Raw genomic sequence first — 57671 nt, 5'->3', positions numbered from 1 at the left:
TCTCAATTTATTTGCTTACAAAAAGTACTAATAAAATGTAATACACCTCCAAAGCCTGCTATAACAGGTTTTGGGGGTGTACTTGTTTTTTCATTTAGCTAGCTAAATAGCTTGAAAAAGCGGTCGCTCCGCCAATAACATTTACTACCTTGTAGCCTTTTTCCCGTAAATACTGAGCCATTGTTTCAGAATAATCACCGAACTGACTAAACAGATAATAGGTTTTGTTTTTATCCAATTGGTCAAATTGGTTCGCTAGTTGAGTTAGCGGTATTTGTATAACATCGGTAAAACCTTTCAATTCAGTTGTATCAAAAAAATCGGGATCTCTGAGATCAATCACATTTAGTGTTTGGGAAGCTGCAAGGGATAAAAATTCTAGAGTAGTTACAGAAAGATTCATGATTTTATCCACCTCGTTTTCTTTAATCTGAGTCCCGATAATAATATAGAACGTTTGTGAAGGCAAGTACTATGCAATACTTATTTAAAGAGAATAAGTATCTTTAATGAAAGATTCACAATTTAGACAAATTAAGCCGAAAAGACTGCACAAAAAAGAACCAGAAACGTTTTCCTGGTTCAAGTAGACAGCTGTCATTAATAAAGTTCCGATTGATTATGGGTCCAGCGAGAAAATGCCGAGCTTGGCAGAATCAGCAATACAAACATGATAATTGGCCCTATGATCGGGATGATATATAATAGTATCCACCAGTTGCTTTTATTTGTATCGTGCAATCTTCTGGCACGTACAGTAAAGTTTGCTAGCCAAATTAGAAACGATAGAACTAAAAAGACGATGACTCGAATATTCATCTCTTTGATCGATTCAGTTGCAAAATCGTAGTATCTTGGCAGATTGGTTAACCAGCTGTACAAAAACAGCACAAAGTAGTTAACGACCTGCGGCCACCAGTATTGTCCCCGTTTTGCCCGTGCGTCCATCACAGTGATATTTTTCCAGTATTCCTTATAAGCTTGAATCATAGCGATCACTCCTTATTCTTGCTAGTAGTTTCTCGTTAAAATAAAATTTAGTCAAATAATCCGCTTTTTTATCTGCTGGCTGATGAGAAGTAATTACTCCGCATAATGATTGAAACCTGTGAGACGTTGAATCGTTTTTCTTGCATCTTTTTCACAGGATGATATAATGACACTGTGTCATATGACAGAGTGTCATTTCGATTTAGTGAGGAGGACAAATGATGCCTACAGATACTTTTTTCCGATTACCGGCTGAAAAACAGCAGCGTTTAATGAAGGCGGCGAAGATTGAATTTTCCCGTCATTCCCTGCAGGAGGCTTCGATTGCCGACATTGTGAAGTTGGCGGATATTCCTAGAGGGAGCTTTTATCAATATTTTGCGGATAAAGAAGATCTTTATTTCCATTATTATGAAACCCTGCGGAAGGATCGTACGAATGAATTAATTGAAGCAATTGATGCAGCAGAGGGCGATATTTTTGAAGGCTTTGATCAGTATTTTACTTTTTTGCTGCGGGACATTTTTACCGGAGAGGATGCTGATTTCTATCGCAATCTTTTCTTGAATATGGATTATCGGGCTGGTCGTAAAGTAACAGATGGGCCAGCGCATGTGAATCACGCTAAGCATCCAAGGCAGGGCTTCATAGGGGAGCTGGCAGAACACATTAATCGGACGCATTTGACGATTCAATCTGAGGCAGAATTACACATGTTTCTCCATTTAATTATGACAACGGTTTTTTCTTCCATCGGCAAGGGATATCATGAACGATCTCGTGATCCAGACTATCCGATTGAGAAGATTGTGGAGGACTTTAAGACAGCGTTAGGCTGGCTGAAAAATGGAACTTATAAGAAGGAAGGGAACTAAATGCTTAAACTACTAAAACGAATACCGCTTTGGGCAGGTTTTCTGGCGATCCTATTTATGTTTTTCCAAGTTATCGCCGATTTGTATCTGCCAACCTTAACCTCGAATATTATTGATAACGGGGTAGCGAAGGGGGATATTGACTACATTTGGCGAACGGGATTCGTCATGATTGGGATTTCAGTTTTGAGTATTATCGCAGCGGTGGGGAACACTTACTTTGCTACGAGAGAATCACAACGCTTAGGGCGAAGCCTGCGGAGTGATGTTTACAAAAAAGTTGGAAGCTTTTCAAATCATGAGTTTGATAAATTCGGGACAGCGTCACTAATCACTCGGACAACCAATGACGTAACTCAAGTTCAATTGGTTACGCAGATGTTTTTCCGTTTGATGATCAATGCACCGATTATGTTAGTTGGTGCCAGTATTTTGGCTTATCAAAAGGACGCGGAGCTAACTAAAATATTCTTTGTGGTTATTCCGATTATGCTGGTTGTTGTTGGCGGTATTATGATGTTCGCCGTACCATTGTTTAAAAGCATGCAAAAGAAAACCGACCGTTTGAACTTGGTTTTCCGTGAAGGATTAACCGGGGTTCGGGTCATTCGGGCCTTTGATAAAACGAAATACGAAGAAAATCGCTTTAATGATGCCAACAAGGATTATACCAACACAGCCATCAAGGTAAATACGATTGTCGCTTTAATGATGCCGCTGATGACGTTGATTATGAGTGGTACCAATATTGCCATTACTTGGTTCGGGGGTCACTATATTGCCGATATGAGTTTGGAAGTTGGGAATTTGATTGCCTTTATGACTTATGCGATGCAAATTCTGATGAGCTTCATGATGCTGTCGATGATCTTTATTACGGTTCCGCGAGCTCAAGCATCAGCTGACCGGATCAATGAAGTCTTGGAAACAGAGCATACCATCTTAGATCCAGCTGAACCTAAAAAAATCGAAGTCAATGGGCATAATGCTTCGTTAACCTTCGACCATGTAAACTTCCGTTACGAAGATGCTGAACATCTGGCCTTAGAGGATATTGATTTTTCGGCAACTGCTGGACAAACCGTAGCGATTATTGGTGGAACGGGTTCTGGTAAAACGACCTTGATCAATCTGATTCCCCGTCTGCTGGATATTGAATCAGGCGAGATTCGCATCAACGGTGTATCGACTCGTGAGATCAATCAAGTTGATTTGCGGGAAATGATCGGCTTTGTTCCCCAAAAAGCAGTTCTGTTTTCTGGAACGATTCGTGAAAATATGCAGTACGGTTCGCCGGATGCCAGTGATGAAACCATTTGGAAAGCGTTGGAAATTGCGCAAGCCAAAGATTTCGTCAGTGAAATGGAAAAAGGCTTGGATAGTCGCGTTGAACAAGGCGGCGGCAACTTCTCAGGTGGACAGCGTCAGCGTTTAGCGATTGCTCGGGCTTTAGTGAAAGTCGCAGATATTTATGTGTTTGATGATTCTTTCTCAGCTTTGGATTTCAAAACAGACGCTAAATTGCGAGCAGCTTTGCTGAAGGAAATCACCGAAAGTGTCGTTGTCATCGTGGCTCAACGAGTAAGTACTGTTATGGATGCCGATATTATTCTAGTCATCGACGAAGGAAAACTTGTGGGTAAAGGAACCCATGATGAATTAATGAAATCTAACGAAACTTATAAAGAGATTGTTCAATCACAATTGCGAGAGGAGGACATGTAATGGCACAAGGACCAAGAATGGGCGGCGGATCCAGCCGTAATATGGGCGCTAAGGGACCGAAACCTAAAAACTTTTGGAAAACCATTAAACGGTTGTTTTCCTACATGTCTAAAAGAATGGTAGCGATCATTGCGGTATTTGTCTTAGCAATCACTTCGGTTATCTTTCAAATTCAAACCCCTAAGATTTTAGGGGAAGCAACAACTGAAATATTTAAAGGGGTAACTGAGGGCTATCAGCAAATGCAGATGGGCCAGCAAATTACCAGCTTCCCGATTAATTTTGAGCGAATTGGCGAGATTATTTTAGTTGTTATCGGGTTGTACTTGGCTTCGGCTTTGTTCAGTTTCTTCCAACAGTTTATTATGACCCGGGTTTCACAACGGACTGTTTTTGAACTGCGGAGAGATCTAGAAGAAAAAATGAACCGAGTGCCAATTTCTTATTATGATACTCACAGCAATGGTGATATTATGTCGCGGGCAATTAACGACATGGACAACATCGCCAGTACGCTGCAGCAAAACTTGACGCAGCTGATTACTAGTACCGTGACCTTTGTCGGAGTACTGGTTATGATGCTGACCATCAGCTGGCAGCTAACGTTAATAGCATTAGCCACTGTGCCATTAAGTTTGATTGTAGTAATGATCGTTGCACCTAAATCCCAACGCTTCTTTGCCAGCCAACAAAAGAGCTTAGGCTTGTTGAATAATCAGGTGGAAGAAACGTATGCTGGACATACGGTGGTCAAAACCTTCAATCATGAGAAAGCCGATCAAGTGAATTTTGAAAAAGAAAATGAAGTTTTATACAAAGCCGGCTGGCAAGCACAATTTATTTCAGCGATTATTATGCCTTTGATGAATTTCATTAAGAACTTAGGCTATGTCTTTGTGGCGGTTCTAGGCGGGATCAAAGTGGCCAATGGGACGATGACTTTGGGGAATGTGCAAGCCTTCTTGCAATATACCAATCAGTTTTCACAACCAATCACGCAAATTGCTAACTTGATGAACACCATTCAATCAACGGTTGCTTCAGCTGAACGGGTTTTTGAAGTGTTGGACGAAGCGGAAATGGACAACGAACCTTCTGGTATTCCTGTAGAAGAAAACAGTCCCTACAAAGTCGAATTCGAACACGTTCAATTTGGTTACGGCGAAGACAGCTTATTGATGAAGGATTTCAATTTGAAAGTGAATCCGGGTGAAATGGTGGCCATCGTCGGTCCGACTGGGGCTGGTAAAACGACGATGATCAATTTACTAGAACGTTTCTATGATGTTAGTGGCGGCTCCATCAAGTACGAAGGTGCTGACACTCGAGATATTAGTCGAGATGAATTGCGGTCTCACTTCTCGATGGTGTTGCAGGATACTTGGCTGTTTACCGGAAGTATTTATGACAATATTAAGTACGGTAATGATGATGCCACTGAAGAGCAAATTATGCGAGCAGCGAAAGCCGCCCACGTGGATGATTTTGTTCGTAAGCTGCCTAATGGTTATGATACGGTATTGAATGAAGATGCCAGCAACATTTCCCAAGGACAACGTCAATTGATTACGATCGCGCGGGCCTTTCTAGCCAATCCGGATGTTTTGATTCTCGATGAGGCGACCTCCAGTGTCGATACACGGACTGAAGTGCTGATTCAACAAGCGATGAATCGACTGTTGGAAAACCGTACCAGCTTCGTGGTAGCACACCGTTTATCTACCATTCGTGACGCTGACAATATCATTGTAATGAACCACGGAGACATTGTGGAAACCGGCAATCACGATGAATTAATGGCGAAAAACGGCTTCTATGCTGATCTTTATAATAGTCAATTTTCAGAAAATGCAGCATAAGATGCTGAAAAGGGTGATTACTTTGCGGTAATCCCCTTTTTTTAGTGGCTTTCGCTTGCGGTATTTCCTTGCTATAGGTAGAATTAATATGATATGGAGGGATTAGATAAAATGGGGAAATTCAATTTGGGTGATCTAGCACTTAAAACTATCGCGGTTCGAGTGAAAGATCGTGATTTGATGATTCATTTTTACCGGGATATCATCGGTTTTCATTTATTGCGGGAAGAAAATGAATTAGCAATCTTAGGCTACAAAGAACCAATGACCGAATTACTTTGGTTAGAAGAAAGTCCCAGAGCGATAGATCATCAAGGCGAAATTAAAAAAATGCAACGATTCTCTTTGGCGGTGCCAAATGAGGAAGAGTTGGCTAACGTGGCGTTTCGGGCACAGGAGAATGAATATCCGGTAGAAGATGCGTTAAAGACCGACAAAGAAAAAGGGCTTTTATTAGTCGATCCTGAAGGCAACGAAATTGAAGTCTTTTATGCACCAGATGAAAAAAGTTCAACCAAAGAAGCAAACAGTATGGATGTGGATGCCTTAGCTGCTGAAGCAACAGAAAAGAAAAAAATTCACCAATCTTATTTTGGCCGCGTTCACTTGAACGTTAACGATGTTGAAAAACAAGAAGCTTTTTTGTCTGATATCTTAGGCTTAAAGGTCCAAGAAGAAAACGGGAAACTGCGCATCTTAAATCGTGGCGACTTCCATGTTGGCTTGACGCAAGCAAGCGGTGGAACCATTGATAAACCAACAGATGAAGTCTTAGGTTTGGATTTCTTGCAATTTATTGTCAGCAAGGATGATTTACTGGCATTGATTGATCATTTAAATGAAAATGGCAAAGACTTCTTTGTTGATAAGAAACAATCTTTAATCACTATCTACGATTCAGTAGGCATCGAATGGTGGTTCGTTTTAAAATAGTAGACTGCCGCGTGAAAACGCGGTTTTTTTGACGGGAGAAGATGCATGTACCCAAAGACAACAAAAATAATTGAAGAAAAACTTCAGCAGGGTGTGTTTCCTGGCGTTGTGTATTCCTTTATTGAAGGAGATCAGCAGCAAACTACCACTTTAGGTTTGGCACAGGTGGAACCGGTGATTCGTCCGATGGAGGAGAATGCGTTGTTTGATGTTGCTTCCTTAACGAAGGTGATCTGCACAACAACAATGCTGCTGAAGCTGTGGGAAGAAAAGAAGATTGAGTGGGATCAGCCTTTGCAGGAGCTGCTGCCGGACTTTCAAGATGAGCGCATTACGTTACGCCATTTGCTGACTCATACTTCGGACATTCAAACCTATATTCCTCAGCGGGATCAGTTGAATGCCCAAGAGCTGCGGGCAGCCTATCTCACCTTGCAGTCGGGAGAAAATTTAGGCAAGCAAGTAAAGTATACTGATGCGGGTACGATCCTGCTAGGTTTTATGCTGGAGGAATTGTATCAAGAAGATGTTGTCACTATCTTCCGCCAGCATATTCTTGAACCGTTAGAAATGAGCGACAGCTGTTTTTTGCCAGAGGTAATTGATGAACGGTTTGTACCGACTGAAAAAATGTCTAACGGGGAAGTGCTGCGAGGAATTACTCACGACCCGAAAGCTAGGGTGCTGGCGGAACATGCCGGGAACGCCGGCTTATTCACCAACATGAAAGATTTGAAGAAATTTACCGAAATGTATTTGAATTTTGGCAGCGTTAACGGTAAGATTTACTTGCAGGAAAGCACCATTGCTTTTTTACTGTCTGATCAGACACCGACAGGCAATGGCGGACGCAGTCTTGGCTGGGATTTGAGGTATGAGGTCCAACAGCAGCCGTTACTTTTTCATACAGGTTACACTGGCGCATTTATGCTGCTGGATCCCGTGAAGCACTCGGCTTTTCTCTTTTTGTCGAATCGGGTGCACCCGCAGGATCACCGCGCAGAATACGTGCGTCAGCGGGATGAAATTTTAGCCGCCTATCTGTCTGAACATGCAGTACTATATCAAAAATAGAGGAGTAATAGACGTGGAACCATTATTTTTAAAACCAGTATTTCAAGAAAAGATTTGGGGCGGCAATCAGCTTCACACCGTCTTTGGTTTTGATTTGCCTAACGACAGTATCGGAGAAGATTGGGCCATCAGCGGACACCCTCACGGCGTTAGCGTTGTTGAGAATGGACCTTATAAAGGTTGGCAGTTAGACAAGCTTTGGGCTGAGCACCGAGAACTATTCGGCAATGCCGAAGGGGACGTTTTCCCGTTGCTAACCAAAATTTTGGATGCGGAAGATGACCTGTCAGTACAGGTTCATCCCGATGATGCCTATGGCTTGAAGCACGAAGGTGAATTAGGCAAAACGGAATGCTGGTATATTATCGATGCCAAACCAGGTTCAGAAATTGTCTATGGCCACAATGCTCAAACACGGGAAGAGTTGGCTGAAATGATTGAAAACGGCCAATGGGAACGTTTGTTACGCCGCATTCCAGTTAAAAAAGGCGACTTTTTCTATGTGCCTAGTGGAACCATCCATGCGATTGGTCGTGGGATTTTGATTTTAGAAACTCAACAAAGCTCGGATACAACTTACCGTGTATACGACTATGACCGCAAAGACGAACAAGGAAACAAACGGGAATTACATGTTCAGCAATCCGTTGATGTTACGACTGTTCCAGCGATTAGTCCAGAATTAGAAGTACAAGAAACCAAACACGGCGAGTCTTCCATTATCAGCTATTTGAAAACCGACTTCTTCAACGTGTACGAATGGGAAGTAGCAGGTCGTCTTTCTCTAACTAAAGAAGGCGCGTATACTTTGATGACAGTTGTGGAAGGCTACGGCAACCTGATTGTTGACGGACAAACTTATGAAATGCAACCAGGCTCCAGCTGCATTTTACCTTCAGCTATTCAAACTTGGGCATTAGAAGGCGAAATGAAAATTATCGCTTCAACGCCAGGAAAATAAAAAAATGCTTGATTCTCAATTAAACGAGGATCAAGCATTTTTAATTTATTCAGCAGGTAATTCAGGAAGTACGATGTCTTCGCCATATTTATTCTTCAATGCCGTATGCAGCAGTCTAACGGCCAATGCTTTGTTGCGGGAAAGAATCGGTCCGTGGAAATAGGTGCCATAGACATTTTTATAAATGACCCCTTCACCTTCGTCTTCGCCATTGTTCCCTTTGCCTTGGACGACCTTGCCTAATGGTCGCTCATCTTTACCTAAGAAGGTACGGCCGTTGTGATTTTCAAAGCCGTAGTAGGTTTCGTTGAACTCTTCGTTATGGATGACAACGTCACCGATGAAACGGTTATTGTCTTGGCTTAAGGTGTAGTGATCCAACGCGCCAATGCCGTTGATCTTTTCACCATTTGCCCCGATATAATAGTGGCCCAACAATTGGTAACCACCGCAGACCGCTAAAATGACGCCATCGTTTTCGATATATTCAGTCAAGTCGGCTTTTTTGTCTTGGATATCTTTGGAGACAATCACTTGTTCATAATCCTGACCGCCGCCAATGAAGACTAAGTCGAATTTTTGCGAATCAAAGTCTTGGTGAATGCTGACGATTTCAGTCGTTAATTCAATACCCATTTGCTTAGCATAATATTGGAACATCAGCAAATTTCCATTGTCACCGTAAGTATTCAAAAGGTTTCCGTATAAGTGTGCCATTGTTAATTGATAATTAGCCACGATCCATTCCCCCATCAATGTAGCCTTTTTGCGCAAGTTCCTTACGCAGCTGTAAAACGGCCGTGTAAGTGGCCAGAATGTAAACATGTTCAGTTGGAACTGTCTTAATTGCGTCGATTACATCGGTTAAGTTTTCTTTTTCGGTCAAACGTTCCGCTGGAATGCCAGCAACCTTCAGACGTAAAGCCATATCCGTATGACGATCTCCGCCAGCGATTACGGCTGGGATATCCATCTCGGCGAAGGCTTCATGATTGCCGTCCCAAATCCAGCTGACATCAATACCGTCTGCATAATTCGCATTCAGTAAAGAGACCAATGAAAAAGGATAAGGCGCTAACCCGATCATGTCGATAACCTGATTTAGACCCACTGGATTTTTGACTAAAACTAAGGTACATTTTTTGTCACCAATTGAAAATTCTTCCTGACGGCCAAAGACTTTTTCATCGTAGCCTAAGCCTTGGCGAATTTTTTTCGGTGAAACATTAAAATGCTCAGCTACCGCAGTTGCGGACAAGGCGTTATAGACATTGTACATACCGCCAACTTCGATCTTGTATTCTTGATCGTCGATGACAAAGGCTGAAGACGTATTGTCCATGTCCAGCATTTTTGTTAGTTTGTAATCCAGCTCAGGGCGGTGGAAACCACAGTTGGGGCAAAAATACTTGCCAAGGTTGGCGTAAGTAATCATTTGATAACGCAAAATGTGCTGACATCTTGGGCATAATAAGCCGTCGGTGTTGTAATGAGCCTCTTGCTCTTGGTCCGGCAAGTGGTCAAAGCCGTAATATTTCCGCGGATTCACAGTATCCAAGGAATTGAAAATCGGTGAGTCGCCGTTACAAATGATTGGCGCATTCGGCGATTTCGCAGCACCTTCTACAATCATTTTGTAAGTCGTATAGATTTCACCGTAGCGATCCATTTGATCTCGGAAAATATTGGTGAACAAGAATAGCTCTGGTTTGATATATTCTGTTACCTTGCTTAAGCTGGCTTCATCAATTTCCAGTACCGCGAATTTCTTGACGCCTTTTTTACCTTTGGCCTGTAAAAAGGTGGAAACAATCCCTTGAGCCATGTTGGCACCGGTTGGATTGGTCAACACTTGATCAAATTCCTGCTTTAAAATATTAACCGTTAAAGCAGTAGTCAGGGTTTTACCGTTTGTTCCAGTGACTACAACTACACTGTAGTCTTTTGCCAACGTATCTAAAATATGCGGATCAAGCTTCAAGGCCAATTGCCCGGGATAGCTGGAACCACCTTTAAAAAATGTCTTTAATACCCATTGGGAGGTCTTGCCGGCAGCAATTGCCAGATGACTTCGTAACCCCATTGCACATCCTCCATGTCTGTAAACAAATTTAGTTTATCTTATCATACTTGAAAAAAAAGTTTAAACAGCTTTTCTTATTCTTAAGTATTCTACAAAAAAAGCAGGAGCTAGAAAGCTCCTACCCAATAATAATCTTTTCTTCAGGATATTCATACCCCAAGTCACGAGTTTCTTTCGGTACAAACAGCAGCAGCGTATACAGCATGCCGATTCGGCCGATAAACATCAAGATGGCAATCATGATTTTTCCGGTTGCGGACAGGTCATCAGTAATTCCTAAAGACAAACCGGTTGTCCCAAATGCGGAAGTCACTTCCACAATAATCGAAATCAGCGAATGATCCTCGGTGGCTGTTAAAAACAAAATACTGAAAAAGCACATCCCCATGGAAAGCATGAAGACCACCACCGATTTTCGTACATCATTTTGGGGAATCCGGCGATTAAAGATATTAATGTCTTCTTCATTTTTCAAGAAAGAGTACAAATACAAACCGATGATTGCAATGGTAGTGGTTCGAATCCCGCCACCAACCGAGCTTGGCGAACAACCGATAAACATCAGCATCGAGAAAATAATCAGTGTCGTGTTTTGGAATTGATTCAAATCATGAATTTGCAGACCGGCATTTCTAGTAGTCATGGAATAGAAGGCCGAATTGAGCCATTGATCCCAGGATGGTAAGTCACTAAAGCTGTGATTTTTTTCCAACAGCCAAATAATAATCGTTCCACCCACAAACAAAACCACAAAAGCCAACAAGGCAATTTTTGAAAACAAGCTGAAGCGAAAAGGAATCTTGGAGGCTGAACGGCGATGGGTTACCCAGCCGTGAAAATCCATCAACACCGGAAAACCGATCCCGCCAATAAAAATCAAAAACATAATGACAATCAAAAACAGATGATCATTGGCTAATGGAATAATCGACGTGCCAGTCACGTCAAAGCCTGAGTTGGTGACAGCTGAGATGGATTGATAAAAGCCGTAAAAAATCGCTTCGCCAACGGAAGCATAATACCCCATAAAATAAAAATAAATCGAAAACAACGTGCCAAAAATCAATTCAGTACACAAAAGCATCGTTAAGGTGATTTTGATTAATAAGACAACCCCGCTCAAGCGGGGCTGATTCATATCCGTCATGATCAGCTGACGCTGTTTCAGGGATATCCGGCGCTTGGAGACAATAAAAAAGAAGGTGCTGATCATCATAATTCCCAAGCCGCCAACATGGAACAGGATTTCTAACAACACGACCCCAGTTTCGTTAAACACCGAATTGATATCAAAGGTGGTTAATCCAGTCACTGAAACAGTGGAAATTGCCATAAAAACCATATCCAAAAAGGAAACATGGGAGTTCGGCTGACGAAAGACCGGTAAGTAAAAGAGCAATAAGGACAGCAGAGTCATAATAATATAGTAGAAAACGATAATTTGAATCGATGAAAATCGATTGTCTAGCCTGCGTAAGCTTCGTTTTAAGAAGTTCAGGCGACGTGATAAGTTCATTGGAATGACAGACTCCTTCTAGCAAATAATTATCACTAGTATATCACGCTTGGAAATAGAAGAAAGAGGAATTCTTTTGTTCTTGGTTTTAGGCTGAATTTCTTAAAAAATTGCCAAAATTCGCCAGAAAACTTTCGCCTTCTTTAGAGAATAAGGAGAGAATAGAAATTATGACTGTAAAAAATACCGCTTTTCGGCTATAATACGATAGGAATGAAGTGAAAGGTGACAAGAGATGGCACAGCTTTTTTTTAAATATGGCGCAATGAACAGTGGGAAGACGATTGAAATTCTAAAGGTCGCCCACAATTATGAAGAGCAAAATAAACCAGTGGTTTTAATGACCAGCGGTTTAGACACCCGGGACGGTGTAGGCATGATTGCCAGCCGAATCGGTTTAAAACGTCCGGCAACACCGATTTTTGCGGAGACGAATGTTTATGAATCGATCAAGGCGCTGGATTATAAGCCTTTTTGTATCTTAGTGGACGAATCACAATTTTTACTAAAGCATCATGTAATCGAGTTTGCTCGAGTGGTTGATGAACTGGGCATTCCAGTGATGGCTTTTGGTTTGAAAAATGATTTTCGTAATGAACTGTTTGAAGGTTCAAAGTATCTGTTGTTGTATGCAGATAAATTAGAAGAATTAAAAACGATTTGCTGGTTCTGCCACAAAAAAGCAACGATGAACTTGCATTTTATTGATGGCAAGCCTGTTTATGAAGGTGATCAGGTCCAAATTGGCGGAAATGAAGCCTATTACCCTGTTTGCCGCAAGCATTACCTGCACCCGGAAATTAAGGAGGATGAATAAATGTACGATCAGTTACAAAGCATGGAAGATCGTTATGAAGAGCTTGGGGAATTACTTAGTGATCCAGAGGTCGTTACCGACACTCAGCGGTTCATGAGACTTTCTAAAGAAGAAGCGAGTATTCGCGAAACGGTTGAAACTTATCGCCGCTATAAAGAAGTAGTGGAAGGTATCGCAGACACCGAGGAATTACTAGGTGAAAGCCTGGAAGCCGACATGGCTGAAATGGCTAAAGAAGAATTGTCTGACTTGAAAAAAGAAAAAGAAGTCTTAGAAGAAGAAATTAAAATTCTGCTATTGCCAAAAGATCCTAACGATGACAAAAACATCATTATGGAAATTCGCGGCGCGGCTGGCGGCGATGAAGCGGCTTTATTTGCCGGGGACTTGTTCAACATGTACCAACGTTATGCGGAAGCGCAAGGCTGGAAAACCGAAGTTATGGATGCCAACGTTACGGGAATTGGCGGCTATAAAGAAGTCATTATGATGATCAGCGGCGACAGTGTCTTTTCGAAATTGAAATACGAAAGCGGCGCACACCGAGTACAACGGGTGCCTTCCACTGAATCACAAGGTCGCATTCACACTTCTACTGCAACCGTCGTTATTATGCCGGAAGCTGAAGAAGTTGAAATTGATATTGCTGAAAAAGATATCCGTACCGATATTTACCACGCGTCAGGAGCTGGTGGACAGCACGTCAATAAGACGGCTTCTGCTGTACGTTTAACTCACATTCCAACCGGAGTCGTTGTAGCGATGCAGGATGAACGTTCACAGTTGAAGAACCGTGAAAAAGCGATGAAGGTCTTGCGTGCCCGCGTGTACGACAAGATTTCTCAAGAAGCCCAATCTGAATACGATGCAAGTCGGAAGTCAGCTGTTGGTACCGGAGACCGTTCTGAACGGATTCGTACCTATAACTTCCCGCAAAACCGGGTAACCGATCACCGCATTGGTTTAACCATCCAAAAATTGGATCAGATTTTAACTGGAAAATTAGATGAAATCATTGATGCCTTGATTCTATTTGATCAAACGAAGAAACTGGAAGAGCTGCAAAATGGCTAAAACCTACGTAGAAGTCCTTTCAAGGGCTTCTTCTTTTTTAGAGGAAGCTGGCTTAGAAGGCTATGGGATTGAGTACTTGTTTCTTGAACGCAAGGGCTGGGACAAAACTCAGTGGCTGCTGCACATGCGGGATGAAATATCACCAGCAGAGGAAGCCGTACTTCAAGGGGACATGGAACAGCTGTTGAACCATTTTCCCCCGCAATATATGTTAGGCTACAGCGACTTTTTAGGTCATCGCTTCAAGGTGACGAAAGACACCCTGATCCCGCGACCTGAGACGGAAGAGCTGGTTATGTTATGTTTGGAAAAGAATCCGGGAACTAAGCTTAAAGTAGTGGATATTGGCACAGGAACTGGAGCAATTGCTATTAGCTTAAAATTGGCTCGTCCAGACTGGCAAGTAACAGCAGTGGATATTTCGGCTGGAGCTTTGGCGGTTGCTGAAGAAAACGCCCGTGGAAATGGTGTAGAGATCGACTTCCGTTTAGGAGATACTTTATCATCGATTGATGAGCCGCAAGATATTATTATCAGCAACCCTCCCTATATCAGTCCAGCTGAATGGGCCTTAATGGATGAAAGTGTTCGGACCTTTGAACCAAAGCAAGCTTTGTTTGCTGAAAACGAAGGTTTGGCGATCTATCAAAAAATTGCCGAGGAAAGTCCGCAGCGATTGAAACCAGAAGGCATGCTGCTGTTGGAAATTGGTTTTCAGCAGGGGGAAGCGGTGCGTCAAATGATGCAGCAGGCTTTTCCTGATAAGCAAGTTGAGGTAAAAAAAGATTTATCTAAAAATGATCGAATGGTCATCGTATGTTGATTAATAAAAATTGGGGATAAAATATTTTTAAGCTATAGTTATGATAAAAAAACATTGATTTAACAGGCTGTAAAGCCGACGAAAAGTTATCAACAGGGTTATGCACACTTGACAAAATCATTATCCACAGCCCGTGGATATCTCTAGATAAGTAACTGATAGATTAGGAAATCGTAAAAAAGGAGCTGTGGAAAAGCTGTGGAAACAAAAATATTTCAAGCAGAAGAATTGGCCTATGCGGCGGAATTGCTGAAGCGCGGGGAATTAGTCGCCTTTCCCACCGAAACGGTCTACGGATTGGGCGCTGATGCGCTTTTGCCGGAGTCTGTCAAGCAGGTTTTTCAGGTCAAAGGACGTCCCAGCGATAACCCTCTAATTGTTCATGTGGCCGACTTCAAGATGACCGAACCCTTTGTGGACAAGTATCATCCCTTGACGGAAAAAATCGTTCAGCATTTTTGGCCGGGTCCCTTGACTTTAATTTTTCCAATTAAAAAAAACAGTCTGAGTGCCGTTGTAACCGGTGGCTTATCCACAGCTGCCTTTAGAATGCCAGACAATAAAATAACAATTGATTTGATAAAGAAAACTGAAGCGCCGCTGGTAGGACCTAGTGCAAATACTTCTGGCAAGCCAAGTCCCACCACAGCACAGCATGTTTTTCATGATTTAAAAGGAAAAATTGCTGGGATATTAGATGACGGTGCTACCCAAATTGGTGTGGAGTCAACAGTCCTGGATTTGAGTGGAGAAGTACCGGTCATTTTGCGGCCAGGGGCTATCACGAAGGAGCAGCTGGAGGCTGTTTTGCAAACGGAAGTGCTTTTGGACAAGCATTTGGTTAAAGAAAGCGAAACACCCAAAGCTCCAGGTATGAAATACAAGCACTACTCGCCAGACACACCCGTTGTAATGGTACGGGCAAATGATTGGGAGCAGGCGATCGCATGGGCTCAGCAGGAACAGCAACGAGTAGGAATGTTGGCCGGCCCAGCAGTTGGCGAGAAGTTTGCGACTGAAGATCGTTATATTTTTGAAGACGACACGGTGGAAGCTGCCACTCGCGGCTTGTACAGCGGCTTGCGAGCTTTGGATGAAGCTGGGCAAAGCGATGTCATTTTAACCCAGGTTTTTGAGGAGAGTGAATTAGGCGCTGCCTACATGAATCGCTTAAAAAAAGCCGCTGGTCAAAAATATTTTGAAAAAAATTAGCCAAAACATTCGATTATGGAGCAATCTTTGCGTATACTAGAAACAACAATCATGAAAGGTGAGGATGGATTTGAATTATCAAGCACTAGATCCCGATTTATGGGAAGCCATAGCAAAAGAAGAGCAGCGACAACAAAACAATGTGGAGCTGATTGCTTCTGAAAATATCGTCTCGAAGGCTGTTCAAGCAGCACAAGGCAGCATTTTGACGAATAAGTACGCAGAAGGTTACCCTGGACGTCGTTATTATGGAGGCTGTGAATTCGTCGATATCGTCGAAAATCTAGCCATTGATCGTGCCAAAGAATTATTTGGTGCAAAATTTGCGAATGTTCAAGCACATTCTGGCTCTCAAGCAAACCAAGCAGGTTACCTTTCATTAATCGAAGCCGGTGATACGGTTTTGGGAATGGACTTGGCTGCTGGAGGTCATTTAACCCACGGTTCTCCAGTGAACTTTAGCGGGAAAACCTACAACTTTGTGGCTTATGGAGTTGATCCATCAACTGAAGTGATTGATTATGAAGTCGTACGTATTTTGGCTCGCAAGCATCAGCCTAAATTGATTATTGCTGGAGCTAGTGCCTATAGTCGTGTGATTGATTTTGCCCGTTTCCGTGAAATTGCTGATGAAGTAGGCGCAAAATTAATGGTCGACATGGCTCACATTGCTGGTTTGGTTGCTACAGGTTTACATCCTAACCCGGTTCCTTATGCAGACGTGGTTACTTCAACTACACACAAAACATTGCGTGGTCCACGAGGCGGGTTAATTTTAACCAACGATGAAGCATTAGCTAAAAAAATCAACAGCGCGGTATTCCCTGGAATCCAAGGCGGTCCGTTGGAGCATGTGATCGCTGCGAAGGCAATTGCTTTGAAGGAAGCAATGTCTGAAGACTTCACGACTTATCAGCAGCAAGTATTGGATAATATCCAAGCGATGGTGAAGGTCTTTAACCAGGCACCAGAAAGCCGAGTTATCTCAGGGGGAAGCGACAATCACTTAATCTTGCTGGATGTAACTGGCTTTGAAATGACCGGTAAAGAGGCGGAACGTTTATTGGATACCGTGCACATTACGGTCAATAAAAATTCCATTCCTTTTGAAACCAAGAGTCCATTCCAAACAAGCGGTATCCGAATTGGTACAGCAGCCATCACTAGTCGCGGCTTTAAAGCAGACGATGCGAAGAAAATTGCTGAACTGATCGTGGAAACGTTACGTTCTGGAGAAGACGAAAGCCGCTTAGATGCAGTGAAAAAAGCGATCTTAGAGCTAACTGATGCACATCCTTTGAATGTCTAGTATTATGACTAGTTTTCTAATAAGGTTTGCCTTATAATAAGAGTAAAATATAGATGAGGAGCTATTCATTATGGGAAAGTTTCAAGTAATTGATCATCCATTAATTCAACACAAATTAACAATTATCCGGGACAAGGACTGCGGAACGAAAGTATTTCGTGAAGTAGTGGGTGAGATTGCCAACTTAATGGCTTATGAAGTATCTCGTGATATGCCGTTAGAAGATATTGAAATTGAAACACCAATGCAAAAATCAGTCCAAAAAACATTATCAGGTAAAAAAGTAGCGATTGTGCCAATCCTGCGAGCAGGTATTGGGATGGTAGATGGAATTTTAGAATTGATTCCGGCTGCTAAAGTCGGCCATATCGGCTTATTCCGTGATGAAGAGACCTTAGAGCCTCATGAATACTTCTTCAAAATGCCAGAAGATATTGACAGCCGTCAATTATTTATCGTTGATCCAATGCTGGCAACTGGCGGATCAGCTATCATGGCGATTGATTCATTGAAAAAACGCGGCGCTTCAAACATGAAATTTGTCTGCTTAGTGGCTGCTCCAGAAGGTGTTAAAGCTTTACAGGATGCTCACCCAGATGTAGACATTTATACTGCTGCATTAGATGATCGCTTAAACGAACATGGTTACATTGTTCCTGGTTTAGGTGATGCGGGTGACCGTTTATTTGGTACAAAATAAAAAAATTCAGTGATCCAAACGGATCACTGAATTTTTTTCATTTCTTTATAGTTGATAACTACAACTCCGTTGGACTGATTAATCAATTCAGCGTTTTTGGTGTTCTCATCAATTTCTACCACAGCAGCATTTTTCAGCTGCTTAGTAATCACGCCAGTTTGGGGCTGATTGCGAACAGTGAACGTTACACGTGTCTGAACAGGAAAATCTTTTCCTGCTTCTGAAGGGTCGATCTGCGTTGTCATTTTACCAAATGTGGCCATGTAAAAGCTCCCCCTTTAATCTTACAGCTTAAGTACATTATAGCATATTTCGTTGAAATTTTCATGTAACCGCTTTTGACAGATGTTTGGGCTTTACATTTTGTTAAAAGTTTTCTATAATTTCATTTGTATCGATTGCCAGCTTAGCTCAGTTGGTAGAGCAACGCACTCGTAACGCGTAGGTCACAGGTTCGATCCCTGCAGCTGGCACTAGCTTAAAACGCCGTCATATCAAGGTTTTACCTTGATTCATGACGGCGTTCGTTTTACATTTTTTGTCCAGGTGGGCAGAAAACTGGGCAGAGAATTTTCGAAATAACAAAAATATCGCTAAGAATAACGTGAAATCAGTCGATAACCTGAGTCAAATGAGGTTATCGATTTTATTTATACCAATAATTGAGAGGAGGTTGTCTGTTATGAAAGCCAAAATAAGCAAGCCGGTAATTTATCGACTGCTGATAGTCATTTATATTATTGCCATGACGGCTTATCCAAACCCGTTCTCATTCATGAGCTTGAATGTCTTTTTAGCTTGGCTGCCGATTGAGTTCGGTCTGCTTTTTACCCGTATCCAGACTAACTGGCGCTATCTTTTTGGCGGATTGTGGTTATTGTTCTTTCCCAATGTGCCTTATCTGCTAACTGATTTGTTTCATTTGGAAGCTTTAAGTATTTATCAGTCACAGGGGTTGTTTCAGCTTGTTCCGACGGATTGGCTGATGTTTCTTTTATTGGTGCTGCCGATTTTTATCATGGTATTAGTTGGAATGAGTCAAGCAGTGGGGATAGTTAGACAGCTTCCTTATGGGAAGAATTATTCTGGGTTTAGTTTAACCTTATTGGCATTCTTATCAGGAGTCGCTATTTACATTGGACGCTTTGAACGGATTCATTCCATCGAGCTGATTTTGCATCCTGTGTCAACCTTATCTTTGTTAATCGGGAATTGGTCGATTGGAAAAGTGCAATTTGTCCTGATATTTATGGTCATTCAGTGGGGAATCTGGCTGTTGCTAAAGGAATTGAAAATAATTAAAATAGAAGACTAAATTTTTTTCAAAGTCGTGGATGCGGCCTTTTATTCGCAGCTAGAAGCGTCTATAATAAGCAAGTATATCGTTGGAAAAGGGATGACACATGGATACAATTAAAAGAAATAAAGACAATCGGATTGATTACGGGGTCATTTTGCCGGTCTTTCTGCTTTGTTTGATTGGTTTGCTTTCCCTCTATGTGGCGTTAACACACGACCCTAGAGATACAAATATTTTTCGCGGCATTGCAATGCAGAGCTTATGGTATGCATTGGGTGCTTTAGTAGTAGTTATTATTATGCATTTGGATGCTAAATGGTTGTGGCGTTTAACGCCGTTTTTGTATGTCATTGGTTTGGCGGTTATGCTAGCCCTGCTGGAGTATTATGATCCGACGTTAGCGGCTTCCACGGGATCAAAAAACTGGTTTAGGTTTGGAACGATGACCTTCCAGCCCTCGGAGTTAATGAAAATCGCGTATATATTAATGCTGGCGCTGATAATCACCCGGCATAACGTGAAAAATAGTTTACGCACGCTGAAAACGGATCTGCTGTTAATCGGCAAGCTGGTTTTAGCTACAATTCCTGTTTTGGTTTTGGTTAAGATGCAAAATGACTTCGGAACGATGCTGGTGTTTTTAGCTATTTTTGCTGGGATGTTCTTAATGTCAGGGATTTCCTGGTTGATTGTGGTGCCGGCGATTATACTTGTGGCCGTTACTGGGACTGCGGTCATCTTACTAGTAACGACTGACTTTGGTCGGGAGCTTTTGTCGAATGTCGGCTTTAAGAGCTACCAGTTTGCCCGGATTGATTCCTGGCTGGACCCGTTCCATGATCCTCAGGGACAAAGCTTTCAGTTAGCTCATGCGTTGATGGCTATCGGCTCAGGCGGCATGTTTGGGACAGGTTATAATGTTAGTAATGTTTATGTGCCAGTTCGTGAATCGGATATGATTTTTAGCGTGATTGGTGAGAACTTTGGTTTTATCGGCGGAGCATTTGTGATTCTGCTGTACTTTGTATTGATTTATCGCATGATTCGTGTATGCTTTGATATGAATAATGAATTTTACGCTTATATCGCAACGGGCATTATTATGATGATTTTGTTCCATGTGTTTGAAAATATCGGCGCCAATATTGGGCTTTTGCCATTGACGGGGATCCCGCTGCCTTTTATCAGCCAAGGGGGCTCGTCGATCATCGGAAATATGATGGGAATTGGCTTGATTCTTTCAATGCGTTATCAAACTGCGAAGAAGCTGGAAACTAGGAGGACCCGTCGTGTATAAATTTTATGAATATCCCAAATGTTCCACCTGCAAAAAAGCCAAGGCTTGGCTGAAAGCAGAAGGGGTGGAATTTGAAGCGATTGATTTAGTTAGTCAAACTCCCTCAGCTGAGGAGCTTGAAGCCTGGATGGAAAGTACAGATCTTCCGCTGCGCCGCTTCTTTAATACTAGCGGAATGAAATATCGCGAGCTAAATCTTAAGGATCAAGTAAAAGACTTGACGATTGAAGAAGCAAGTCGTATATTGACTAGCGACGGCATGTTGGTGAAACGACCAATGATAGTCAAAGATGGAAAATTCATCATTAACGGCTTCAATGAAGACGCATATAAAGGAGTATTCGGATAAAATGGCACACTTAAAGAAAAAAGATGGATTATGGGTTTTGCATAACGATAAGGATTTTTGTATGGGATTAACCAAAGAAATACAAGATGAATTAGGCGAAGTTTCATTTGTCTCTTTTCCTAAAATTGGTCAAACAGTGAAGGCTGGCGAACCATTTTTAGAAGTTGAAGCGGAAAAAGCAGTCAGTGAGTTCAAAAGTCCGGTGACAGGTGTAGTTGCTTCCATCAATGAAAAGGCTGAAAAAGATCCAGCAGCTTTGAATACTGAAGACGAATTAGATGCTTGGGTACTGTCTTTTAGACAGGTTGATGTGGAAGAATTCGAAACACTTTAAGAAAATTGCTAAAATCAATTGACAGATAAAATTTAGATTTGTTATAATTCACTCATATCATATGAGAAAGCAATGAAAAGAAGAGTACATCTGATGAACGTTTTAAGAGAGTCCCGTTAAGCTGAGAAGGGATAACGAGAATAAGATGGAAGATGGTCTTTGAGCAGAATTGACGAGCGTAAGTAAGTCAGTTACGGGAGTGCCCGTTACAGCACCACAGTATGCGAAGAACAACATTCAAGTACTGGATGAGGTGATTGTCGCGAGGCATTCATAAACATAGGTGGTAACACGAAAGTATAGCTTTCGTCCTAAGTGTACGTTTGTACATTTAAGACGGGAGCTTTTTTTATTTATCAAGGGGGAGACAACAATGGCATTGATCGAATTACGCCAAGTGGAAAAAACTTTTTCAGGCAAAGCCGGTCAGATTCATGCAGTAAGCGGTGTTGATCTGACAGTTGAACCAAAAGATGTGTATGGGATTGTCGGCTATTCTGGTGCCGGAAAAAGTACACTGGTTCGTTTGCTGAATGGATTAGAAACAGCCACTAAGGGCGAGGTAACAATTAAAGGTGAAGATGTAGCGAAAATGCAAGGAGCAGAGCTGCGCAACTTTCGTAAAAAGGTAGGCATGATCTTCCAGCATTTCAATCTATTATGGTCTCGTACCGTAAGAGAAAATATTCAATTACCCTTAGAATTAGCAGGGGTGGCAAAAGAGCAAAGAAAACAAAAGGTTGACGAGCTGATTAAACTGGTTGGCTTGGAAGGTCGGGGCGATGCGTATCCGGCACAGCTGTCTGGGGGACAGAAGCAAAGAGTTGGGATTGCTAGGGCTTTAGCCAATGATCCGGATATCCTGCTTTGCGATGAAGCCACGAGTGCATTGGACCCGCAGACAACGGAAGAAGTGTTGGACTTGTTAGCAGATATCAATGCTAAGCTAGGTTTAACAATTGTACTAATCACTCACGAGATGAACGTGATTCGTAAAATTTGCAACAAGGTAGCCGTTATGGAGCAAGGAAAGATTGTGGAAGAAGGATTTGTCAAAGATGTCTTCCGTCATCCGCAGCAGGAAGTAACCAAGCTTTTCGTCCAACAGGAGTTAGAACCGAATGCGGATACGACTGAATTGGTCCAGGAATTTCTAAAAGAGAATCCCAACGGCACCTTAGTGACTTTGCACTTTTTAGAAAACAATGCCGGTGAACCAGTCGTTTCCCAAGCGATTCGCAATTTCCAAGTTGATATCAGTATTGTTTACGGAAATATTGAGCGAGCTGACGGCAATTCTTTCGGTACCTTAACCGTTCAAATCACAGGTGCTGAAAAAGAAATTGATCAAGCATTAGCTTTTATCAGAAGTCAAAATGTTGAGGCGGAGGTGATTCATCGTGGATAAAAGCTTTAGTGAAACCTATCTAAACTTTGAACAGCTAGACCCGGAAACGTTAAAACAAGCGATCATTGATACCTTATTCATGACCTTTTCTTCGATGATTTTGGTCTTCGTTATCGGATTATTGTTAGGTTTGGCGCTTTATACTTTGGGGAGAAAGAAAACCGGGGGCAAGAGCTTGCTGTATGGGATTGTATCGGTGATTGGGAATATCTTTCGTTCCACACCATTTATGATTCTGATGGTATTGATCATTCCTTTTACTAAATTATTAGTAGGAACGATGTTGGGGGCCAAAGCAGCGATTCCGGCCTTAGTTCTTTCAGCGGCGCCATTTTATGCCCGTCTCGTGGAAATTGCTTTTCGCGAAGTCGACAGCGGTGTGCTGGAGGCGGCGGATTCCATGGGTGCCAGCTATTTTGAAATCATCTATAAAGTATTAATTCCAGAAAGCTTGCCAGCGTTAGTATCAGGTATCACAGTGACAACCATCACTATGATCGGCTTTACGGCGATGGCTGGAGCAATCGGTGCCGGCGGGCTGGGAGCATTAGCTTGGCAGGAAGGCTACCAGCGGGGCAATTATACCGTGACTCTTTTAGCTACTGTCATCATTTTAATTATTGTGTTTATCGTTCAAGGAGTCGGGGACTTTTTGACGAAGAAAACAGATAAACGATAAAAATATTAGGAGGAAAATAGAATGAAAAAGAAATTATTAGGTCTAACAGCAATTGCATTAGTAACAGTTGGTTTAGCAGCATGTGGAAACGGCGGCGATAATACGGCTGACAGCAGCGGCGGCGGAAGCGCCAGCACGGATACATTGGTTGTGGGAGCATCACCAACACCTCACGCTGAAATTTTGGAACATGTGAAGCCTCTTTTAGAAGAAGAAGGCATCAATTTAGAAATCAAAAAATTCGATGACTATGTATTGCCAAACAAATCATTGGCTGAAGAGGAATTGGATGCCAACTACTTCCAGCACAAACCGTTCTTTGAAAAAGCCGTATCAGAAAATGATTATGACTTCGCCGATGTAGGTGCAGTTCATATTGAACCAATGGGCTTGTACTCTAAGAAAATTACGGATATTAAAGATTTAGAAGATGGCGCAACGATTATCTGTTCAAACTCTGAGTCTGACTGGGGTCGAGTGATTTCGATTTTAGAAGCAGCAGATTTAGTCACTGTCAAAGATGGTGTAGATATCGAAACAGCTACGTTTGATGACATTGATGAAAATCCAAAAAAGCTAGAATTTAACCACAGTGTAAACCCTGAACTATTGGCTTCTACTTACAACAATGATGAAGGCGACTTGGTAGCTATCAACGCAAACTTTGCATATGGCGCTGGCTTGAACCCAATCAATGATTCAATTCTTTTGGAAAGCGACAACTCACCTTACGTGAACATCGTGGCTACTCGTTCTGAAGATAAAGACGACGAACGCATCCAAAAATTGATGGAAGTATTGCACCGCGAAGAAGTTCAAGATTGGATTCTTGAAAAATGGGACGGCTCAGTAAAACCCGTTGCCGAATAAACCATAAACTAGCGAATACCCTTAACAGTCCGGCTTAGCCGATTGTTGAGGGTATTTTTTTGATTTTTTAAAGAAAGTATAAGTTATTCACAATTTGAAAGCTGATTAAACCAATTCTACTGATGTCCGGCTTCACAAACTAACTTTGTCGGCAATAAGCGAAAATTTGGAGAAACTTGAGGAGCAGTTTATCCAAATTTTAGTCTTATTGCTCCAAAGCTGGGCGAGTTTGCGAAGCCTTTCTTATGGTTATTTATAAAAAGATGGAAGATAGCGTTCAAGAAATAAAAAAACAAAACATCGTTGAACGATTTCGTTCAAACAAACTGAACGAAAACTGCTACAAAAGACTTATTAACCGAAAAACGTTCAAACTATTGAACGGTTTAGATAACGGTGCTATAGTGATCACAGATAAGCGAAAGCGATAACATAACTTTAGGAGGTGAGTTTTTATGGATTTGGCTAGTTTGATGATGAACGACTTAGTTATTTTTGATGAATCAATTCGTTCAAAAGATGCACTTTTTGAACGGCTCGGTCAGCTGTTGGAGGAAAATGGACGTGTAACAAAAGCAAAAAAAGTAGTAAAAGATTTATACAAGCGTGAGGAAGAGACTTCAACGGGTATTGAAGATGGATTTGGTATTCCACATGCCAAAAGCAAACATGTTTTAAAACCGACTGTCTGCTTTGTTCATACCAGTCAGATATCAGACTACAAAGGTTTGGACGATCAACCGATCGAATGTGTTTTTGCCATTTTAGTTCCTAAAAAAGCAGCAGATATCCATTTAGATATTTTAAGCGGATTATCAAGAAAGCTAATGAATCAAGCGTTCAGAGATCAATTAAAGCAAGCTGTCAGTTCAGAAGAAGTAATGGAAATTATCCATGGGGAGGAATAATCATGAAAATTGTAGGAATCACTGCTTGTCCCACCGGTATAGCCCATACATATATGTCGGCTGAAAAATTGGAGGTCACAGCAACTAATTTAGGACATCAAGCAAAATTTGAAACACAAGGAGCCAAAGTTGAAAACGAATTGACTTCAGAGGAAATCGCTGCAGCAGATGCCATTATTATAGCCGTTGATAAGGATATTGATTTGTCTCGTTTCGCTGGACGGAAGGTCAAACGGGTTTCAACTGGACGTGCCATCAAAGAACCAGAAAAAGTGATCGAAGAAGCGCTAAACAATGAAGGCACGATGCAGGTTTCAACTTCAGAGCAAGGCGAATCGAATCAACAAAAATCCGGCATTTACAATCATTTTATGAATGGTGTAAATTACATGCTGCCGTTTGTTATTGCAGGAGGGATCATCATTGCATTAAGTTTTGCGTTTGGGATTACAGCTTCTGATCCTGAATCGGCTGACTATAATGTGCTGGCAGGTGCACTCTCGACCATCGGTGGCGGTACAGCCTTTGCCATGATGGTTCCAGCATTAGGTGCAGGGATTGCTAGTTCGATCGCCGGAAAACCAGGATTTGCTCCCGGTATCGTGGCAGGGTTATTAGCTGCTAACGGTGGATCAGGTTTCTTAGGTGGTATGATTGGCGGGCTGTTAGCTGGGTATATTACTAACTTCTTGGCAAATAAAATTTCTGTCAAAAAACAGCTGGCTGCTATTTATCAGCTGATCGTTGTTCCGTTAGTTTCTATATTAGTCGTTGGTCTAGCAATGGTTTTCTTAATTGATCAGCCAATTGCTTGGGTATTAGATGCGTTAACTGCTTGGTTGAATGGATTAGGTAATACTTCAGGGCTATTGTTCGGTCTTTTGATTGGCGTCATGATGGCAGCTGATATGGGCGGACCAATTAATAAATCAATCTCGACTTTTTCTATCGGTTTAATGTCAGCAGGTGTTAATGCACCAATCGCGGCTTGTATGGCGGCTGGTATGACACCACCATTAGGTTTAGCTTTGGCAACCATCTTGTTTAAGAACAAGTTTACTAAAGAAGAACGAACTTCTGGTCAGTCATGTTGGATTTTAGGAGCATCTTATATCACTGAAGGAGCCATTCCTTTCGCGGTTGCTGATCCGTTCCGGGTAATTCCGAGTCTTATGTTGGGTTCAGCTACAGCAGCCGGAATTTCCATGGCAGCTGGGGTTACATCAATGGCTCCCCATGGCGGTATCTGGGTGATGTTGATTCCTAATGTAATGAATAATTTACCAATGTATTTATTCGCACTAGTTGCTGGAACAGTGGTTACAGCAGTATCAGTCGGATTGCTAAAAAAACCTGTTGTTTTAACAGAAGAACCAACGCAAGAAAAACTAACTAATGAGGTGGAAGTATAATGTTGTATACGATGAAGGATTTATTGAAAGTTGCTAAGGAAAATAAGTTTGCGGTGCCGGCGTTTAATATTTGCAGCTACGACATGATGAAAGCGATCATGGAGGAAGCAGAAGCTCAAAATGCTCCTGTCATTTTAGAAATTCATCCAGACGAAATTGCTTATTTAAATGATGAGTTTGTCGAATCAGCCCGGGCCTATGCTCACAATAGTAAAGTTCCAGTTGTGATTCATATGGATCATGGTGGAACAGTCAAAGATGTGATGCGAGCAATCCGCAATGGTTATACTTCGGTAATGATCGATGCATCCGCTCAATCGTACGAGGATAATATGGCTATCACGAAACAAGTGGTTGAATTGGCTCACAATGTCAATGTTTCAGTGGAGGCAGAGCTTGGAACCATCGGCAACAACGGCTCAGCAGAAGGTGGATCAGCAAATATTATTTATACAGATCCTGATCAAGCAGAAACTTTTGTAAAAGAAACTGGGATTGACACATTAGCGGTAGCGATCGGAACAGCTCATGGTCTTTATCCTAAAAACATGACACCGAAATTAAATATTGAATTGCTGAAAGAATTAAACCAGCGCATTGATATTCCGTTTGTACTTCACGGTGGTTCAGGCAATCCTGATAGTGAAGTCAGTGAAGCTGTAAAATATGGTGTTGCCAAGGTGAATTTAAGCTCTGACTTGAAGAGTGTTTTCTTTGATGCTTTGCGGGAAATATTAAGTGCAAATCCTGATATGCTGGAACCAAATGAGGTTTTCCCAGGAGCTAATGAAAAAGTCAAAGAAGTGGTAAGACATAAAATGAACGTTCTCCAAACTGTGGGCAAAGCTGATTTGTATTAATTAATAAACTCAGGGCAATCCTTTAGATTTCGATAAGGGATTGTCTTTCTTTTTCTTTTAAGACTAGAATGAAACTGAATGTCAAACAAAGGGGAAATGTTTTATGCTAAGCGTTGTTGAAGATCGTCAGCAGCAGATTGTTAACTATCTCAAAGTGCATAAATTTGCCAGAGTTGCTGACTTAATTGATTTGGTTAATTACAGTGAAGCGACGGTCAAAAGAGATTTAATCATGCTGGAAAAAAGTGGACTAATCCGCCGAACCCGTGGAGGCGCGATGATTGTTGACAACAAGAAAATCGACGTGCCTTATTTGATGAAGGTGACACAGCTCAATGAAGAGGACAACAAGCAATACATTGCCAATGTTGCGGAAACCTTAATCAAAGATGATATGGTGATTTTTATCGATTCCAGTACGACGTGCTTGCATTTGGTGCAAAATTTAGGCAAGTTTGATGGTCTTCAGATTATCACAAATGGTGTTATTACCGCAGCAATGCTTAGTGAGTTTACTTCAGCTCACGTGTCTATACTTGGCGGTTCGATTGTACCCAGGCGGGCTACGATTAATGGTTCAAAAGCTTACAACGACATCTTGACCTATAACGCTGATTTGGCTTTTATCGGCTGTCGCGGGTTGGATTTCGAACATGGTGTGACTGAAACTCATGAAGGTGAAGCGTTGATGAAAAAAGCCTTCCGCAGACAGAGCAATCAGCTGGTAGTTTTAGCAACATCAGACAAACTGGATCATAAGTACATGTATCAAGCTATTGCCTGTCACGAAATCGACTATGTGGTAACGGATCAACCGTTGTCGCTAGAAAAAATGGAAAAACTGAAGCAGCATCACATAAAATGTTTGTACTGAAGAATCAGGTTTCGTGCCTGGTTCTTTTGTTTTACATTAGAAGAAAAGCATCAGCACTTTCCGGACAGTGCCAGAATGGAAACCTAATGTGAAACGGTATTCGATTATCAAAGAACGTAACCCTAACTTTAAGGGATCGGCGGATCTGGCGAATTCTTCTGCTGCTGTGGGATCGGTTTTTTTCTAAATCTTCGACTGAATAATTTTTTGATCGTGTTCGGAGGCTTTCTTGGTGTATCAAGCGATGTTGGCTCCGACGGTAATTCAGGTTTCAATTCTTTTGTGTCTTTTTCGATTAATGCTGTTTGTTGTTTAGCAACTGGCAAAGCAACTTGGGCTGGACAATTTGCCAGCACTTCTTCATTTGCTAAATCAGTCGAAGGCTCTTGCCAAGCCAAAAGCAAAGTTGATTGATTCAAACTAATTGGTTTATTGGGCTCTCCGAAAAATTCATCCTCCATAAAAAGCGGTGTTTCAATCGTTTCAACGTATTTTGCCGAGACGACTTCTTGAAACAGGTCAATGCCGTCTTTTTCAAAAATATCTAAGCTGCTTAACAGCTCAAAAGCTTCTTTGATTTCTTCTGGACTTTTTTCGGTGTCTGGGTTCTTAATGTTCAGCGTGTGTTTTTTTCCTGCACTATTCAGGAAAGTTCCTACTAGACTGATCATCTCAAAGGCTCCTTTCAATAATTATTCTATGAGTGACAGACGATGAAGTTTTGACTCAAGGGACGGCGGCTTTTGCTGGCAGGAATCTAGCAATTTGTGCACCAAGCACAGACTTGGCCTTTTCAACAAATTTTCTAACCGGAAACAGCTTTACTCCAAGCTTCGCCCATTCCACATCTTCGAAATACTCTGCAAAATAATAAAAATAGCGTTTCATGGTGCGAGTAGCCTTGGTGTGTAAAAATAATTGGCGAACCAGGTCTTTTAATACTAAGGCGAATTCTTCTGCTCCTAATTGGTAACGTACTCTTAAGCTCAGTATTAGTTTTAGCGTCATCGTGCTGTCTTGCGTTTCTTGGTAAAAATCCGAAATACGTTGTTTGAGTGTTTCGAGTTTGAGGTTGAAAATCTGCTGCGGAGTGAATGGTTGTTTTGGCATATGAATCTGCTCCTTTTTTTCATTTTTATTTTCTGTAACGGATGTATTCCAGCTGGTGCCTAAAAGATAAACAAATTCCAGAAAAAAGTCCACATGCGACTTAGAAAGGTTACCCCCGACTTGTGCACCTTGGTTTTCAATGAAAGCTTGATATGATTGGATTCTTCTTTTTTTGCAGTCAAAAAAGTTGTCTAAGTCGCAGGTGAAATCTTTGTGGTCTTTTTTGAATAAAAATGACTGAAAAGTGCTCAAAACCTTGATAAATCAAGGGAAATGCTTATTAAGCCAATTATTAAGGAATTCTTAAGATAGGATAATTTTTAGGATTAAGCAGCTGGAAAGTTTCTTGAATGAGCCCGAAGTTCCGTCCGAGTTAGTAGGAGTGAACGGCTTTTTGAGCTAGTACAGAGTGAATCGAGAATAATTCTAAACAAAAGCTCGTTTTATTTTATAAAATTGCCGATTTCGTTTGAATTACATTCTCAATTAGTCTAAAATAGGTGAGAACGAATAAATAATTTGGAGGGAAATTCATGTCTGTTTTAGAGATTAAAGATTTGCATGTATCCATTGAAGATAAAGAGATTTTAAAAGGTGTTAACTTAACCATGAAAACGGGAGAAATCCACGCCATCATGGGACCAAACGGAACTGGTAAATCAACCCTTTCTGCTGCTATTATGGGGAACCCCAATTACGAAGTTACTCAAGGCGAAATCTTGTTTGACGGAACCAATGTATTAGATTTAGAAGTCGACGAACGTGCTCGTTTAGGGCTGTTCCTAGCAATGCAATACCCAAGTGAAATTCCTGGCATCAGTAATGCGGAATTTATGCGGGCTGCTATGAATGCTGGCCGTGCCGAAGACGACAAAATTTCTGTCATGACTTTCTTGAAGAAATTAGATGCAAAAATGGAATTGTTGAACATGCCGGAAGAAATGGCTGAACGTTACTTAAACGAAGGCTTTTCTGGTGGTGAGAAGAAGCGTAACGAAATTCTTCAATTATTGATGATCGAACCTACTTTTGCGATTTTAGATGAAATTGACTCAGGTTTGGATATCGATGCATTGAAGGTTGTATCAAAAGGAATCAACGCGATGCGGGGCGACAAATTTGGCGCACTGATCATCACTCATTACCAACGTCTATTAAACTACATCGTGCCAGATTTTGTGCATATCATGATGGATGGACAGGTTGTTTTATCTGGTGATTCTGAATTGGCTAAGCGTCTTGAATCTGAAGGCTACGCTGGAATTTCAGCTGAATTAGGTATTGATTACAAAGAAGAAGTGTAGGAGGCAAGATAAATGACAAACTGGATGGATTATCTTGACGCTGTGAAGGCATACTCTGCTTCATGGGAAGAACCTCAATGGATGACCGACCTAAGGGTTTCTGCCTTAGAAAAGATTGAGCAATTGCCGTTGCCGGTGATTGAAAAAGTAAAATTTGCCCGTTGGCATTTATATAATGTAAAACCGGAGCGTCAATTAGAAGCGGGAACTGTTCCCAACTTTGATCAAATGGCTGACAATCCGATGGTAGTACAAGCTGGCGATGATACAGTCTTTGAACAAATTTCTCCTGAATTAACTGAGAAAGGCGTTATTTTCACTGATTTGATGACTGCTATGAAAGAACACCCTGAATTGGTCAAAGAATACTACATGCAAAAAGCTGTACCAATGGATGAAAACTCTTTGACGGCTTTGCATGCAGCCTTTATGAACAATGGTGTCTTTCTATACGTGCCGAAAAATGTGGTAATCGAAGAAGCCTTGGAATCTTTATTTATCCATAACGGCAACAGCGATGCCCATTTCTTTAAACACGTATTGATCGTCGCAGAAGAAAATAGTGAATTTTCTTATTTGGAACGTTTTGAATCTCATGGAGCTGAAGCCAAGAAATTAGCTGGTAACATCGTAGTAGAAGTGATTGCTAAGCCAGGTGCTCGGATTAAGTTCTCAGCCATCGATACGCTAGGCAATAACATCGCAACTTACATGAATCGTCGTGGCTACTTGATGCGAGACTCAATGATCGATTGGGCAATTGGGATTATGAATGACGGCAATATTATTGCTGATTTTGATTCTGATCTGATCGGTGACGGCGCTCATTCTGAAGTGAAGATTGTCGCTATTAGTACCGGTAAACAAATCCAAGGAATTGATACCCGCGTAACCAATATGGCCTCACATACGATTGGTCATATCCTGCAGCATGGTGTTATTTTAGAGAAATCTACCTTGACCTTTAATGGGATTGGTCACATTTTACGTGGTGCTAAAGGAGCCGATGCCCAACAAGAAAGCCGTGTCTTGATGCTTTCGACAAAATCTCGCGGTGATGCCAACCCAATTTTATTAATTGAAGAAAACGAAGTGACTGCCGGACATGCTGCTAGTGTTGGCCGAGTAGATCCTGATGACTTGTTCTATTTAATGAGTCGCGGTCTGAACAAGGATGAAGCGGAACGTTTAGTAATTCGCGGATTCTTAGGCCCAGTGTTAACAGCTATCCCAGTCAAAGCTGCCCAAGACCAACTGATCGCAACGATCGAAGGGAAGTTGAAAAAATAATGCTGGATTTTTCGAAGGTACGGGAAGACTTTCCCATTTTATTTCAAGAGGTTAATGACGAACCGTTAGTTTATCTTGATAATGCGGCGACCACTCAAAAGCCTAAACAGGTGCTGGATGCGTTGAAGTATTATTATGAAAATGACAATGCTAATGTTCACCGCGGCGTGCATACGCTAGCGGAACGAGCAACGGAAAAATATGAAGGTGCCCGGGAAAAAGTCCGAGCCTTCATCAATGCCAAAGAGACAGCAGAGGTTTTGTTTACTCGGGGAACCACTACCGGTTTAAACTGGCTGGCTCGCAGTTATGGAGATGCCAATGTTCAAGAAGGCGACGAAATTGTCATCTCCTTCATGGAGCATCATTCCAACATTATTCCTTGGCAGCAATTAGCTGATCGCAAAGGTGCAAAGCTGCGCTATATTTCTATGACCGAAGAAGGATTTTTGGACATGGAAGAGGCTAAGCAGATCATCAACGAAAAAACAGCGATTGTTTCGATTGCTCATGTATCGAATGTGTTGGGTGTAATCAATCCAATTAAAGATCTGGCTGATCTGGCTCATGCCAATCAAGCGGTTATGATCGTTGATGGTGCTCAGTCCACTCCGCATATGAAGGTTGATGTTCAAGCGTTAGATTGTGATTTCTTTGCTTTTAGTGGCCATAAGATGTGCGGACCGACCGGAATTGGTGTATTATATGGCAAAAGACCGCTTTTAGAGCAAATGGAACCAGTGGAGTTCGGCGGCGAAATGATCGATTTTGTCAATTTGTATGACAGCACATGGAAAGAATTGCCTTGGAAGTTTGAAGCAGGCACACCGAATATCGCCGGCGCGATTGCTTTAGGTGCAGCGATTGACTATTTGAATGCTATCGGAATGGATGCAATCCATCAGCATGAGCAGGAATTAGTTGCCTATGTCTTGCCAAAACTACAAGCCATTGAAGGACTAACGGTTTATGGTCCGCAAGATCCGCAAAATCATACGGGAGTATTGGCCTTCAATTTGGACAAAGTACATCCTCATGATGCGGCAACCGCTCTTGATATGGAAGGCGTTGCTGTGCGGGCAGGTCACCACTGTGCCCAACCATTGATGAAATATTTGCATTTACCGGCAACTGCCCGGGCCAGCTTTTACTTTTATAATACAAAAGAAGATGCTGATCGCTTAATTTTTGCTCTGGAAGCTACAAAGGAGTTTTTCAAAGATGGCGCTATCTAGATTAGACAATTTGTATCGTCAAGTAATTTTGGATCATTCTTCTCGCCCGCATCATTTTGGCAAGCTGAATGAATCTACTCGTACAATCGAAATGAACAACCCTACCTGTGGGGATGTTATTGAGTTGGAGCTGTCGGTTAAAGACGGCATCATCAATGACATTGCCTTTTCCGGCAGCGGTTGTTCCATCAGTACTGCCAGTGCATCCATGATGACGGATGCCGTGATTGGCAAAACAGTTGAAGAAGCAGAACACCTAGCTGTCAGCTTTGCCCAAATGGTTCAAGGCAATCAGTTGTCTGATGAAGACACCGATGCCTTAGGAGAAGCAGCGATGCTTAGCGGCGTAGCGAAATTCCCAGCCCGCATCAAATGTTCAACCTTAGCTTGGAAAGCTTTAGGCCGAGCGTTGACGGACGATGATGGGAAAGCGGTAGCGGGTCAATTTCATAAAGAATAGGAGCGGGAACTATGAGCGTACCTGAAATGCAAGAAGAATATCAATTTGGCTTCCACGATGATGTTGAACCGGTCTTTACTACTGGTGAAGGCTTATCAGAAGAAGTCATTCGCGCAATCTCCCGCGTTAAAGGAGAACCCGAGTGGATGTTAGACTTCCGCTTGAAGTCCTTGGAAACTTTTTACAAATTAGACATGCCGGAATACGGTCCTGATCTAAGTGAATTGGATTTCGACAAAATCAATTACTATATCAAATCCAGCAACAAACCAGCTCGTGACTGGGAAGATGTGCCAGATGAAATCAAAACAACCTTTGAACGCTTGGGAATCCCTGAAGCAGAACGGGCTTACTTGGCCGGAGCTTCTGCTCAGTACGAATCCGAAGTTGTTTATCACAACATGAAGGATGAGTTTGAAAAATTAGGCATCGTCTTTACCGATACCGATTCGGCTTTGAAAGAATATCCTGAACTGTTTAAGGAATATTTTGCTACATTAGTGCCGCCTACAGACAACAAATTAGCGGCTCTTAACTCAGCAGCTTGGTCAGGTGGAACCTTTATCTATGTACCAAAAGGGGTTCAAACCGATATTCCAATTCAATCTTACTTCCGAATCAATGCGGCCAACACTGGTCAGTTTGAACGGACATTGATTATCGTAGACGAAGGTGCCAGCATCAACTATGTTGAAGGCTGTACGGCTCCGACTTATTCATCAGACAGCTTGCATGCTGCGGTGGTGGAAGTATTTGTTAAAAAAGACGGCTATTGCCGTTACACTACTATCCAAAACTGGTCTAACAATGTCTACAGCTTGGAAACCAAACGTGGCCAAGCTCTAGAAAATGCTACCATGGAATGGGTAGATGGCAACTTAGGTTCTAAAGTAACGATGAAATACCCAAGTGTCTACATGAACGGTAAAGGCGCTCGCGGAACGATGCTTTCGATTGCGGTAGCCGGAAAAAATATCGTACTAGATAACGGTGCTCGAATGATTCATAATGCACCGAATACTTCTAGCACAATTGTGTCTAAATCGATTGCTAAAGATGGCGGCGCGGTTGACTATCGGGGAACAGTTCGTTTCACTCGTGATAGCGAAGGCTCCTTCAGTCATATCGAGTGTGACACCATCATCATGGATGATATTTCTCGTTCCGATACGATTCCTTACAATGAAATCATGAACGGCAATGTTTCTTTGGAACACGAAGCGAAGGTTTCTAAGATTTCTGAAGAACAATTGTATTACTTGATGAGTCGCGGAATCACCGAACAAGAAGCAACTGAAATGATCGTAATGGGCTTTGTTGAACCATTTACGAAAGAACTGCCGATGGAATATGCAGTCGAGTTGAATCGCCTGATCCAATTCGAGATGGAGGGGTCTGTCGGTTAAGAGTACAAAAGCCTTAAAACGTTGATAAATCAGCGTTTTAAGGCTTTTTTCTTTACAGTAAAACATCCATTTATTGGTTTAATGCTGCTTTAGTAACCTCAACATCAACCCCCATGCGCTCTGCTGTTTGTTCGACAGAAAGACCTGAATGGATAAATCTTTTTGCAACCATCACAATATTTTCGGCTACTTCGATGATGTGATGATCTAAATCATAGAATCTCACTGCACGCTGCCCCCAGCTGTGTTCTATGACCGGATGAAGATAGGTGACGTCACTATACTCTGCTAATTTTTTGATGAAGCTGTCGATATCGTCAGTTTCAAAGTATAATTCTACCGCATTATTTTCTAAGACAATATCAGCTTTTTTTCGATTGATAAAGTCTGGCCAAGTATCAATGGTCTGTAAAAAAATACCCTCAGACATTTGGACATTTGCTCCGGCATCCATAATGATTTTTAACCCAAATAATTCACTGTAAAATTGCTTCGATTTTTCGATATCAGTTACTGCGATTAATGTCCCTTTATACTGCATGATCATTCCTCCTCGTCTGCTAAACTTCTGCTTAAACAGAGTATATCAGACAAAATGTGGGAATTGGTCAAAATATTTACAGATGGAATGGGTGAATAATTTTCAATTATCTGTATAGGTATTTGGCTCTTGCTTTGAAAGTTGAGAGTTCGCTTTAGAATAGAAGAGAAGAGTCCTCATTCCAATAAATACATAGCTGCCTAATGAATGACCTGGACCATTTTTCTAAACCTCACTTTAAATTTTTTCATTTACCCTATTGATTGCGCTATCATTATATGCTATTATTCAGTCACAGCAAAATAACGTTATTGGCATGTTACTGATTATGCAGGCAAGACCAAGACAAACTAATTTCCAATTTTATTTGGGGATGGTTTGGCTTGGTCTTTTTTATTTTTTAAAAAGGAGAGAATAGGATGAACTATCGTGAAGTAGGAACAAAAGTATTAGCACTTGTTGGTGGGAAAGAAAATGTAGTCAGCTTAACTCATTGTGCTACGAGGTTACGTTTTGAATTAAGAGATAAGAAAAAAGCAGATACAAAAGCACTAGAAAAGACGGCTGGGGTAATTAGTGTCGTAGATAGCGGTGGACAATATCAAGTAGTTATTGGAAATGAAGTTCAAGCCGCTTTTAAAGAAATACAAAAAGAATTAGGTGATTCAGTAAGAAAACAGAAACCAGCTGAAAACCAAGAAGGGATTATTTCGAGATTAGTAAGTGTCATTTCTACGACTTTCACCCCAATGATTCCGGCGATTACCGGTGCGGGGATGGTTAAGGCAATCTTGGCGGTATTAACGCTTACTGGTGTACTTTCAGACAGTAGTCAAACATATATTATTTTGAATACCATTGCAGATGCTGCCTTCTATTTCATGCCGGTTCTGTTAGCCTATGGAGCGGCAATCAAGTTTGAAGTTAGCCCGATTCTGGCGATTACAGTTGCGGGAATTTTACTTCATCCAAACATTTCGCAGTTATTTTCGTCAGGCGATCCGGTTTCTTTCTTGGGAATTCCTGTATTAGCAGCCGATTATGCAGGTTCGGTTCTGCCGATTATTTTCACGGTATGGATTATGTCATATGTAGAGCCATTTGCTGATCGTATTTCGCCATCTTTTATCAAGTTTTTCACAAAACCAATGTTAGTCTTTCTGATTATGGGACCTTTGGCTTTAGTAGTTATTGGACCATTTGGAACTTTATTAAATGATTTAGTAGCGATGGGGGCTGAATGGATCAATGGGAAAGCGGCTTGGTTGATTCCATTTTTAATGGGTGGATTGCAGCCTTTCCTTGTTGTAACTGGAACAGCTTGGGCGATGACGCCGATTGCAACGATGCAATTAAGCAGCACCGGTTCAGAAATGATCAACGGTCCCGGAATGCTGGCTTCCAATATCGCTCAATCTGGAGCAACCCTTGCTGTAGCCTTTAAAACGAAGAATAAACAATTGAAGCAGCTAGCTGTTTCTACAGGGATTACGGCCTTAATGGGTATCACTGAACCTTCACTTTATGGGGTAACACTGAAACTAAAAAGACCCTTGGTTGCATCCATGATCGGTGGCGCAATTGCCGGATTATATGCGGGACTGAGCGGACTGGTAAGATATGCCTTTGTTTCTCCAGGTTTAGCAGCCTTACCTGCTTTTATCGGAGAGAATCCAATGAATATTGTCCACGCAATTATTACTTGTCTGATTGCCTTTTTTGGAACGTTTATTATTGCCTACCTAATCGGCTTTGAGGATGTCATCGATGAAGAGGATTCGTTAGGTCAGGAACCAGGCAATGCAGCAATTAAGATTGAAAGCCCGGTAAAGGGAACTGTTTATCCCATTTCAGAAGTAAATGACGCTATTTTTTCAAAAGAGCTATTAGGAAAAGGGGTCGCTATTACGCCTGAAGATGATACGATTTATTCACCAATTAACGGTGAAGTGATTACTGTGTTAGAATCTAAGCATGCGATTGGTTTACGTTCAAAAGAAGGAATCGAAATTTTAGTTCATATTGGGATCGACACTGTTAATCTTAAAGGGAAGCCTTTTGAAGTTTTTGTAAAAGAAGGCGATCAAGTTTCTGTCGGTCAAAAATTAATCGAAGCAGACTTTAAGCAAATCAAAGAGGCTGGCTACGATGATACGGTAATTTTAGTCGTAACTAACAGTGAAAACTTCGAGACAATCGATGAAACAACTGGAAACACAGTTGAGAACGAACCAATTATGGTCATTAATTAAGGAGTGAATTTTTGTGCAATACCAACAGCTTTCGTCATTTCCCGAGCAGTTCATGTGGGGTGCTTCTATCAGTGCTTATCAGGCAGAAGGTGCCTATCAAGAAGACGGGAAACTACCATCAATTATCGACGAATATCAGCATGATGAAGATGTGGCGGGCTTTGAAGTCGCCTCAGATTTTTACCATCATTATAAAGAAGACATTTTGCTTTTTAAAGAATTAGGGCTAAAAGCATTTCGTTTTTCAATAGCCTGGACTCGTATTATGGGGAAGAACCCCGGAGAGACGAATGAAAAAGGAATCAATTTTTATCATCGGGTAATTGATGAGTGTTTAGAAAATGGAATCGAACCCATTGTTACCATGTATCATTTTGATTTGCCCTATCATTTAGAGGAGCAGGGAGGATGGTTGAATCGTCAAACAATTGATTGCTTTTTAGATTACGTGAAGGTATTATTCGCTGAATATGGCGACAAGGTAAACTATTGGCTGACTATCAATGAACAAAATACGATGATTTTACATCCTGGAGCTATTGGTCTTCCTAAAGACGGCAGTTTGCCTTCAAAAAAAGAACTTTTCCAAATTAATCATCATGTCTTATTGGCCCAAGCTCAAGCAATTGCTCTTTATCATCAATTGGATATGAAAGGGAAAATTGGCCCAGCCATCAATTTGACAGCTATGTATCAAGCGACAGCTAATCCAGAGGATGCGATCGCAGCTCATAATTGGGAAACATTACGGGGCTGGTCATTCTTAGATGCTGCGGTTCGTGGGAAATACAATTATTTATTTGAAAAGTATTTGAATGATCGTGACATATATCCTAAAATTGAAGCAGGAGATTTTGAGTGTTTAGCAGCCGGAAAGCCAGATTTTATTGCCATCAATTATTATTCCACTGCGACGATTGCAGCAAGTAAAAATGATGGATCAGATGTTTCAGCTAGAGCTGGTGATCAACAAATTATGCTGGGTGAAGAAGGCGTCTATCGAGCGGCCGAAAATCCTTATGTCGATAAAACGCCATATGGTTGGGTAGTTGATCCGACAGGCTTAAGATTGACCTTGCGTAAGCTGTATGATCGTTATGAACTGCCCATTTTAATTACCGAAAATGGCTACGGTGCTCCTGATACAGTTGGCGAAGACGGAAAAATACAGGATAACGACCGAATTGATTATTTGCAAAAGCATATTTTTGTTATTCAAGAAGCACTAACTGATGGAGTCGATGTAATTGGTTATTGTCCATGGTCAGCAATTGATGTAGTCAGTACACACCAAGGCTTCAATAAGCGTTATGGTTTCATTTACGTTGATCGAACAGATAAGGAACTCAAAACCTTAAAACGAATAAAAAAAGAAAGCTTTTACTGGTATCAGAAGGTAATTAGTCAAAACGGTTTGAGTTAGAGGAAAAGGTGAATCGAATGAGGGTAACTAAAACATTAAATAATAGCTTGGTATTATGTCTGGATAAAAATGACAAAGAAGTTGTTTTGATGGGAAAAGGCATCGGCTTTCAAATGAAAAAAGGCGATTTAGTTCCAGCCGATAAAATTCAAAAAGTATTCAAGCTTGATTCACTTTCCGATTCTCTAAAGAAGGACTACATTAAACTGTTTGAGGATGTCCCTGATGAGTTAATCATTTGTGTTAAAAAAATTATCGATCAAGCGAATACTAAGTATGATGAACCACTGAATAAGAACTTATTTTTTACACTAGTTGATCATCTGAATTATGCAATTGAAAGAAGTGAAAAGGGGATTATTTTCCAAAATCGACTGTTAATCGAGATTCAAAAATATTACCCTAAAGAGTACTCGATCGGTTGCTACGCCATTGAATTATTGAACAAAAAACTGGATGTGGAGCTTTCAGAGGAAGAGGCTGGCAATATTGCTTTTCATATAGTGAATGCTCAAAGCGATCAAGCAAATATGGAAGAAACGATGCTTTCTGTCAGAGCGTTGAAAGACATACTGACGCTGCTGAGTTATTTGTTCCCTGAAAAAAAGGTGAACAAGGAATCGATGCTGTATTTAAGATTCGTTACCCATTTGCAATTTTTTATTGCTCGCATGATAAGAAAAGAAGAGCTCCCAGAAAAAGATGAATTCCTATTAGCTTCAGTTAAACAACGGTTTCCCAAAGAGTTCAATGCTGCTTTAAAAATAAAGGAGTATGTGGAAGAGGAAATCCAAGCAGCTGTAAATCAAGATGAGTTGCTCTATTTAACGTTACACATTTCAAGAGTCTATTGAAGACACGAAAAAGCTGCAAGAATTTGATTATCCATTCGATAATTTTATTCTTGCAGCTTTTTAGCGATTTTTCCTCAAATACGCTTCCCTCAATGCCGTATAAAGGGCCCCCATATGCTGATACCCTTCATTATAATCCCAATGATAAACTACAGCCGAAGTTTCAAGCTTTGAAAAAGTAGTGATAATGAAATCGTAAGTATGTTCTTTTTTGTAGTATTCTGCTTCAATAAAATTGATACCTAGTAAAAAATCACTCAGCGGCTTGACCAGCATCAAGTTAGACTCGACAACGACACCAACTTTAAGTGGTTGATCCTTGACCAGTTTATAGTAATAGCTGGAAACGCCGTTACGCAAAACTGCAATAAGTGGTTGAATCGAAGGACGAAAGATCGAAAATTCTGCTTGATCGGTGATTTTATATAAAAAGCTACTGATCTTTTCTTCTAAAAGAAGGGTATCGCTTGATTTAGGCGACGGTTTCTTCATTAAATAGGGCAAGTTTGGAAAAGGTCCCCGAAAGCCGTAAAATGCTAATACAATATTGGCGAGATTCGCCATCATTAAATCTCGCGTCTCGTCATCTAAATTAATACGCAATTCATGCAGGACAAATTCACGAAAGGCCTCCACAAATTCCCAGATCACATTTGATTTTCTAGTAAAGAGGGTAATCGTCTGTTGGATAGCTGGATCACTTTTGCTTTCATAGAAAGGTAAAAAGTTGGTCAAAAAGTAAACAGAAGCCGCTTCGCCTTGAGATTCTTCATGAGATAAATCGAAGAGTGCGGCGTAAATATCAAGATCATACCGTTTATTACCGACAAACAGAAAATCCATTGCTGGATCGTAAGCGACTATCTTCTTTTGGCTAATCCTTGTTAAGGCGACCGCCGAGTACATGGCTGCCTCCAGCTTGCCGACGAAGTTTTTTTCTAAAGGCGAAAATTTGAGAAAAGGCGCTCCGTAAGTTTCAGCATCCGCTTTCGAGATTTCAAAAGGCCAGCGAAGATTACGATAGCCAATCCAGAAAAAATAGAAAAAGACTAAACGAATGGCCGTTTCCTGACCGGTTAGTTTAAATTGCTGAAAATTGATGGTTATTTGATACCTTCTTAAATACTTGATCAACGGTTGGGTTCGTCGGCTGAGGGTTGATCGGCTGGCAAATTGCTGCTGACAAAATCCTTCCAAGCCTAGCTCTGGTTTCAGCAGCAAGGCCCGCATTAATTGAAAAGGTAAGCTGTTTTCTAAAAGAAAATAGCGGTATTCGTCAATCGTTAGAGATAAGTTTGTAGTGGCGATACCGGTGTTGGGAACAATAATGGATTCCTGCAGTAAACCGTTCGCCAACAATTCGTCATTGATTTCATGAGCTAGCTTATAGAATTGTTGATAAGACAGATTCGTTTCAGCAGCTAATTGATTGTAGGTATAGCTGCCTTGAAGCTGCCCAGCTAAATTTTTAAAAATGCGAAACTTTAGTTGCGCAACTGAATCAAACATTATTTCTTCAAACATGTCGTTTCCTCCTTCTTTGGAAAATGAAGAGAGGTAAAGCAATCAATACAGCGACTGCCAATAAGTAAACAAGAGGATTCGGTTGCTGTTTTATAATCAGACCACTCTCTGTTTTATCAATCGAAATTTTTTCTTGAAAGTGATAGGTTTTCTCTCCGGCGATTTTTAACTGCAAGGTATAGTTCCCGCTTGTCAGCTCACTTTCAGCAGCTAATAGTAAAGTAAACGCATCTTGAGGAGCCGCGCTAATGGTTTGAGAAATGACATCGATTGATTTCCCATTATTTTTTTTCAATGTTCCAGTCAATCGATACTGACTAATCAAAGCACCGGTAGGATTTTCCAACTGGACCGCTAGCTGATCGCCTACTGCAGACACTTGGTTCAAGTGCAGCTGGGGATCAGGGAGTGCTTTTTCTGCTCGCAGCATGACTCCGATAGTATAAGAAAACTCTTGCTGAAAACTGCTATTGCTAGATTCAGCCTCATCTTGAATGTGAAATCCTCCCAAAAGCAGACCTGAGAAAGACTCTTTCGGCATAGAAAGAGTAAAGGTAACAATTTTTGTTTCCTTCGGCTGAAGTGTAATGTTCTGTGGTGGAGAGACTACATCTCGAAAGTTCGGTCCACTTAACGGAACATGCCGACTGATTGAATAATCAAGCTGGCCGTTCTTGTTAGTAAAAGCAGTCGTGGGGGTAATCACGATTGTTTTAGGATGGTCCTCAAAATTTTTAAGTTGAATGTGAAGCTGCTGTTTCTTACCAGGGTCCACCAGTAAATTAAAATAGGAAGAATTATCTAGCTGATTTTCTGGAAGAAGGGAAGCAGCACCAAATCCAACTTCTTGAGCTTGAGCAGTAATAGGAAGAAGGCTAAAAACCAAAATGCAAATTAAAAAAGCGTATTTTTTGAACAAATTTATTCCCTTCCCTTTTGTATAAGTGCAAACAATGTCACTAGTTTATCAAAATAAAGCGAAAAAATGAAAAGAAAAGAAAGATTCACTTTCAGAAAAATCATTTTATCTTTATTGAAAGAAGCTTAATATAGCTGGTATTCCAGCATTTATAAGCAGTAAAGTACAAACAAACTCGTTGAATAACTTTTTAGAACGATTATAATTAGCAAACATAAGTAGTAAGTTTTGTACTATTTGTAAGTAACTTTGACATCTATTATATAGGAGGAACACGATAATGAAAAAGATTTTAGCTACGCTAACACTAACTGGAATTGTTCTAGGTGCGTGGACTGGATTTGCTTCAACAGCTTCAGCAGCTACAATAACTAATGGAACAGCAACGAGTGACACACCAGCACAAGGAAATTCTACTGCTGAGTTTACCATTGATGCTGGGAAACTATCCTTAGATAAGGTTTCCGATTTGAAGTTTTCAAAAAATGGCACCAATCCTACAATTGAAGATTTCACTGATGATCAAAAGCTAACTTTGGATGGCACGAAGATTACTGATAACCAAGCAAGTGTCTCAGATTACCGCGGTTCTCATGATGGCTGGAAGCTGGCTGTTAATATGACACCATTTTCTAACGGGAAGGATACTATTTCAGGCAACACATTGACCCTTACTGCGAAATCTGATTCATCAAATGGCGTTGCGGTAGAAACGACTCCTCCCGTTACCACTGATATAACGGATAATGGTAAGGACAATATCTTTATCACAGCAGCTCCAGATAAAGGTACTTTCAGTAACATATTTGCACTAGGTGGAGAGTTGAACGTTCCAGCAAACCCAAGTATTCAAGCTGGTACGTACACATCAACACTTACTTGGACCTTATCAGCAACTGCACAAGCACAACCAGCAGCAGAATAATTTAATAAATCGGGCGCTTTAAGGCGTTCGATTTTTTACAAGTTTGAACGTAGAAACTGTATTTAGAAAGGAAGAGTCAGATGAAGAAGAAAAGATGGATGATTATTTCGGTGCTGTTAGTAGTACTTAGCTTTTTACCAGCTGTGAATGCTCAAGCAGCCGGGGCCGGATTTACCCTAGAGGCAGTTCGCCCAGATAATCAAATAAGCGACGCCACTTATTTTGATTTGCAGGTTGCACCTAACCAAACAGAAGACCTGACCGTTCGGGTGACTAACCAAGAAGATCAAGCAATTAAAGTAGAAGTATCTCCTAATCCTGCTTTTACGAATCAGAACGGGACGATTGAATACAGCCAGCACGATTATCGCAAAGACTCTTCTGCTCAATATACACTTTCTGAGTTGATTTCTGGACCACAAGAGGTACAGCTAAATCCCAAGGAGAGCAAAGATGTTACCTTTACTGTGAAAGTACCAGCTGATTCTTTTAAAGGAACCATTTCTGGCGGATTTTATGGAAAAGAAGTCGATCAAACTGAAGAAACGCAAACATCGGATCAACAAGCTACGTTAGCCATCAAAAATGAATATGCTTTAGTATTAGGCATTTCACTGACAGAAGATCAGAATCAAAAGGTTACTCCTGAATTGAAGCTAAACGATGTGAAGCCAGCTTTAGCTGACTCCCACACCGCTGTGATCGCTAATTTGCAAAATGTTGAACCAATAGCCTTTGGCGCGATGACAGTCGATGCCAAGATTTACAAAAAAGGGGATTCAGAGGTTCTAAAGGAAACGAAAAAAGAAAATCAGGAAATGGCACCAAATTCCAATTATGATTTTGCTGTTGGTTGGGACAATCAACCGTTGCAGGCAGGTGACTACCAGTTGAAATTAGATGCTGCCTCTGGCAACAAAACATGGCATTTCGAACGAGACTTTACGATAGCAGCCGATGAAGCAAAAGCGATTAATAAAAAAGCAGTCGATTTACCAGAACAAAATTACTGGTGGTTGCTGATTATTCTTTTAGTTGTCATTCTTTTAGGGGCAACTTATGCTTACGGAAAAAGAAAAGGCAAACAAGGAAGTCGATAACATGAGCAGAAAAAGGGTGTTTCTAACAGCAGTTTTGATTTTAATGGCCAATCTGTTAAGTGGTCCATTGGCTGTTGCGGCAGAATCAACTTCGACTAGCACCAGTGGATCGACAACTTCAGAAGTGGAAGCTAGTACCAGTACTACAGAATCAGCGACAACTGACTTTAGTACTGCTACTAGCACTTCCTCGACTAGTACGAGTGACAGTACCTATACCAGTACTAGTACCGAAGCTTCCACAGTCGCCAGCAGTGAACCAGCACCCCTCCAGCAAAGCCCAGCAATAAAAGCTGCTTCAGCGGTTTCTGTATTTGATTCAACCAAATTACCCAGCTATCCTCTAGGCGTTGGGACTGAGTTTACAGCCTTTGCCGGTGGAACGATTACACTGGGACATCAAGACACTACCGGTTTCATGGGGGCTAATGAGATCGATTCTATGAATAGTTGGCCAAGTTTGTTTACACCTAATCTGCCGGGTGGCCTGGCTGTCTCTGATCCCCAGGAAAATATTAGTTTAGTAACTAATAGGATTAATGCTAATCTCGCTACAGTCTTAAGTAATCCATCAATGTTTCCTAACCAAAAGATTATTGTAAATCAAGGAAATGTGCCGGCTGAGAAGAAATCTCAACACCTAGCCAATGATCTGAAAAGCTTCAAAGACAACGAGATTGACAGCAGCAACTGGCAGGATACAACGAAGGTTAACTTGGAGAGTATCGCTAATCAATATCAATCGCTGACTCAAGGTAGAGATGTTGCGGTCTCTGATGCATCGATTCAAGCTTCGCAGCAAACCATTAACAATGGAACAAGTAATAAAAACGTTCATCAGATGACGATTGATTTGAGTCAGTATACCGGTAAAAGTACCCCTGTTGTGGTATTTAACCTAGAGCAACTAGCCGACAACGATGCCTATGAAATGAACTACAAACAAGCCAGCAGCGGCATTTTGCCTTTCATTATCGTCAATTGGCAGAATACGGGTGCCTATACTTGGGGATGGAACAATAGCTTCACTGTTTCCGGTGACGCTTCAATTGCTGCATTAGGCAGTCATATTATTGATTCATTTCCTAATGCAACGAAGGTTTCGATTATTGCCAGTAAGTTTTACGGTTCGGTACTGGCACCAATGGGCGATATTTTCGCTGGTGAAAGTGGATTAGACGTGATGCACTCCAGCTACACTGCTGGTGGAGATATTGAGATGAAATCACAGCTGCCTTTAGATCAGGCAACAGCCAATCAATTTGATCGAAAAGCCTGGCCTGGCAATCAGGCTCCGGTTCCAGGGAAAGTCCCTTCAATTGCCTTGACTAAAGATGATACAGCGGTAACTGCGCCCATTCAAGTGCTTCCAGGGCAGTTGGTCCATCTGGGCATTCAAACGACGAATTATGATGGGGCAGCGGTGGAGGCAGCAACAGACGATCAGCCTTTTACCAGCATCCCAATTGCTAAAGGAATTGACTTAGCGAATTTAGCTGTTGGCAAATATACAATTACCGTGCAGATTCCCGGATACCCTGATATTAAAGCTCAAGCTACTATTATTGTTTCTGGTTATTTGACGTTAGAGGAAATACCTAACTTGCAGTTTGGATCGAAGGATTTAAGCCAATATGTTGCTGAGCCAAGTTACAAACTAGTTAATGGGACGACAACTAGCGATTCAGATTCAATGGGGGACGACCAGCTGACGGTAAAGGTCACTGACAATCGCTACGTAGAGCAACAATCGCCCTGGTCATTATCTGTTCAACTATCGCCTTTTAGTGATGGGAAGACCGAAGTGAATGGCAGCATTTCATTTTCATCTGACGAAGCGGCTGGATTACTAAACGGCAAAGTGACATCGGGACAAAGTCTCGCTTTCAGCAAAGCTGGCAGCAGTCAATTCACGGGTTCCTTTAGTGATAAACTCTCTACAAATACCACACTTAACCTTGAAAATACTGCACCAGAACCAGGCACTTATCATGGGAAACTGAGCTGGTCCCTTTCCAATGCGCCACAATAAAAAGCCAAACTCTAAAATTGAAAAAGAGTTTGGCTTTTTAACGTCTCTAATAAGACATGAACTGTTCAAACCAGTAGTCTTTAGAAACTTGGTATTTTTCGATTTTTTTGATTTCCTCAGGCATGTTTTCTTCCAAGAAGCTATGCCAGAAAAGTGAAGCAAAATTACTGTAGATTTCGAATTGCTCATCGTCAATATCTTCATCTGTAAAGACATCCCGCAGCGCTTCAGTTATTGAAAAAGCATTTGAACGGGCAAAAAACATTTGCGGGTATCGATCAATTATTTGAACAAGAAAGGCCAGCATTTGTTCTTTGTAAATAAATTCATCCAGGGTTTTATCTTGGGCCAGCATTCTTCGTGCCAAGCTTTCAGATGTTTCCCCGGGCTCTTTCATTGCCGAATAGAAAGGTGGGTTTTCACTTTCGATCGCTTCCCAATCGGGACCTTCGGACATTGCATCTAATTCAGCCAGCCTGTCGAATTCTTCAAAATCATTGTCTTCTATCAGCTGGTCGTGGATAGTGCCTGTGTACCATTGGATGATATCAAGCGGTGCTTTTTCATCCGAAGCCTTTTTGAAGACTTCTAAAATAATTTGATCCGGTTCACAAATCATTGGGGGAGTGGAAATGTAGTTTTCCCCGATTGGAACAATCAATGCCAGTACTTGCAATTTTCTAGCAGCTAGGCGCTTTAAATTTTGTACATGAACATTTTGAATCAAATATTTCTTTTGATTTCTAACGTCGATAAAATAGAAACCCTGATCCTCTTTCTTCACAGCAAATACGCTGAGAACAAAGCGTTCTGGCCACTGTTTAATTGTCTCCAGCTGGTCAGCAAAGATGTCCTCTGTCCACTCAATACTTTTCTGGAAAGCATCAGAGTCATTCTTGAACAAGTAATAGGTCTCCAGCAGCTGTTGATAATAGGCCATTTCATGCAGTAGCTGTTCTTCTCTAATCGGATAACTGGCTGGATCAAGGAAGTCCAATAGGTAGCGTTCCATGAATTCCATCAGTTGTTTGTCCGATTTACCAAAGTGTGTGTAGTGATAACGATGATACAAACAGTCCAAGGCAAGGAAATAAGGGTTTTCTCCCTTTTTTATCAACGATCGAGTTTCTTTTTTTAGTTGAAATAAAGGAGATTCTTTTATAAACTGTGCTTTTAACTGTTTTTTTTTCTTTGCTTTCATTGCTAATCTCGCCCTCCGTATAAATAGTAAATCCTATATTTTATATCTATAGTTTACCTTGTATTAAAGAAATAAGATAGTAGATTCTAGTGTATTCATTAGGTTTTTTAAACTAAGAAAACGCTTACTATCGATTTTTTTACACAAAATTTATTTTATGGGGGAATTTTAGGACCGTAATCAAATATTTTTTTAACTTATAATGGACGTTATTGAAAGTTTTTTGTCAATACCTTTTCTTTTTTGCAAGTAAAAGAAGTTAATGTGTGACGGGGAGTATAACCTCAAAAATCGCAATAATATAACTTTTGTCATTAGTGATGAAAAAGTTACAGAAAGGTTGTTTTAAAAAAGCATCGAAGTTCTGGTTATTTCACCAAAAACTCCGATGCGTTTCTTAGAAATACTTTTCTCGATATTGGTCAATCGCTTTGCGGGTACTGAAAATCTTTTTCGCATATTTTTGATTGCGGCTAATGTACAAGTAGAACAATAGATCAATGGTGATGAACTGAGCAATAATTGAATTGGTGGCCGCACTGCGAACTTCAGCTTCCATCGGACGTGAGGTTTGCAGATGAACATTTGCTAATTTTGCTAAACGGTTTTGTCCAAATTGTGTCAACACAATAATCGGAATCCGCATTTCTTTAGCTGTTTCAGCAATTGCGATAAGTTCAGGTGTTTTTCCTGAATTGGAAATAAGAAACAGGACGCTTTGTCTAGCATTAGTCACTAATTGCGGCAAAAGCAGATTATAGTCATTTTCGTAAACAATGTTTTTGCCTAAACGAGTCCATTTTTGTGTCACATCGTCAGCAACTAGACGTGAAGCACCCACACCAGCAACAAAACAGAAATCTTTTGATTCAAGTAATTTACACGCATCTTTGAATGTATCCTCATTGAAAAGCTCGGTGGTTTCGCTGATAGTAAATTGGGCATTATTAGCCAATTTATTTTTCAGACTTTGGAAAGGTTCTTTTGGATCCACATCCTCGTAACCAGTAATTTCTAATGGCTGTCTGGTTTCAGCAGATAAGCTGATTTTAAAAGCTGTTAAACTGTTAAAGCCCATTTTTTTCGAAAAACGAACAACAGTCGGTGCACTGGAGCCAGCGCCAGCAGCTATTTGACTAGCTGTCATGTTGGGAATATTTTCTTTGTGTTTGCAAATGTAACGATAGATCTTTTTCTCGGCAGCAGACATATCCTTCTTCATGCTGTCCATATGGGAAAGAACACTCATAGCCAACCTCTTTTCCGTTTTTTTCTTTATTATATCATTTTTTTGGTCAAATAACGGAATAATTTTTAATGAATACGACAAGGTATAATACTTAAAATTCCGTTTTGCCCTTGTTTTGTGATACTTGAGCTTTAAGCATAGACATTCTGCAAATGAAAATAGAGAATTTCTGGTTTCACCCGGAACCGCAGGGGCGGGCCGGTTGTACCAATTCCCGTATTAACGACTAACATGGCAGTCTTAGAAAGGGGATAAATACCAGTCCAGTAGCTCTTTGATCCATGATTTCGATAGTTGAGTAAAGGTAGGCGCAGCTGTCCACCGTGACTGTGACCAGCTAAGACTAAATCATAGGCGTTTAAAGACTGAACCTGGTCCACTTGATCAGGTTCATGGAGCAATAAAATCGAAAAATCAGCCGGAGAAGGTGTTAGTGCATAATCGGGGCTTCCTCCCTGGCTGTCTTCCATGCCGGTTAAACTGAGAGCGCCAACCAGCTGGGTGCGATTGTCTAAAAGGACAAAACCGCTGTTAATCAGCAATTCTTCCACAGGTTTACGGCCGCCAGACTGATAATCATGATTTCCTAAAATAGCAAATTTGCCTTTGTCAGCTTTTAATGCACTCAATTGCTGAATCAAGGGTGCGGAATCTCTTTTTTGCCAATAACGAAAATCTTCTATTAAATCACCAGTAAAAATCAGCAAATCAGGTTCTTGCTGATTGACAGCTTCGACAACCTTGGCAAAACGCTTCGCCGAATAAAAGCGAGAAAAGTGGATATCGCTAATGTGGGCAATTTTGAAGTTCCCCGTTTCTCCTTCGTTAATCGTTAAGTTATTTTCTTTATCTATACTAAAATGCTTTTCCTTTAAGCAAAAAGTTTCATACCAGGCATACAGTAAAATCACTGCTGCACATAAGACGATTACCAGCATCAAGGTTCCTTCTTTCTATTTGTGCCAGTATAGCCAAAAAAAGCCAGGAGCCACAAGTTGCGCTCCTCGCATTTTAGTGTTTCTTAGGATTTTCGATCACCGTTTCTCGTTGAATCAGTTGATGAGGAACAACCAACTGGACGCCGTTACTTGGCTGTTTTTCGATTTGCTCCATTAGTTTTTGCGTACCTAAGCGACCTAAATCAGAAATATCGATATCGATCGTTGTTAGATATGGATGGACCAAGGTGGCAAAAATCGAATTATTGAAACTAATAATCGATAAATCATCCGGCACCTGATAACCATATAAATTAGCCAATTGAATCATACGTAAAGCAAAAATATCATCAATCACTACCAAAGCCGTTGCCTGGGTTCCCTCAATAATTTCAGGAAAGGCCGCGTAATCTTCCGGCTGAGTCAAGGTAATCGGCGGATGAGTCGGCAAGTTTGCCAGCATTAGTGCTTCTTGATAACCAAAGTAACGTTCAAAAAAGATAATTTGCTGGTTGACGTTGGAAGCAAACAAAATATTTTTGTGTCCTTTTTCCAGTAAAAATTCCGTCGCTTGTTTACCCAGTAATTGGTTGTCATTATCAACGTAAATGATTTCAGATTCTTTTTCCGCCGGTCGACCAATTAAAGTAAAAGGAACCTTATTTTCAAATAAGTACTGAGCAATCGGATCATCCTTTTCAGAGTAGGTGAGAATAAATCCGTCCACCTGTTTTTGGCGGTGCATCCGAATAACATTTTCTAATAAGTCTTCAGCCGTTTTCGCGGAAGCAACCGCGGTGGTCACGCGAAATTCATGCGCCGTTTCATTTACAGCATTAATCAGTTCAAGATACAAAGGATTCCCGATCCGATCGTTGGAATCTAAGGGCGGTAAAATCACACCTAAGGAATTGGCCCGTTGCTTGCCTAAGTTGCGGGCGGTGACATTAGGAAAATAGCCCATGTCATCCATAATATGGCGGATCTTCTTTTTCGTTTCTACTGAAATACTGGGATGATCATTGATCACCCGGGAAACAGTCGAAGGAGAGACACCCGCTTTTTTAGCAACATCTTTAACTGTGACGGTCATAATTTCTCTCCTTTCGTTTTTTTATTTTTACTGCCAGCAATCCTTCAAATAGCCGATCGTCAATTCTTTAGTAGAAGCAACTAGCGGAATATCCTCTCCCAGCTGTTCCGCTTGACCTACGCCAATCGGCAAAGCACCGCTGGCTTTAATCGCAGCAATCCCTGCTTGGGCATCTTCAATTCCAATACATTGCTCTGGTGTCAGGCCGACAATTTCAGCTGCTTCGATAAAAATATCTGGTGCTGGCTTACCAGCTTTCACTTTGGCCGGATCAGCGATGCCGTCAAAGTAGTCCGTCAAGGCCATTTGCTTCAATAAGAAGGGACCATTTTTGCTGGCAGAAGCAAGGGAAATCTTAATCTCCGCTTGCTTCAAATCCTTTAACAGTTCTAAAATACCAGGATACACATCATTTGGCGAGACTTTTTGAATCATTTCAACATAATTTTTGTTTTTGCGAGCGGCTAATTCCGCGAATTCTTCCGAAGTGAATACTCCTGTTTTTCCGCCGTATTCCAGCATACGAGTGAGGGAGTCTTCACGACTAACGCCTTTTAATTGTTCATTAAAGGTTCGGTCAATCACAATACCAATTTCACTGCCGAGTTTTTTCCAGGCTTGGTAATGGTATTCGGCGGTATCAGTGATGACACCATCTAAATCAAAGAGGACTCCTTTAAACATCTGATTCCTCCTTCTTCAATGGAACGGAGACTTTGTCAGCAAGTTCGACAGTCTGATCGTACATAGTGACTTCTATTGGCGCACCTTCCTTAAGACTTAAAGTGACTTCATCTTCATTCACTGCTACCGCAATTAAACGACCACGGTAGTTAATGTGGAAAGCATATTTTTGCCATTTTCTTGGTAAGAATGGCGCAAAGCTCAAGGTATCGTTGAAAGTCTTCATTTGCGCAAAGCCTTGAACGATTGCTAACCAGCTGCCAGTCATTGAAGTAATATGCAGGCCGTCTTGCGTATCATTGTTGTAATTATCCAAATCTAAACGAGCCGTGCGCTGATACATCTCTACCGATTTTTCTTCCTTGCCTAGTTCAGCTGCTAAAACAGCATGAACGGAAGGGGATAGGGAAGACTCGTGAACAGTCATTGGCTCATAAAACTCAAAGTTGCGTTTCTTCTCTTCGTAAGTGAACTGATCATTAAAGAAATAAATTCCTTGTAAAACGTCGGCTTGCTTGATGAAGCAAGAACGCAAAATTTTGTCCCAAGACCATTTTTGATTCAGTGGACGATCCTCTGGTGCCAAGTCGCTGGCATGCATCAGATCTTTATCTAAGAAAGTATCATGTTGAACAAATACGCCTAACTCCTGATCTTCAGGGAAGTACATATTTTCGATAATGTCCTGCCATTTTTCTTGTTCTTCTTTCGTAATCGTAACAGTCGCAGAACTTTGATGCTTCAAATAGCTTTCTAAGGTGTATTTCAATACCCAAGCAGCGATTGTATTGGTGTACCAGTTATTGTTAATGTTGTTTTCGTATTCGTTTGGCCCGGTCACACCATGGATCATATATTTTTGATTGCGTTTAGAGTAGTGAACGCGGTCCGCCCAGAATCTGGCAATTTCGCTTAATACTTCTAAACCTTCTTTTTGCAAGTAGCTGTCATCGCCAGTGTAATTGGTATAATTGTAAATCGCATAAGCAATGGCTCCGTTACGATGGATTTCTTCAAAGGTAATTTCCCACTCATTGTGGCATTCGATTCCGGTAAAGGTAACCATTGGATACAACGCACCTTTTAAGCCTTGTTTTTGCGCATTGATTTTCGCTTCTGGTAATTGATTGTGGCGATATTTTAATAAGTTTTTCGTTACTTCTGGTTTGGCCAAAGCTAAATACATTGGAACTGCATAGGCTTCAGTGTCCCAATAAGTAGCACCGCCGTATTTCTCGCCGGTAAAGCCTTTGGGTCCGATGTTCAACCGTTCGTCTTCTCCATAATAGGTAGAAAACAGCTGGAAAATATTGTAACGAATGCCTTGCTGCGCTTCGTCGTCGCCCTCGATCAAAACATCAGCTAGTTCCCAACGTTTTGCCCAAGCAGCACTTTGTTCTTTGTATAGTTCGTCGTAAGACTGGTTATAGGTTGTTAATAGTTCAGCTGCGGCTTCCCGTTGTTTTGCTTCTGGAATATCGCGACTAGTCACGACAACTACACGTTTCTCGACTTCACCAGTTTCGCCAGTTGCTAGCTGCCATTCGAATTGCTCCGAAACCTCTAGAGTATCATCATGTTGAACTTGAGCTTCTAAATTCCCAACATGCTTCATTGCGGCAGTGATGGAAAACTGTTCAATCCCAAAATTATTAGGAACCGTTTGGGCGGTTAAGAAGCTAATTTCTTCTTTATGTCCCCGTTCTTTTTCAACCCAGAACATTTCTTCGTAATTGCTGTCTTCATTTTGCACATTGTTGTCTAGTTTGGAAATGACTTGAATTTTCGCTTCGCCGGATAAACATTCGGCAGTCATTTTGATTACAGCCAGTTCTTTTTTGACAATACTTAGGAAGCGTTGGAAAGTAAAACGCACCTTAGCATCCCCTAAAACCACCGTGAAGCTTCTAGTTAGCACGCCGTTTTCCATGTTTAATTCTAAATCAAAATCTACCAGTTCCTGTTTTGCTAAATCTACTTCCACATCATTAATCGAAATGTTCATCTGCAGGAAGTCGATGGCGTTGATGACTTTGCCGAAATAATCAGGGTAACCATTTTTCCACCAGCCCACCCGTGTTTTATCGGGATACCAGATCCCTGCTAAATAAGTTCCTTTATGGTGGTCACCGCTGTAGGTTTCTTCAAAATTTCCCCGCAGCCCCATATAGCCGTTTCCCATACTAGTGAGAGATTCCTGTAAGCGGCGGTTTTGCTTATCTAAGGTTGTTGTACGAATTTTCCAAGGGTCGATATCAAATAGTCGTTGAATTTGGTTCATGTTCTTCCTCCTTAATGCAACTTTTCTTTAATCATACACGCAATCGGTTGCGCTAGTCAAGTGAAAGCGTTAATCTTGACAAGAAACTGCTAGTTGGTGAATAATAAATTTATGCTGAAAGAGTTTACAAATTTATTTTTGCGGTATATAATGCAAATTAGCGCAACCGATTGCATTAATATTTTTTCAAAGGAGAGGTAACGTATGAAGGGAATCAAGGGTATTTTTAGTTTTGAGTTTTGGCAAAAATTCGGAAAGGCGTTAATGGTAGTTATTGCAGTAATGCCAGCTGCCGGATTAATGATCAGTATTGGGAAGTCGCTGCCAATGATCAGCGCAGATTTAGGCTGGCTAGTGACAACCGGTAGTGTCATTGAAAATATTGGTTGGGCAGTCATCGGCAACTTGCATCTATTATTCGCCTTGGCAATTGGTGGCAGTTGGGCAAAAGAGAAAGCGGGCGGTGCATTCGCGGCCGGTTTAGCATTTATTTTGATTAATCGTATTACTGGCGCCGTTTTCGGTGTGACAAGTGAGATGTTGGCGAATCCAGAAGCAGTCACTCAGACACTTTTTGGACAAGAAATTCTTGTAGATGGCTATTTTACTAGTGTGTTAGAGGCACCTGCTTTAAATATGGGGGTTTTCGTCGGGATTATCGCCGGGTTTGTCGGGGCAACTGCCTACAACAAATACTATAATTTCCGCAAACTTCCAGAAGTACTTACCTTCTTTAACGGAAAACGTTTCGTACCATTTGTAGTAATTTTCCGTGCAGTGATTGTTTCGCTGATCTTGGCTGTTGTTTGGCCAGTGATTCAAACGGGTATTAATGAATTTGGGAAATGGATTGCTGAATCACAAGATACCGCACCGATTCTCGCGCCGTTCTTATTTGGCACATTGGAACGTTTGCTGCTGCCATTTGGGCTGCATCATATGTTAACGATTCCCATCAACTACACGGCACTTGGCGGAACGTACGAAATCCTGACTGGTGCACAAGCAGGTCAGCAAGTATTCGGCCAAGACCCGCTTTGGTTAGCTTGGGCGACCGACTTAGTTAACTTACGCGGCGCAGGAGACACGGCTCAATATACGCAGGTATTGGAACAATTTACTCCGGCTCGCTTTAAAGTCGGGCAGATGATCGGTTCTTCCGGTATTCTGATGGGACTTACCTTAGCGATGTACCGCAACGTAGATAGAGATAAGCTTAAACAATACAAATCCATGTACGTATCTGCTGCTGCAGCCGTATTCTTAACTGGTGTAACTGAACCTTTAGAGTACATGTTTATGTTTGTTGCCGCACCGTTGTATGGTGTCTATGCGATAATCCAAGGGGCCGCCTTTGCAATGGCGGATGTCATCAATTTACGGGTTCACTCATTTGGGAACATCGAATTGTTGACTCGCTTACCGATGGGGTTGAATGCTGGTATCGGCGGAGACTTTTTGAACTTCGTGATTGTAACGATTGTCTTTGGGGGATTAACCTACTTCATCGCGAACTTTATGATTAAAAAATTCAATTATGCAACTCCAGGCAGAAACGGCAACTACGAAAATGATGGCGATGAAGCAGCATCAAGCACTGGTACTGGTGGAACAGCCGATGCCAATTCTCAAATTGTGCAAATCATTAACTTGCTAGGTGGACCAAGCAACATTTCCGATGTCGATGCTTGTATGACCCGTTTGCGGGTATCAGTCAACGACAATCAAAAGGTCGGCGATGAAGCGCAATGGAAAAAAGCCGGCGCCATGGGACTTTTGGTAAAGGATAAGGGCGTTCAAGCTGTTTATGGACCTAAAGCCGATATTCTGAAATCAGATATTCAAGACTTATTAGATTCTGGTGCCGAAATTCCAACGGCTGCGGTTAACGATCAGCCAGCGGTTGAAGAAAAACCTAAAGCTGCCTTTAAAGGAATCAAAACAAAACTGGTAGCACCAGCAGATGGACAACTCATTGCAATTGATCAAGTAGAAGATGATGTATTCTCACAAAAAATGATGGGCGAAGGCTTTGCCGTTATTCCTGAGAATGGTCAAATCGTCAGCCCGATTGCTGGGAAAGTTTCATCTGTATTCCCAACTAAGCATGCAGTTGGCTTGGTAACTGAGGACGGCATTGAAGTCCTATTGCATATGGGGATTGATACTGTTGACCTAAAAGGCGGACCTTTTGAAATCACCGCGACTGAAGGCCAGACCATTGAAGCTGGTTCAGCTATTGCGCAAGTAGACTTAGCTGCAATTGAAGCTGCTGGTAAATTGACTACCATGATTGTCATCTTCACTAATGGAGACATGATAGAAAATTATCACTTTGATAAAACTGGAACGGTCAAAAAAGGCGAAGCTATCGGAAGTATTGATAGTTAAAAGGTGGGGCAATATGAAGGTGTTAACGTTAAATACGCATAGTTGGATGGAAGAAGATGCTGAAAAACAAATCGAAGTGCTTGCTCAAACAATCGCAGGTAATGATTACGATATCGTTGGGTTGCAAGAAGTCAATCAACGTATAGATGCTCCTGCGGCTTCACTAGACAAGTACTTTCAACCAACCTTGGATCAAAAAGCAATACATGAAGACAATTTCTTGTACTTGCTGATCCAACGGTTGAATGAGTTAGGCTGTCTCTACTATTGGAGTTGGGTGTACAACCATATCGGCTACGACATTTATCATGAGGGCGTCGGGATTTTATCCAAAAGCCCTCTTGATCCACAGGCACTGCTGATTTCGCAAGATGATGATCCAGCCGATTACCGCACACGAAACGTAGTAATAGTAAGAACACACTATGAACAGCAGGAAATAATGATAGCCAATGGCCATTTTTCCTGGTGGCTGTCACCAGATGAAGGATTTTCTTATGAATGGAAACAACTGGAATCTGAACTAGCAAAATCTTCCTTGCCGTTGATCATCATGGGAGACTTCAACAATGCTGCCGATATCGCTGATGAAGGTTACCACCTTGTACTAAATAGTCCCTTGCAATTACGGGACAGCTTCCAGCAGGCAAAGGTGCGCCAAGGCGAAGGAACCGTCGAAAAACCAATCGACGGCTGGCAAGAGAATCAAGCAAGTATTCGAATCGACTATATCTTTAGTCAATCATATTTTAAAACGCAAACCTACAGAACACTTTTTGATGGAAAAGACACACCGCAAATTAGTGATCATTTAGGTGTAGAAGCAAGCTTTAGCTGGTCTATTTAAATAGATCAGCTTTTTTTGTGAAAAAATGAAGCAAAGCTGTTGACATTCTCTGTGGGTATGATAAGATACAAAACGTTGCTGCAAAAAGAAACGATTCATGAAAATAATCGAAAAACTTTTTGTTGACAAACAATTCAATACAAGATATGATATGTAAGTTGCTGATTCACGGTTTCATTTTTTCAGAAAAAAAGATGAAAAAAGTTCTTGACTATTTGAACGGCAGCTGATATGATATAAAAGTTGCTGATGCGACAGAGCATTACAACGAAATATCACGTTATATCAAATGTAGACCTTTGAAAACTGAACGAATAAAACAAACCAAATGTGTAGGGCGCTTCTATTATATAGAAGCAAACAACATAGC

At 41.2% G+C, this 57671-nt stretch carries 53 protein-coding genes, 1 tRNA gene and 1 other annotated feature; of the genes, 37 read left to right on the top strand and 17 right to left on the bottom strand.

The genetic code is table 11. The features are described 5' to 3' along the window. Positions 1–94: 94 nt before the first annotated feature. Positions 95–403, bottom strand: a complete 309-nt coding sequence (locus tag JZO70_RS02105; RefSeq protein ID WP_207671887.1) for a rhodanese-like domain-containing protein — start codon at positions 401–403, stop codon at positions 95–97. Between the two features lie 197 nt (positions 404–600). Then, positions 601–990, bottom strand: a complete 390-nt coding sequence (locus JZO70_RS02100; RefSeq protein WP_207671886.1) for a DUF805 domain-containing protein — start codon at positions 988–990, stop codon at positions 601–603. A 221-nt stretch (positions 991–1211) separates the two neighbouring features. Here JZO70_RS02100 and JZO70_RS02095 point away from each other — a divergent pair, with 221 nt between their 5' ends. From JZO70_RS02095 to manA, 6 genes are all read left to right on the top strand, one after another. Then, the gene (locus JZO70_RS02095) at positions 1212–1865 is read left to right on the top strand and encodes a TetR/AcrR family transcriptional regulator (RefSeq protein WP_207671885.1); all 654 of its coding nucleotides are present in this window, start codon (positions 1212–1214) and stop codon (positions 1863–1865) included. Then, complete coding sequence (locus JZO70_RS02090) at positions 1866–3590, top strand: ABC transporter ATP-binding protein (protein WP_207671884.1); 1725 nt, start codon at positions 1866–1868, stop codon at positions 3588–3590. Continuing rightward, positions 3590–5449, top strand: a complete 1860-nt coding sequence (locus tag JZO70_RS02085; RefSeq protein ID WP_207671883.1) for an ABC transporter ATP-binding protein — start codon at positions 3590–3592, stop codon at positions 5447–5449. The genes JZO70_RS02090 and JZO70_RS02085 overlap by 1 nt, the downstream gene beginning before the upstream one ends. Before the next feature lie 111 nt (positions 5450–5560). After that, a complete protein-coding gene (locus tag JZO70_RS02080; protein WP_207671882.1) occupies positions 5561–6382 on the top strand; it encodes a VOC family protein in 822 nt (273 codons plus the stop codon). 45 nt (positions 6383–6427) lie between these two features. Beyond that, entirely contained in the window at positions 6428–7456 is a 1029-nt protein-coding gene (locus JZO70_RS02075; protein WP_207671881.1) for a serine hydrolase domain-containing protein, read from the top strand. Beyond that, positions 7434–8417 carry a mannose-6-phosphate isomerase, class I gene (gene manA / locus JZO70_RS02070; RefSeq protein WP_207671880.1) on the top strand — a complete coding sequence of 328 codons (984 nt, stop codon included), beginning with the start codon at positions 7434–7436 and terminating at the stop codon, positions 8415–8417. The genes JZO70_RS02075 and manA overlap by 23 nt, the downstream gene beginning before the upstream one ends. A 45-nt stretch (positions 8418–8462) precedes the next feature. On the opposite strand, the gene JZO70_RS02065 is transcribed toward manA, so the two are convergent. From JZO70_RS02065 to JZO70_RS02055, 3 genes are all read right to left on the bottom strand, one after another. Further along, positions 8463–9155 carry an adenosylcobyric acid synthase gene (locus JZO70_RS02065; protein ID WP_207671879.1) on the bottom strand — a complete coding sequence of 231 codons (693 nt, stop codon included), beginning with the start codon at positions 9153–9155 and terminating at the stop codon, positions 8463–8465. Beyond that, the gene (locus JZO70_RS02060) at positions 9148–10500 is read right to left on the bottom strand and encodes a Mur ligase family protein (protein WP_207671878.1); all 1353 of its coding nucleotides are present in this window, start codon (positions 10498–10500) and stop codon (positions 9148–9150) included. Before JZO70_RS02060 ends, JZO70_RS02065 begins: the two co-directional genes overlap by 8 nt. A 118-nt stretch (positions 10501–10618) precedes the next feature. Next, positions 10619–12016, bottom strand: coding sequence for a TrkH family potassium uptake protein (locus tag JZO70_RS02055; protein ID WP_207671877.1), 1398 nt, complete (start codon positions 12014–12016; stop codon positions 10619–10621). 235 nt (positions 12017–12251) lie between these two features. Here JZO70_RS02055 and JZO70_RS02050 point away from each other — a divergent pair, with 235 nt between their 5' ends. The 6 genes from JZO70_RS02050 (at position 12252) to upp (ending at position 17951) form a co-directional block, all read left to right on the top strand. After that, positions 12252–12833: a thymidine kinase gene (locus JZO70_RS02050; RefSeq protein WP_207671876.1), complete on the top strand. Its 582-nt coding sequence runs from the start codon at positions 12252–12254 to the stop codon at positions 12831–12833. Then, positions 12834–13907 carry a peptide chain release factor 1 gene (prfA, locus tag JZO70_RS02045; protein WP_207671875.1) on the top strand — a complete coding sequence of 358 codons (1074 nt, stop codon included), beginning with the start codon at positions 12834–12836 and terminating at the stop codon, positions 13905–13907. Further along, the gene (gene prmC / locus JZO70_RS02040; protein ID WP_207671874.1) at positions 13900–14730 is read left to right on the top strand and encodes a peptide chain release factor N(5)-glutamine methyltransferase; all 831 of its coding nucleotides are present in this window, start codon (positions 13900–13902) and stop codon (positions 14728–14730) included. The genes prfA and prmC overlap by 8 nt, the downstream gene beginning before the upstream one ends. 198 nt (positions 14731–14928) lie before the next feature. Continuing rightward, complete coding sequence (locus tag JZO70_RS02035) at positions 14929–15942, top strand: L-threonylcarbamoyladenylate synthase (RefSeq protein ID WP_207671873.1); 1014 nt, start codon at positions 14929–14931, stop codon at positions 15940–15942. A 64-nt stretch (positions 15943–16006) separates the two neighbouring features. Next, complete coding sequence (gene glyA, locus JZO70_RS02030) at positions 16007–17251, top strand: serine hydroxymethyltransferase (RefSeq protein ID WP_207671872.1); 1245 nt, start codon at positions 16007–16009, stop codon at positions 17249–17251. A 70-nt stretch (positions 17252–17321) separates the two neighbouring features. After that, positions 17322–17951 carry a uracil phosphoribosyltransferase gene (gene upp, locus JZO70_RS02025; protein ID WP_207671871.1) on the top strand — a complete coding sequence of 210 codons (630 nt, stop codon included), beginning with the start codon at positions 17322–17324 and terminating at the stop codon, positions 17949–17951. 23 nt (positions 17952–17974) lie between these two features. Here the strand turns inward: upp and JZO70_RS02020 are convergent, their stop codons facing one another. Next, entirely contained in the window at positions 17975–18214 is a 240-nt protein-coding gene (locus JZO70_RS02020; RefSeq protein ID WP_207671870.1) for a hypothetical protein, read from the bottom strand. Positions 18215–18351: 137 nt separating this feature from the next. Here JZO70_RS02020 and JZO70_RS02015 point away from each other — a divergent pair. The 12 genes from JZO70_RS02015 (at position 18352) to JZO70_RS01960 (ending at position 28242) form a co-directional block, all read left to right on the top strand. Then, positions 18352–18424, top strand: a tRNA-Thr gene (locus tag JZO70_RS02015). Between the two features lie 209 nt (positions 18425–18633). Then, the gene (locus tag JZO70_RS02010; RefSeq protein ID WP_207671869.1) at positions 18634–19266 is read left to right on the top strand and encodes a DUF1361 domain-containing protein; all 633 of its coding nucleotides are present in this window, start codon (positions 18634–18636) and stop codon (positions 19264–19266) included. 88 nt (positions 19267–19354) lie between these two features. Then, entirely contained in the window at positions 19355–20548 is a 1194-nt protein-coding gene (locus JZO70_RS02005; RefSeq protein ID WP_207671868.1) for an FtsW/RodA/SpoVE family cell cycle protein, read from the top strand. Continuing rightward, complete coding sequence (locus tag JZO70_RS02000) at positions 20541–20897, top strand: Spx/MgsR family RNA polymerase-binding regulatory protein (RefSeq protein ID WP_207671867.1); 357 nt, start codon at positions 20541–20543, stop codon at positions 20895–20897. The genes JZO70_RS02005 and JZO70_RS02000 overlap by 8 nt, the downstream gene beginning before the upstream one ends. 1 nt (position 20898) lies before the next feature. Then, positions 20899–21231 (top strand): glycine cleavage system H family protein, encoded by a 333-nt coding sequence (locus JZO70_RS01995; RefSeq protein ID WP_207671866.1) that lies wholly within the window; start codon positions 20899–20901, stop codon positions 21229–21231. A 63-nt stretch (positions 21232–21294) separates the two neighbouring features. Further along, positions 21295–21548, top strand: a binding site (T-box leader). Positions 21549–21604: 56 nt separating this feature from the next. Next, positions 21605–22639, top strand: a complete 1035-nt coding sequence (locus tag JZO70_RS01990) for a methionine ABC transporter ATP-binding protein (RefSeq protein WP_207671865.1) — start codon at positions 21605–21607, stop codon at positions 22637–22639. Continuing rightward, positions 22632–23318 (top strand): ABC transporter permease subunit, encoded by a 687-nt coding sequence (locus tag JZO70_RS01985; RefSeq protein WP_207671864.1) that lies wholly within the window; start codon positions 22632–22634, stop codon positions 23316–23318. The genes JZO70_RS01990 and JZO70_RS01985 overlap by 8 nt, the downstream gene beginning before the upstream one ends. 21 nt (positions 23319–23339) lie before the next feature. After that, entirely contained in the window at positions 23340–24188 is an 849-nt protein-coding gene (locus JZO70_RS01980) for a MetQ/NlpA family ABC transporter substrate-binding protein (RefSeq protein WP_207671863.1), read from the top strand. Positions 24189–24643: 455 nt separating this feature from the next. Further along, a complete protein-coding gene (locus tag JZO70_RS01975; protein WP_207671862.1) occupies positions 24644–25096 on the top strand; it encodes a PTS sugar transporter subunit IIA in 453 nt (150 codons plus the stop codon). A 2-nt stretch (positions 25097–25098) separates the two neighbouring features. Then, entirely contained in the window at positions 25099–26508 is a 1410-nt protein-coding gene (locus JZO70_RS01970) for a PTS fructose transporter subunit IIC (RefSeq protein WP_207671861.1), read from the top strand. After that, positions 26508–27368: a ketose-bisphosphate aldolase gene (locus JZO70_RS01965; RefSeq protein ID WP_207671860.1), complete on the top strand. Its 861-nt coding sequence runs from the start codon at positions 26508–26510 to the stop codon at positions 27366–27368. Before JZO70_RS01970 ends, JZO70_RS01965 begins: the two co-directional genes overlap by 1 nt. 103 nt (positions 27369–27471) lie before the next feature. Next, on the top strand, positions 27472–28242 hold the full coding sequence (locus JZO70_RS01960; RefSeq protein ID WP_207671859.1) for a DeoR/GlpR family DNA-binding transcription regulator: 771 nt from the start codon (positions 27472–27474) through the stop codon (positions 28240–28242). 128 nt (positions 28243–28370) lie between these two features. On the opposite strand, the gene JZO70_RS01955 is transcribed toward JZO70_RS01960, so the two are convergent. Together JZO70_RS01955 and JZO70_RS01950 are read right to left on the bottom strand one after the other, a co-directional pair. After that, complete coding sequence (locus tag JZO70_RS01955; RefSeq protein WP_207671858.1) at positions 28371–28913, bottom strand: DUF2922 domain-containing protein; 543 nt, start codon at positions 28911–28913, stop codon at positions 28371–28373. Between the two features lie 55 nt (positions 28914–28968). Then, positions 28969–29352, bottom strand: coding sequence for a hypothetical protein (locus JZO70_RS01950; protein ID WP_207671857.1), 384 nt, complete (start codon positions 29350–29352; stop codon positions 28969–28971). A 533-nt stretch (positions 29353–29885) separates the two neighbouring features. Between JZO70_RS01950 and sufC the strand changes: the two genes are divergently transcribed. Genes sufC through sufB form a run of 5 tightly spaced genes read left to right on the top strand, consistent with a single transcriptional unit; the run spans position 29886 to position 35047 of the window. Continuing rightward, the gene (gene sufC, locus JZO70_RS01945) at positions 29886–30656 is read left to right on the top strand and encodes a Fe-S cluster assembly ATPase SufC (protein ID WP_207671856.1); all 771 of its coding nucleotides are present in this window, start codon (positions 29886–29888) and stop codon (positions 30654–30656) included. A 12-nt stretch (positions 30657–30668) separates the two neighbouring features. Then, positions 30669–31946, top strand: a complete 1278-nt coding sequence (gene sufD / locus JZO70_RS01940; RefSeq protein WP_207671855.1) for a Fe-S cluster assembly protein SufD — start codon at positions 30669–30671, stop codon at positions 31944–31946. Next, complete coding sequence (locus JZO70_RS01935; RefSeq protein ID WP_207671854.1) at positions 31946–33181, top strand: cysteine desulfurase; 1236 nt, start codon at positions 31946–31948, stop codon at positions 33179–33181. Before sufD ends, JZO70_RS01935 begins: the two co-directional genes overlap by 1 nt. Next, on the top strand, positions 33168–33641 hold the full coding sequence (gene sufU, locus JZO70_RS01930; protein ID WP_207671853.1) for a Fe-S cluster assembly sulfur transfer protein SufU: 474 nt from the start codon (positions 33168–33170) through the stop codon (positions 33639–33641). Before JZO70_RS01935 ends, sufU begins: the two co-directional genes overlap by 14 nt. An 11-nt stretch (positions 33642–33652) precedes the next feature. Next, entirely contained in the window at positions 33653–35047 is a 1395-nt protein-coding gene (gene sufB / locus JZO70_RS01925) for a Fe-S cluster assembly protein SufB (RefSeq protein WP_207671852.1), read from the top strand. A 70-nt stretch (positions 35048–35117) separates the two neighbouring features. Here sufB and JZO70_RS01920 read toward each other — a convergent pair whose 3' ends face one another. Beyond that, positions 35118–35588: a VOC family protein gene (locus JZO70_RS01920; RefSeq protein WP_207671851.1), complete on the bottom strand. Its 471-nt coding sequence runs from the start codon at positions 35586–35588 to the stop codon at positions 35118–35120. 419 nt (positions 35589–36007) lie between these two features. Here JZO70_RS01920 and JZO70_RS01915 point away from each other — a divergent pair, with 419 nt between their 5' ends. The 3 genes from JZO70_RS01915 to JZO70_RS01905 are packed head-to-tail and all read left to right on the top strand — an operon-like array spanning position 36008 to position 40117. After that, positions 36008–37840 (top strand): beta-glucoside-specific PTS transporter subunit IIABC, encoded by a 1833-nt coding sequence (locus tag JZO70_RS01915; RefSeq protein WP_207671850.1) that lies wholly within the window; start codon positions 36008–36010, stop codon positions 37838–37840. A 13-nt stretch (positions 37841–37853) separates the two neighbouring features. Beyond that, positions 37854–39263, top strand: coding sequence for a family 1 glycosylhydrolase (locus JZO70_RS01910; RefSeq protein WP_207671849.1), 1410 nt, complete (start codon positions 37854–37856; stop codon positions 39261–39263). A 17-nt stretch (positions 39264–39280) separates the two neighbouring features. Beyond that, positions 39281–40117: a PRD domain-containing protein gene (locus JZO70_RS01905; protein ID WP_207671848.1), complete on the top strand. Its 837-nt coding sequence runs from the start codon at positions 39281–39283 to the stop codon at positions 40115–40117. A gap of 60 nt (positions 40118–40177) precedes the next feature. Here JZO70_RS01905 and JZO70_RS01900 read toward each other — a convergent pair whose 3' ends face one another. Both JZO70_RS01900 and JZO70_RS01895 read right to left on the bottom strand, forming a co-directional pair. Next, positions 40178–41641, bottom strand: a complete 1464-nt coding sequence (locus JZO70_RS01900) for a helix-turn-helix domain-containing protein (RefSeq protein ID WP_207671847.1) — start codon at positions 41639–41641, stop codon at positions 40178–40180. Next, on the bottom strand, positions 41634–42560 hold the full coding sequence (locus JZO70_RS01895) for a DUF916 domain-containing protein (protein WP_207671846.1): 927 nt from the start codon (positions 42558–42560) through the stop codon (positions 41634–41636). Before JZO70_RS01895 ends, JZO70_RS01900 begins: the two co-directional genes overlap by 8 nt. A 280-nt stretch (positions 42561–42840) precedes the next feature. Here JZO70_RS01895 and JZO70_RS01890 point away from each other — a divergent pair, with 280 nt between their 5' ends. The 3 genes from JZO70_RS01890 (at position 42841) to JZO70_RS01880 (ending at position 46617) form a co-directional block, all read left to right on the top strand. Continuing rightward, positions 42841–43485, top strand: a complete 645-nt coding sequence (locus JZO70_RS01890; protein ID WP_207671845.1) for a WxL domain-containing protein — start codon at positions 42841–42843, stop codon at positions 43483–43485. Positions 43486–43565: 80 nt separating this feature from the next. Continuing rightward, the gene (locus JZO70_RS01885) at positions 43566–44585 is read left to right on the top strand and encodes a WxLIP family cell surface protein (protein ID WP_207671844.1); all 1020 of its coding nucleotides are present in this window, start codon (positions 43566–43568) and stop codon (positions 44583–44585) included. Position 44586: 1 nt separating this feature from the next. Further along, on the top strand, positions 44587–46617 hold the full coding sequence (locus tag JZO70_RS01880; RefSeq protein WP_207671843.1) for a choice-of-anchor A family protein: 2031 nt from the start codon (positions 44587–44589) through the stop codon (positions 46615–46617). Positions 46618–46663: 46 nt separating this feature from the next. Here JZO70_RS01880 and JZO70_RS01875 read toward each other — a convergent pair whose 3' ends face one another. From JZO70_RS01875 to JZO70_RS01850, 6 genes are all read right to left on the bottom strand, one after another. Continuing rightward, a complete protein-coding gene (locus JZO70_RS01875) occupies positions 46664–47818 on the bottom strand; it encodes a hypothetical protein (RefSeq protein ID WP_207671842.1) in 1155 nt (384 codons plus the stop codon). Between the two features lie 397 nt (positions 47819–48215). Beyond that, entirely contained in the window at positions 48216–49067 is an 852-nt protein-coding gene (locus tag JZO70_RS01870; protein WP_207671841.1) for a MurR/RpiR family transcriptional regulator, read from the bottom strand. Between the two features lie 131 nt (positions 49068–49198). Continuing rightward, the gene (locus JZO70_RS01865) at positions 49199–50005 is read right to left on the bottom strand and encodes a metallophosphoesterase (protein ID WP_207671840.1); all 807 of its coding nucleotides are present in this window, start codon (positions 50003–50005) and stop codon (positions 49199–49201) included. Positions 50006–50078: 73 nt separating this feature from the next. After that, positions 50079–51098, bottom strand: coding sequence for a LacI family DNA-binding transcriptional regulator (locus JZO70_RS01860; RefSeq protein WP_207671839.1), 1020 nt, complete (start codon positions 51096–51098; stop codon positions 50079–50081). A gap of 27 nt (positions 51099–51125) precedes the next feature. Continuing rightward, complete coding sequence (gene pgmB, locus JZO70_RS01855; RefSeq protein ID WP_207671838.1) at positions 51126–51782, bottom strand: beta-phosphoglucomutase; 657 nt, start codon at positions 51780–51782, stop codon at positions 51126–51128. Then, entirely contained in the window at positions 51775–54063 is a 2289-nt protein-coding gene (locus tag JZO70_RS01850) for a glycoside hydrolase family 65 protein (protein ID WP_207671837.1), read from the bottom strand. The genes pgmB and JZO70_RS01850 overlap by 8 nt, the downstream gene beginning before the upstream one ends. 204 nt (positions 54064–54267) lie before the next feature. Here JZO70_RS01850 and JZO70_RS01845 point away from each other — a divergent pair, with 204 nt between their 5' ends. Together JZO70_RS01845 and JZO70_RS01840 are read left to right on the top strand one after the other, a co-directional pair. Next, positions 54268–56454 (top strand): PTS transporter subunit IIBC, encoded by a 2187-nt coding sequence (locus JZO70_RS01845; RefSeq protein WP_207671836.1) that lies wholly within the window; start codon positions 54268–54270, stop codon positions 56452–56454. 13 nt (positions 56455–56467) lie between these two features. Then, positions 56468–57301, top strand: coding sequence for an endonuclease/exonuclease/phosphatase family protein (locus JZO70_RS01840; protein ID WP_207671835.1), 834 nt, complete (start codon positions 56468–56470; stop codon positions 57299–57301). Positions 57302–57671 lie beyond the last annotated feature (370 nt).

Source organism: Candidatus Enterococcus moelleringii (assembly GCF_017377575.1).
In the GTDB taxonomy this organism is placed as follows: Bacteria; Bacillota; Bacilli; order Lactobacillales; family Enterococcaceae; genus Enterococcus_A; species Enterococcus_A moelleringii.
The sequence above is the reverse complement of the archived record's forward strand: the minus strand, read 5'-3'. Positions and strand labels throughout refer to the sequence as shown.

What these genes read in the sequence shown, in the direction of transcription:
- sufD (WP_207671855.1), top strand. Translation starts at nt 30,669, where the DNA reads ATGACAAACTGGATGGATTATCTTGACGCTGTGAAGGCATACTCTGCT.
- JZO70_RS02105 (WP_207671887.1), bottom strand. Translation starts at nt 403, where the DNA reads ATGAATCTTTCTGTAACTACTCTAGAATTTTTATCCCTTGCAGCTTCC.
- JZO70_RS01990 (WP_207671865.1), top strand. Translation starts at nt 21,605, where the DNA reads ATGGCATTGATCGAATTACGCCAAGTGGAAAAAACTTTTTCAGGCAAA.
- JZO70_RS02060 (WP_207671878.1), bottom strand. Translation starts at nt 10,500, where the DNA reads ATGGGGTTACGAAGTCATCTGGCAATTGCTGCCGGCAAGACCTCCCAA.
- sufC (WP_207671856.1), top strand. Translation starts at nt 29,886, where the DNA reads ATGTCTGTTTTAGAGATTAAAGATTTGCATGTATCCATTGAAGATAAA.
- JZO70_RS01875 (WP_207671842.1), bottom strand. Translation starts at nt 47,818, where the DNA reads ATGAAAGCAAAGAAAAAAAAACAGTTAAAAGCACAGTTTATAAAAGAA.
- prfA (WP_207671875.1), top strand. Translation starts at nt 12,834, where the DNA reads ATGTACGATCAGTTACAAAGCATGGAAGATCGTTATGAAGAGCTTGGG.
- JZO70_RS01970 (WP_207671861.1), top strand. Translation starts at nt 25,099, where the DNA reads ATGAAAATTGTAGGAATCACTGCTTGTCCCACCGGTATAGCCCATACA.
- JZO70_RS02055 (WP_207671877.1), bottom strand. Translation starts at nt 12,016, where the DNA reads ATGAACTTATCACGTCGCCTGAACTTCTTAAAACGAAGCTTACGCAGG.
- JZO70_RS01950 (WP_207671857.1), bottom strand. Translation starts at nt 29,352, where the DNA reads ATGCCAAAACAACCATTCACTCCGCAGCAGATTTTCAACCTCAAACTC.
- sufU (WP_207671853.1), top strand. Translation starts at nt 33,168, where the DNA reads ATGGCGCTATCTAGATTAGACAATTTGTATCGTCAAGTAATTTTGGAT.
- prmC (WP_207671874.1), top strand. Translation starts at nt 13,900, where the DNA reads ATGGCTAAAACCTACGTAGAAGTCCTTTCAAGGGCTTCTTCTTTTTTA.
- JZO70_RS02020 (WP_207671870.1), bottom strand. Translation starts at nt 18,214, where the DNA reads ATGGCCACATTTGGTAAAATGACAACGCAGATCGACCCTTCAGAAGCA.
- JZO70_RS01955 (WP_207671858.1), bottom strand. Translation starts at nt 28,913, where the DNA reads ATGATCAGTCTAGTAGGAACTTTCCTGAATAGTGCAGGAAAAAAACAC.
- JZO70_RS01995 (WP_207671866.1), top strand. Translation starts at nt 20,899, where the DNA reads ATGGCACACTTAAAGAAAAAAGATGGATTATGGGTTTTGCATAACGAT.
- JZO70_RS01865 (WP_207671840.1), bottom strand. Translation starts at nt 50,005, where the DNA reads ATGCTGGTAATCGTCTTATGTGCAGCAGTGATTTTACTGTATGCCTGG.
- JZO70_RS01935 (WP_207671854.1), top strand. Translation starts at nt 31,946, where the DNA reads ATGCTGGATTTTTCGAAGGTACGGGAAGACTTTCCCATTTTATTTCAA.
- upp (WP_207671871.1), top strand. Translation starts at nt 17,322, where the DNA reads ATGGGAAAGTTTCAAGTAATTGATCATCCATTAATTCAACACAAATTA.
- JZO70_RS02005 (WP_207671868.1), top strand. Translation starts at nt 19,355, where the DNA reads ATGGATACAATTAAAAGAAATAAAGACAATCGGATTGATTACGGGGTC.
- JZO70_RS01860 (WP_207671839.1), bottom strand. Translation starts at nt 51,098, where the DNA reads ATGACCGTCACAGTTAAAGATGTTGCTAAAAAAGCGGGTGTCTCTCCT.
- JZO70_RS01880 (WP_207671843.1), top strand. Translation starts at nt 44,587, where the DNA reads ATGAGCAGAAAAAGGGTGTTTCTAACAGCAGTTTTGATTTTAATGGCC.
- manA (WP_207671880.1), top strand. Translation starts at nt 7,434, where the DNA reads ATGCAGTACTATATCAAAAATAGAGGAGTAATAGACGTGGAACCATTA.
- JZO70_RS01965 (WP_207671860.1), top strand. Translation starts at nt 26,508, where the DNA reads ATGTTGTATACGATGAAGGATTTATTGAAAGTTGCTAAGGAAAATAAG.
- JZO70_RS01845 (WP_207671836.1), top strand. Translation starts at nt 54,268, where the DNA reads ATGAAGGGAATCAAGGGTATTTTTAGTTTTGAGTTTTGGCAAAAATTC.
- sufB (WP_207671852.1), top strand. Translation starts at nt 33,653, where the DNA reads ATGAGCGTACCTGAAATGCAAGAAGAATATCAATTTGGCTTCCACGAT.
- JZO70_RS02095 (WP_207671885.1), top strand. Translation starts at nt 1,212, where the DNA reads ATGCCTACAGATACTTTTTTCCGATTACCGGCTGAAAAACAGCAGCGT.
- JZO70_RS01900 (WP_207671847.1), bottom strand. Translation starts at nt 41,641, where the DNA reads ATGTTTGAAGAAATAATGTTTGATTCAGTTGCGCAACTAAAGTTTCGC.
- JZO70_RS02010 (WP_207671869.1), top strand. Translation starts at nt 18,634, where the DNA reads ATGAAAGCCAAAATAAGCAAGCCGGTAATTTATCGACTGCTGATAGTC.
- JZO70_RS01870 (WP_207671841.1), bottom strand. Translation starts at nt 49,067, where the DNA reads ATGAGTGTTCTTTCCCATATGGACAGCATGAAGAAGGATATGTCTGCT.
- JZO70_RS01890 (WP_207671845.1), top strand. Translation starts at nt 42,841, where the DNA reads ATGAAAAAGATTTTAGCTACGCTAACACTAACTGGAATTGTTCTAGGT.
- JZO70_RS01905 (WP_207671848.1), top strand. Translation starts at nt 39,281, where the DNA reads ATGAGGGTAACTAAAACATTAAATAATAGCTTGGTATTATGTCTGGAT.
- pgmB (WP_207671838.1), bottom strand. Translation starts at nt 51,782, where the DNA reads ATGTTTAAAGGAGTCCTCTTTGATTTAGATGGTGTCATCACTGATACC.
- JZO70_RS02100 (WP_207671886.1), bottom strand. Translation starts at nt 990, where the DNA reads ATGATTCAAGCTTATAAGGAATACTGGAAAAATATCACTGTGATGGAC.
- JZO70_RS01920 (WP_207671851.1), bottom strand. Translation starts at nt 35,588, where the DNA reads ATGCAGTATAAAGGGACATTAATCGCAGTAACTGATATCGAAAAATCG.
- JZO70_RS02050 (WP_207671876.1), top strand. Translation starts at nt 12,252, where the DNA reads ATGGCACAGCTTTTTTTTAAATATGGCGCAATGAACAGTGGGAAGACG.
- JZO70_RS02080 (WP_207671882.1), top strand. Translation starts at nt 5,561, where the DNA reads ATGGGGAAATTCAATTTGGGTGATCTAGCACTTAAAACTATCGCGGTT.
- JZO70_RS01980 (WP_207671863.1), top strand. Translation starts at nt 23,340, where the DNA reads ATGAAAAAGAAATTATTAGGTCTAACAGCAATTGCATTAGTAACAGTT.
- JZO70_RS02085 (WP_207671883.1), top strand. Translation starts at nt 3,590, where the DNA reads ATGGCACAAGGACCAAGAATGGGCGGCGGATCCAGCCGTAATATGGGC.
- JZO70_RS01975 (WP_207671862.1), top strand. Translation starts at nt 24,644, where the DNA reads ATGGATTTGGCTAGTTTGATGATGAACGACTTAGTTATTTTTGATGAA.
- JZO70_RS01960 (WP_207671859.1), top strand. Translation starts at nt 27,472, where the DNA reads ATGCTAAGCGTTGTTGAAGATCGTCAGCAGCAGATTGTTAACTATCTC.
- JZO70_RS02090 (WP_207671884.1), top strand. Translation starts at nt 1,866, where the DNA reads ATGCTTAAACTACTAAAACGAATACCGCTTTGGGCAGGTTTTCTGGCG.
- JZO70_RS02075 (WP_207671881.1), top strand. Translation starts at nt 6,428, where the DNA reads ATGTACCCAAAGACAACAAAAATAATTGAAGAAAAACTTCAGCAGGGT.
- JZO70_RS01915 (WP_207671850.1), top strand. Translation starts at nt 36,008, where the DNA reads ATGAACTATCGTGAAGTAGGAACAAAAGTATTAGCACTTGTTGGTGGG.
- JZO70_RS01840 (WP_207671835.1), top strand. Translation starts at nt 56,468, where the DNA reads ATGAAGGTGTTAACGTTAAATACGCATAGTTGGATGGAAGAAGATGCT.
- JZO70_RS01885 (WP_207671844.1), top strand. Translation starts at nt 43,566, where the DNA reads ATGAAGAAGAAAAGATGGATGATTATTTCGGTGCTGTTAGTAGTACTT.
- JZO70_RS01850 (WP_207671837.1), bottom strand. Translation starts at nt 54,063, where the DNA reads ATGAACCAAATTCAACGACTATTTGATATCGACCCTTGGAAAATTCGT.
- glyA (WP_207671872.1), top strand. Translation starts at nt 16,007, where the DNA reads ATGGATTTGAATTATCAAGCACTAGATCCCGATTTATGGGAAGCCATA.